General features: G+C 49.7%; 49 protein-coding genes, 1 tRNA gene and 1 other annotated feature (1 of these 51 only partly in view). Of the genes, 40 read left to right on the plus strand and 10 right to left on the minus strand.

Translation table 11 applies throughout. From position 1 onward, the window contains the following. Positions 1-190 precede the first annotated feature (190 nt). Positions 191-1,102: a hypothetical protein gene (locus DW826_RS06895; RefSeq protein WP_117469719.1), complete on the minus strand. Its 912-nt coding sequence runs from the start codon at positions 1,100-1,102 to the stop codon at positions 191-193. 388 nt (positions 1,103-1,490) lie between these two features. Here DW826_RS06895 and DW826_RS06900 point away from each other — a divergent pair, with 388 nt between their 5' ends. The 5 genes from DW826_RS06900 (at position 1,491) to rlmB (ending at position 5,693) form a co-directional block, all read left to right on the plus strand. After that, entirely contained in the window at positions 1,491-2,414 is a 924-nt protein-coding gene (locus DW826_RS06900; protein ID WP_117469718.1) for a diacylglycerol kinase family protein, read from the plus strand. A gap of 20 nt (positions 2,415-2,434) precedes the next feature. Further along, positions 2,435-2,986, plus strand: a complete 552-nt coding sequence (gene ispF / locus DW826_RS06905) for a 2-C-methyl-D-erythritol 2,4-cyclodiphosphate synthase (RefSeq protein ID WP_117469717.1) — start codon at positions 2,435-2,437, stop codon at positions 2,984-2,986. Positions 2,987-3,086: 100 nt separating this feature from the next. Next, positions 3,087-4,496, plus strand: a complete 1,410-nt coding sequence (cysS, locus tag DW826_RS06910; protein ID WP_117552384.1) for a cysteine--tRNA ligase — start codon at positions 3,087-3,089, stop codon at positions 4,494-4,496. Further along, positions 4,481-4,957: a ribonuclease III domain-containing protein gene (locus DW826_RS06915; protein WP_117552385.1), complete on the plus strand. Its 477-nt coding sequence runs from the start codon at positions 4,481-4,483 to the stop codon at positions 4,955-4,957. Before cysS ends, DW826_RS06915 begins: the two co-directional genes overlap by 16 nt. Next, positions 4,947-5,693: a 23S rRNA (guanosine(2251)-2'-O)-methyltransferase RlmB gene (gene rlmB, locus DW826_RS06920; protein ID WP_015554667.1), complete on the plus strand. Its 747-nt coding sequence runs from the start codon at positions 4,947-4,949 to the stop codon at positions 5,691-5,693. The genes DW826_RS06915 and rlmB overlap by 11 nt, the downstream gene beginning before the upstream one ends. Positions 5,694-5,912: 219 nt before the next feature. Here rlmB and DW826_RS06925 read toward each other — a convergent pair. Next, positions 5,913-5,985 (minus strand) — tRNA-Thr (locus DW826_RS06925). A gap of 362 nt (positions 5,986-6,347) precedes the next feature. Here DW826_RS06925 and DW826_RS06930 point away from each other — a divergent pair. The 10 genes from DW826_RS06930 (at position 6,348) to DW826_RS06975 (ending at position 17,959) form a co-directional block, all read left to right on the plus strand. Beyond that, a complete protein-coding gene (locus tag DW826_RS06930; RefSeq protein ID WP_117552386.1) occupies positions 6,348-7,340 on the plus strand; it encodes a DUF4397 domain-containing protein in 993 nt (330 codons plus the stop codon). 201 nt (positions 7,341-7,541) lie between these two features. Further along, on the plus strand, positions 7,542-8,891 hold the full coding sequence (locus DW826_RS06935; RefSeq protein ID WP_117552387.1) for an MATE family efflux transporter: 1,350 nt from the start codon (positions 7,542-7,544) through the stop codon (positions 8,889-8,891). A 58-nt stretch (positions 8,892-8,949) separates the two neighbouring features. Then, on the plus strand, positions 8,950-10,710 hold the full coding sequence (locus DW826_RS06940; protein WP_117552424.1) for an ABC transporter ATP-binding protein: 1,761 nt from the start codon (positions 8,950-8,952) through the stop codon (positions 10,708-10,710). Continuing rightward, positions 10,707-12,581 (plus strand): ABC transporter ATP-binding protein, encoded by a 1,875-nt coding sequence (locus DW826_RS06945; RefSeq protein WP_117552388.1) that lies wholly within the window; start codon positions 10,707-10,709, stop codon positions 12,579-12,581. The genes DW826_RS06940 and DW826_RS06945 overlap by 4 nt, the downstream gene beginning before the upstream one ends. 242 nt (positions 12,582-12,823) lie before the next feature. Continuing rightward, complete coding sequence (gene rsxC, locus DW826_RS06950) at positions 12,824-14,152, plus strand: electron transport complex subunit RsxC (protein WP_117552389.1); 1,329 nt, start codon at positions 12,824-12,826, stop codon at positions 14,150-14,152. A 12-nt stretch (positions 14,153-14,164) separates the two neighbouring features. Beyond that, on the plus strand, positions 14,165-15,109 hold the full coding sequence (locus tag DW826_RS06955) for an RnfABCDGE type electron transport complex subunit D (protein WP_015554661.1): 945 nt from the start codon (positions 14,165-14,167) through the stop codon (positions 15,107-15,109). Beyond that, positions 15,096-15,713 (plus strand): RnfABCDGE type electron transport complex subunit G, encoded by a 618-nt coding sequence (locus tag DW826_RS06960; protein ID WP_015554660.1) that lies wholly within the window; start codon positions 15,096-15,098, stop codon positions 15,711-15,713. Before DW826_RS06955 ends, DW826_RS06960 begins: the two co-directional genes overlap by 14 nt. 13 nt (positions 15,714-15,726) lie before the next feature. After that, positions 15,727-16,560 (plus strand): electron transport complex subunit E, encoded by an 834-nt coding sequence (locus tag DW826_RS06965; protein ID WP_015554659.1) that lies wholly within the window; start codon positions 15,727-15,729, stop codon positions 16,558-16,560. Between the two features lie 15 nt (positions 16,561-16,575). After that, positions 16,576-17,151, plus strand: coding sequence for an electron transport complex subunit RsxA (rsxA, locus tag DW826_RS06970; protein WP_117469707.1), 576 nt, complete (start codon positions 16,576-16,578; stop codon positions 17,149-17,151). A gap of 13 nt (positions 17,152-17,164) precedes the next feature. Beyond that, positions 17,165-17,959, plus strand: a complete 795-nt coding sequence (locus tag DW826_RS06975; protein ID WP_117484145.1) for an RnfABCDGE type electron transport complex subunit B — start codon at positions 17,165-17,167, stop codon at positions 17,957-17,959. A gap of 355 nt (positions 17,960-18,314) precedes the next feature. Here DW826_RS06975 and arcC read toward each other — a convergent pair whose 3' ends face one another. Then, positions 18,315-19,244, minus strand: coding sequence for a carbamate kinase (gene arcC / locus DW826_RS06980; RefSeq protein ID WP_117552390.1), 930 nt, complete (start codon positions 19,242-19,244; stop codon positions 18,315-18,317). Positions 19,245-19,652: 408 nt separating this feature from the next. On the opposite strand from arcC, the gene DW826_RS06985 reads away from it, so the two are divergent. After that, complete coding sequence (locus tag DW826_RS06985) at positions 19,653-20,672, plus strand: glycosyltransferase family 2 protein (RefSeq protein WP_021904902.1); 1,020 nt, start codon at positions 19,653-19,655, stop codon at positions 20,670-20,672. A gap of 182 nt (positions 20,673-20,854) precedes the next feature. On the opposite strand, the gene DW826_RS06990 is transcribed toward DW826_RS06985, so the two are convergent. After that, a complete protein-coding gene (locus tag DW826_RS06990; RefSeq protein WP_015554655.1) occupies positions 20,855-21,613 on the minus strand; it encodes a sulfite exporter TauE/SafE family protein in 759 nt (252 codons plus the stop codon). Positions 21,614-21,840: 227 nt separating this feature from the next. Beyond that, positions 21,841-22,114: a binding site (T-box leader), on the plus strand. Positions 22,115-22,290: 176 nt separating this feature from the next. Here DW826_RS06990 and leuS point away from each other — a divergent pair. The 13 genes from leuS to DW826_RS07055 all read left to right on the plus strand — a co-directional run bounded on the left by leuS (position 22,291) and on the right by DW826_RS07055 (position 39,653). Next, positions 22,291-24,702: a leucine--tRNA ligase gene (gene leuS, locus DW826_RS06995; RefSeq protein WP_117552391.1), complete on the plus strand. Its 2,412-nt coding sequence runs from the start codon at positions 22,291-22,293 to the stop codon at positions 24,700-24,702. A gap of 304 nt (positions 24,703-25,006) precedes the next feature. Then, positions 25,007-26,602: an ABC transporter substrate-binding protein gene (locus tag DW826_RS07000; RefSeq protein WP_181968014.1), complete on the plus strand. Its 1,596-nt coding sequence runs from the start codon at positions 25,007-25,009 to the stop codon at positions 26,600-26,602. Positions 26,603-27,030: 428 nt separating this feature from the next. Further along, the gene (locus DW826_RS07005; protein WP_117552393.1) at positions 27,031-28,626 is read left to right on the plus strand and encodes an ABC transporter substrate-binding protein; all 1,596 of its coding nucleotides are present in this window, start codon (positions 27,031-27,033) and stop codon (positions 28,624-28,626) included. A gap of 287 nt (positions 28,627-28,913) precedes the next feature. Continuing rightward, entirely contained in the window at positions 28,914-29,801 is an 888-nt protein-coding gene (locus DW826_RS07010) for a MurR/RpiR family transcriptional regulator (protein WP_181968015.1), read from the plus strand. A gap of 267 nt (positions 29,802-30,068) precedes the next feature. Then, positions 30,069-31,661: an ABC transporter substrate-binding protein gene (locus tag DW826_RS07015; protein WP_117469698.1), complete on the plus strand. Its 1,593-nt coding sequence runs from the start codon at positions 30,069-30,071 to the stop codon at positions 31,659-31,661. 202 nt (positions 31,662-31,863) lie between these two features. Next, complete coding sequence (nikB, locus tag DW826_RS07020; protein ID WP_015554650.1) at positions 31,864-32,796, plus strand: nickel ABC transporter permease; 933 nt, start codon at positions 31,864-31,866, stop codon at positions 32,794-32,796. A gap of 12 nt (positions 32,797-32,808) precedes the next feature. Beyond that, positions 32,809-33,705, plus strand: coding sequence for an ABC transporter permease (locus DW826_RS07025; protein ID WP_015554649.1), 897 nt, complete (start codon positions 32,809-32,811; stop codon positions 33,703-33,705). 13 nt (positions 33,706-33,718) lie between these two features. Further along, on the plus strand, positions 33,719-34,723 hold the full coding sequence (locus DW826_RS07030; RefSeq protein ID WP_117552394.1) for an ABC transporter ATP-binding protein: 1,005 nt from the start codon (positions 33,719-33,721) through the stop codon (positions 34,721-34,723). Next, positions 34,723-35,679, plus strand: coding sequence for a dipeptide ABC transporter ATP-binding protein (locus tag DW826_RS07035; RefSeq protein WP_015554648.1), 957 nt, complete (start codon positions 34,723-34,725; stop codon positions 35,677-35,679). Before DW826_RS07030 ends, DW826_RS07035 begins: the two co-directional genes overlap by 1 nt. A gap of 194 nt (positions 35,680-35,873) precedes the next feature. Continuing rightward, positions 35,874-37,856, plus strand: a complete 1,983-nt coding sequence (locus tag DW826_RS07040) for a S9 family peptidase (protein ID WP_117552395.1) — start codon at positions 35,874-35,876, stop codon at positions 37,854-37,856. A gap of 212 nt (positions 37,857-38,068) precedes the next feature. Then, positions 38,069-38,905 carry a hypothetical protein gene (locus tag DW826_RS07045; RefSeq protein ID WP_015554646.1) on the plus strand — a complete coding sequence of 279 codons (837 nt, stop codon included), beginning with the start codon at positions 38,069-38,071 and terminating at the stop codon, positions 38,903-38,905. Between the two features lie 92 nt (positions 38,906-38,997). Then, positions 38,998-39,270, plus strand: a complete 273-nt coding sequence (locus DW826_RS07050) for a hypothetical protein (protein WP_147327134.1) — start codon at positions 38,998-39,000, stop codon at positions 39,268-39,270. 200 nt (positions 39,271-39,470) lie between these two features. Next, complete coding sequence (locus DW826_RS07055; RefSeq protein ID WP_278286569.1) at positions 39,471-39,653, plus strand: hypothetical protein; 183 nt, start codon at positions 39,471-39,473, stop codon at positions 39,651-39,653. 129 nt (positions 39,654-39,782) lie between these two features. On the opposite strand, the gene DW826_RS07060 is transcribed toward DW826_RS07055, so the two are convergent. Both DW826_RS07060 and DW826_RS07065 read right to left on the minus strand, forming a co-directional pair. Next, a complete protein-coding gene (locus tag DW826_RS07060) occupies positions 39,783-40,076 on the minus strand; it encodes a hypothetical protein (protein WP_117469691.1) in 294 nt (97 codons plus the stop codon). Beyond that, the gene (locus DW826_RS07065) at positions 40,063-40,509 is read right to left on the minus strand and encodes a hypothetical protein (protein ID WP_117552398.1); all 447 of its coding nucleotides are present in this window, start codon (positions 40,507-40,509) and stop codon (positions 40,063-40,065) included. Before DW826_RS07065 ends, DW826_RS07060 begins: the two co-directional genes overlap by 14 nt. Before the next feature lie 123 nt (positions 40,510-40,632). Between DW826_RS07065 and DW826_RS18855 the strand changes: the two genes are divergently transcribed. Then, positions 40,633-40,761: a hypothetical protein gene (locus DW826_RS18855; RefSeq protein ID WP_278286469.1), complete on the plus strand. Its 129-nt coding sequence runs from the start codon at positions 40,633-40,635 to the stop codon at positions 40,759-40,761. A gap of 32 nt (positions 40,762-40,793) precedes the next feature. Here DW826_RS18855 and DW826_RS07070 read toward each other — a convergent pair whose 3' ends face one another. Continuing rightward, the gene (locus DW826_RS07070; RefSeq protein WP_117469690.1) at positions 40,794-41,030 is read right to left on the minus strand and encodes a chorion class high-cysteine HCB protein 13; all 237 of its coding nucleotides are present in this window, start codon (positions 41,028-41,030) and stop codon (positions 40,794-40,796) included. A 221-nt stretch (positions 41,031-41,251) separates the two neighbouring features. On the opposite strand from DW826_RS07070, the gene DW826_RS07075 reads away from it, so the two are divergent. Together DW826_RS07075 and DW826_RS07080 are read left to right on the plus strand one after the other, a co-directional pair. Then, positions 41,252-41,485 (plus strand): cell wall-binding protein, encoded by a 234-nt coding sequence (locus DW826_RS07075; protein WP_015554643.1) that lies wholly within the window; start codon positions 41,252-41,254, stop codon positions 41,483-41,485. Positions 41,486-41,511: 26 nt separating this feature from the next. Further along, positions 41,512-42,681, plus strand: coding sequence for an alanyl-tRNA editing protein (locus DW826_RS07080; protein WP_117552399.1), 1,170 nt, complete (start codon positions 41,512-41,514; stop codon positions 42,679-42,681). Between the two features lie 60 nt (positions 42,682-42,741). Here the strand turns inward: DW826_RS07080 and DW826_RS07085 are convergent, their stop codons facing one another. Then, positions 42,742-42,984, minus strand: a complete 243-nt coding sequence (locus DW826_RS07085) for a hypothetical protein (protein ID WP_015554641.1) — start codon at positions 42,982-42,984, stop codon at positions 42,742-42,744. Between the two features lie 329 nt (positions 42,985-43,313). Here DW826_RS07085 and DW826_RS07090 point away from each other — a divergent pair, with 329 nt between their 5' ends. Further along, complete coding sequence (locus tag DW826_RS07090) at positions 43,314-43,781, plus strand: bifunctional precorrin-2 dehydrogenase/sirohydrochlorin ferrochelatase (RefSeq protein WP_015554640.1); 468 nt, start codon at positions 43,314-43,316, stop codon at positions 43,779-43,781. Here DW826_RS07090 and DW826_RS07095 read toward each other — a convergent pair. Continuing rightward, positions 43,778-44,641 (minus strand): PHP domain-containing protein, encoded by an 864-nt coding sequence (locus DW826_RS07095; RefSeq protein ID WP_117469687.1) that lies wholly within the window; start codon positions 44,639-44,641, stop codon positions 43,778-43,780. The two genes, DW826_RS07090 and DW826_RS07095, sit on opposite strands and share 4 nt — an antisense overlap. A gap of 200 nt (positions 44,642-44,841) precedes the next feature. On the opposite strand from DW826_RS07095, the gene DW826_RS07100 reads away from it, so the two are divergent. The 6 genes from DW826_RS07100 (at position 44,842) to DW826_RS07125 (ending at position 55,679) form a co-directional block, all read left to right on the plus strand. Next, the gene (locus DW826_RS07100) at positions 44,842-46,602 is read left to right on the plus strand and encodes a VanW family protein (protein ID WP_117552400.1); all 1,761 of its coding nucleotides are present in this window, start codon (positions 44,842-44,844) and stop codon (positions 46,600-46,602) included. 484 nt (positions 46,603-47,086) lie between these two features. After that, positions 47,087-50,623: a pyruvate:ferredoxin (flavodoxin) oxidoreductase gene (gene nifJ, locus DW826_RS07105; RefSeq protein WP_117552401.1), complete on the plus strand. Its 3,537-nt coding sequence runs from the start codon at positions 47,087-47,089 to the stop codon at positions 50,621-50,623. A 336-nt stretch (positions 50,624-50,959) separates the two neighbouring features. Further along, positions 50,960-51,349, plus strand: a complete 390-nt coding sequence (locus DW826_RS07110; RefSeq protein WP_117552402.1) for a GntR family transcriptional regulator — start codon at positions 50,960-50,962, stop codon at positions 51,347-51,349. Then, positions 51,346-52,245, plus strand: coding sequence for an ABC transporter ATP-binding protein (locus DW826_RS07115; RefSeq protein WP_117552403.1), 900 nt, complete (start codon positions 51,346-51,348; stop codon positions 52,243-52,245). Before DW826_RS07110 ends, DW826_RS07115 begins: the two co-directional genes overlap by 4 nt. Beyond that, on the plus strand, positions 52,220-54,676 hold the full coding sequence (locus DW826_RS07120) for a DUF6449 domain-containing protein (RefSeq protein ID WP_117552404.1): 2,457 nt from the start codon (positions 52,220-52,222) through the stop codon (positions 54,674-54,676). Before DW826_RS07115 ends, DW826_RS07120 begins: the two co-directional genes overlap by 26 nt. A gap of 124 nt (positions 54,677-54,800) precedes the next feature. Next, positions 54,801-55,679: a DUF368 domain-containing protein gene (locus tag DW826_RS07125; RefSeq protein ID WP_117552405.1), complete on the plus strand. Its 879-nt coding sequence runs from the start codon at positions 54,801-54,803 to the stop codon at positions 55,677-55,679. 117 nt (positions 55,680-55,796) lie between these two features. On the opposite strand, the gene DW826_RS07130 is transcribed toward DW826_RS07125, so the two are convergent. After that, on the minus strand, positions 55,797-56,318 hold the full coding sequence (locus DW826_RS07130) for a zinc ribbon domain-containing protein (RefSeq protein ID WP_117483689.1): 522 nt from the start codon (positions 56,316-56,318) through the stop codon (positions 55,797-55,799). Positions 56,319-56,635: 317 nt separating this feature from the next. Between DW826_RS07130 and DW826_RS07135 the strand changes: the two genes are divergently transcribed. After that, positions 56,636-57,671, plus strand: partial view of an O-acetylhomoserine aminocarboxypropyltransferase/cysteine synthase family protein gene (locus tag DW826_RS07135; protein ID WP_117483688.1) — the 5' portion only. Its footprint extends 245 nt past the window's final position; only the first 1,036 of its 1,281 coding nucleotides appear in the window; its start codon is at positions 56,636-56,638; the stop codon falls past the right edge of the window.

Here is a 57,671-nt window from a genome sequence, read left to right on the forward strand (position 1 = left end):
CATACCCGTGGTGTCGAGAGTTCAAATCTCCCTTCCGCTACGATTGAAAATCCCGGGAATCTGAGAAGGTTCCCGGGATTTTTTCGATTATAATAGTTTTTCTGAAATATTCTGCTGTACCAAATAGAAAAGAACATCTGCAATGATCCTGCAAACATATGAAAGGCTCTGTTGGTGTCTGGATTTTCACTTAAAAGATTCCCGGTAATACTGTCGCAAGATAATATCCGACCCAGAATGATGCTGAATTCGCGATAAACGAATAGAGAACGAAGTCACCGTTTTCCTTTTTGGGGGACACTCTCTTCAAAAACCTGCAATACAGACCTGCCTCCAGCGCAAAGACTATGACCTCGAAAAAGACATAGCTTGTGATAAAGGCCAACGGACCGGCATTGTAATGAATGATATTGAGAAGCAGATTTAAGAGAAGCTGCGTCGTGATATTTACAAGCGCAAGGATCTGCAGCTGCTTTTTCTGCCGGAAGCCGAATAACAGCCCGACGACCATTTCAATTGCGATCGTAAGAAGGATACGGACCGCGAGCGATAAAAGCTCCATTCGATAATTATAGGAACGATACGCGTTGATCCGCTCGTTTGTGCTCAGGTCCTCATTGTATTCCACGGATCCGATCCGGACGCCCTCCATGTCAACGGTGTAATAAGTATCAAATGCATAACGCTCATAGCTTCCGCTTGATACAAAGGTCCCGGTTTCCGGATAATACAGGAGGATCTTAAAATCCTCCGGTGGATAATAGGTCCAGGCGATCTCACCGGTTTCGCTTACCGTCCAGCCCCTCTGAAGGAAATAATATCCGTCAGGATCCTTGTAATCTACAAAAGCTTTCCAGATGTTCCGGTCAAGATCATAGAGCTGCTCATTTCTGGCGGTGCCGTCCCAGACTTGTGCAGGTCCTGTACATTTCTCCTTTGAAAGCAGTGTGCCATAGCACAGATCATCGCTCATATTTTTGAACTGGATGCGCACCGAGGGCTTTGGACCCATATCAGCTTTCGCGGTGATCGGAAGTGCTGTGACTGCAAAGATCATGCAGAACAGCAGCATGAAAAGCCCGACATACATTCTTTTTTTCATACCAGGAACCTCCTTTCAGAGCTTGGATTCATAAAAATCAATTATCTTTGCCATTTGTATCTGCTTTTATTATAATTGATCCCAATATTGTCTGACAAGAAAGAGATGTTTACTATTTTCTTACGTTTTGGCGCGGATGTGTCCGGTACACGGGTAGGGATTTTGCTGATTTGGAATGCGAAGCATCGGCAAAATCAGCTGTTGTCTGCGCATGGCATGAACAGGAATGTATCGCAGTGCACATGCATGAAGTTTAGAAAAAATTTAGCCTTTTTTTAGCGGTTATGTGATATACTATAATCTATATCGTATGCCATATGGCACTGACATGGTCAGAATGCATATGGCTGCACGGAAAATTCTGAACATATAAGATTCGGAGGACGTTATGTATCAGTTTATCGTAAATCCCGGTGCCGGTGCTGGAAGAGGATACCGGATCTGGAAACGACTGGAACATCAGCTGGAAATGAACAGTCAGGAATACCGTGTCTTTTTTACGGAACATCAAGGGGACGCGGCGGAGATCGCGAGAGTACTGACGGCGGAAAAGGATGAAGCGAAGGTGATCGTGATCGTCGGCGGCGAAGGTACCTACAATGAGGTCTTAAACGGTGTCTCCTTTAAGGGACTCCTGACCTTCGGCTATGTCCCGGTGGGATTCCGGAATGCACTCTCGAAGGGATTCCAGTCTTTCTGGAAGGTGGACCGTCAGGCGAGGCGGATCCTTCACCCGAAATATTACCGGATGCTGGACTATGGCGTTATCACGTTCGGAAACGAGGAGATCGTGAGCCGCAGATTTGCCGGACGTTGTGGGATCGGACTCGACGCGGCGTTGTGCCACAATCTTTTGTGCTGCCCCGTGAGAAACCAGATGACGAGACTTCATCTGACAAAAATCCTTCGTTTTGGGATCGGATTAAAGCAGCTTTTTCTTGCAAAGCCGACAAAAGGATATATTTTGCTTGACGGGACGCAGAAAGTGGAGTTTAATCATATATATTTCATCACGTTTATGGTACGCCGGGAAGAGAAGAAAAAGAAGAACGGCGGGATTTTAAATGATGACGGAAAAATGACCGTTTACGTTGGAAACAGTGCGAGAAAGACGAAGATGATCCCGATCTTAAGAGACCTTGTGATGGGGGTCCGGAGAAAAGAGCGGGGGATCCGTGTCTTTGAGTGCAGCGAGGCGGAGATCCACCTTGCGCGCCCGTTGGCGGTCCACGTGGACGGTGAGAGCTGTATGTGTCAGGAGAATCTGGCGGTGCGCTGTATCCCGAAACGGATGCGCGTGATCGGCTCATAAGAAATATAGGAGGAGATTCTATGAGAATCGGACAGGGATATGATGTGCATCGTCTCGTAGAAGGAAGAAAGCTGATTATTGGAGGCGTGGACATTCCCTATGAAAAAGGACTTTTGGGTCATTCTGACGCAGATGTCCTTCTTCATGCTGTGATGGACGCACTTTTGGGGGCCGCCGCCCTCGGCGATATCGGCCAGCACTTCCCGGATTCGGACGAGAGATATAAAGGGATTTCCAGCATCGCGCTTTTAAAGGAAGTCGGGAAGATCCTGCAGGAAAACGGATATATGATCGAAAATATCGATTCCACCGTGATCGCCCAGAGGCCGAAGCTTTTGCCGTACCGCCCGCAGATGGCGGAAAATATCGCGGCGGCGTTAGGAATCGAAAAAGAACAGGTAAGCGTGAAAGCGACGACGGAAGAAGGGCTTGGATTTACCGGTACCGGGGAGGGGATCTCCGCTCAGGCGATCGCCCTTTTAAGTTCGGTGGCGGATTACGCGCCGGAGGACCGCGTTGGAATTATTTCCGGTGGATGCGGGGGCTGTCCGGGCTGTAGACAGCAGCAATAAATGAATGCGGAAGTAAGCGCCTGTTGATAGTAAAAGTGCATTACGCAAAGCTGCATGGCAGAAAAATTCGGACAGAAAGATATATGAAGGAGCTTAAGTTATGAAGATCTACAATACACTCACAAAGAGAAAAGAAGAGTTCGTTCCGGTAGAGCCGGGAAAAGTAAAAATGTACGTGTGCGGACCGACCGTCTACAACTTTATCCACATCGGAAACGCGAGACCGATGATCGTATTTGATACGGTAAGACGGTACTTTGAATATAAAGGATACGATGTAAATTATGTATCCAACTTTACGGATGTCGATGATAAGATCATCAAAAAAGCCATCGAGGAGAGCGTTGATGCAGAGACGATCTCCAAGCGCTACATCGCCGAGTGCAAAAAGGATATGGAAGGCATGAATATCGAGCCGGCAACAAAGAACCCGCTGGCGACAGAAGAGATCTGCGGCATGCTGAATATGATCAGCACTCTGATCGAAAAAGGTTACGCCTATGTGGCTGCTGACGGAACGGTTTATTACAGTGTCCGGAAATTTAAAGATTACGGAAAGCTTTCCCATAAGAATCTTGACGATCTCCAGTCCGGATTCCGTGAGATCAAGGTAACCGGTGAGGAGGGCAAGCAGGATCCGAACGACTTCGTTCTCTGGAAACCGAAAAAAGAGGGAGAGCCGTACTGGGAGTCTCCGTGGTGCGAGGGCCGTCCGGGCTGGCACATCGAGTGTTCCGTTATGGCAAAGAGATACCTCGGCGACGAGATCGATATCCATGCAGGCGGTGAGGACTTAATTTTCCCGCATCATGAGAACGAGATCGCCCAGAGTGAGGCTGCAAACGGAAAGCCCTTCGCGAAATACTGGATGCACAACGCGTTCTTAAATATTGATAATAAGAAGATGTCAAAATCGCTCGGAAACTTCTTTACCGTCCGTGAGATCAGCGAAAAATACGATCTTCAGGTGCTCCGTTTCTTTATGCTGAGCGCACATTACAGAAGTCCGTTAAACTTCAGCGCGGACTTAATGGAAGCCTCCAAGAACGGTCTTGAGAGAATCCTCACCGGTATGGAAAAGCTCCGTGAGGCGGAGGCGAAGGCAGCCGGCGGCACAATGACAGCGGAAGAACTGGAAAATCAGAAGAAGGCAATGGAGCTTGTCGCAAAGTATGAGGCGGCGATGGATGATGATTTCAACACCGCGGACGCGATCTCCGCGATCTTCGAGCTCATCAAACTCTCCAACTCCACAGTCTCCGGGGCAAGCACAAAGGAGTATGTTTCCTGGATGAAGAATGAGATCCAGAGACTCTGCGACGTAATGGGGATCATTACAGAAAAGAAGGCGGAAGTCCTTGACTCTGAGGTGGAGGACCTGATCGCCCAGAGACAGGCAGCGAGAAAGGCAAAGAACTTTGCCCTTGCCGATGAGATCAGAGGAAAACTTCTCGACATGGGAATCGTCCTCGAGGACACAAGAGAGGGCGTAAAATGGAAGAGAGCTTAATGCTTTTAAAGGAAAAATTCCACTTAAAGGATACGGATGCAGGCCAGTACTCTCCGCTTGTGCTCGCCTATCTCGGTGACGCGGCTTACGAGATCCTGATCCGTACCATCGTGGTCAGTGAGGGAAATATGCAGGTGAATAAGCTTCACAAGAAGTCTTCAGCTCTTGTGAAGGCTGCAGCCCAGGCGGAATTCCTGATGGCCATCGAGGATGACCTCACCGAGGAGGAGCATGCGGTCTACAAACGGGGAAGAAACGCGAAGTCTTTCTCTATGGCCAAGAATGCGACAATGAAGGATTACCGGATGGCGACAGGCTTTGAGGCTCTGATGGGATATCTTTACCTGTCCGGAAGAACGGAACGCATGGTGGATCTTGTGGCTCTGGCGATGACAAAGACCGGAAAAGCAGTGTCCGGAGATACGGAAAAACAGAAAGAGGAGAACTCCGATGAGATATGAAGAACTGACGATAGAAGGGCGCAACGCTGTTTTGGAGGCGTTCCGCTCCGGAAAGACCATCGACCGGCTGTTTGTCCTTGACGGCTGCCAGGACGGTCCGGTGCGCACGATCGTGAGAGAGGCGAAAAAGCATGATACGATCGTAAATTTTGTCCCGAAGGAACGCCTGGATTCCATGTCTGAGACGGGACATCATCAGGGTGTGATGGCGTATGCCGCTGCTTACGAGTACGCGGAGGTGGAAGATATCTTAAAGATCGCGGAAGAGAAGGGCGAGCCGCCGTTTTTATTCCTGCTTGACGGAATTGAGGATCCGCACAACCTTGGAGCGATCATCCGTACCGCGAACCTTGCGGGCGCTCACGGAGTGATCATTCCGAAACGCCGCGCGGTGGGACTTACCGCGACGGTTGCGAGAACCTCCGCAGGTGCGTTAAACTATACGCCGGTCGCAAAGGTCACCAACATGGCGGCAACGATCGAGGATTTAAAGAAACGCGGCATCTGGTTCGTCTGCGCCGATATGGGCGGAGAGAGCATGTACCGTTTAAACCTCACCGGACCGATCGGTCTTGTGATTGGAAATGAGGGGGAGGGCGTGAGTCGTCTCGTGAAGGAGAAATGCGATATGATCGCGTCGATCCCGATGAAGGGCGATATCGATTCCCTGAACGCGTCCGTTGCGACAGGTGTTCTCGCGTATGAGATCGTGAGACAGAGACTGGCGAAGGCATAGGATTTATAATTTTACTTATGATAAAAAGACCTGCGGAGAGGAGTTCCGTAGGTCTTTTTTATTCGAGGAGGATTTCCTTCATAATAAACATTTGTTCCGGTCAGCCCGGTCGTCCTGAGTGAGTGAGCATCATTGTCGCGTTCACGTCTTTTTCGTAACAGGAATTTCCTGTAACACGAAAAAAGGCTTCCCGGATATTCCGGAAAGCCTCATGGTTTAAGCTGCCTAGCAGATTTGAACTGCCGACCTCCGCCTTACCAAGGCGACGCTCTACCAGCTGAGCCAAGGCAGCGAACACAATTGCTGTGTTTTTCGAACCTTCAATATAGTATCATGGATCAACAGGTTTGTCAACGATAAAAACAAAAAAATTTGAATAAATTTTTTATACAAAAAGATCAATTCCTCGGAAAGCCCATGGAGGGTAAAGCGGACATTCGCAATCCACTTCGCTACTTGCTCATGAACGCAGTCGCTTCGCGATCTGTCAGTGGGAGCTTTCAACTCCCACTGACATAAGCATCCCACTCACCCACCGCTTAGTGCTCCGCGCACTTGAAGCGGGGGAATGCTTATCTGCGTTCAAACACGTGCAGGGAACACTTTCCGTTCTGCTTTCATATTTTGTAGTAAAAAAGATACTGAGGTTTTTATATGCCAGAGAATCCAACATCAATGCCGGAACCGTCGGGAGAGAATACGGCGGAGGTTGTGGCAGGGAAGAATGACGCAAATGTACCGGAGACACCGGCCGAGCCATTAGGAGGAGTTTTTGTTTATCCGGGAGACGATGATCTTGCGGGGATCCCTGTGCCGCCCATCGCTTCACCGGGCGGAAGACCTGTTTATCCGGGAGATGACGATCTCGCCGGAATCCCAACGACACCGGTCGCGCCGTCTGGCGGACGCCCTGTCTATCCTGACAATACCATCGGACGCCCGGGCTTTCCGACGATTTCTTTTCCGGTCACATATCCGACGGTCTCAGGAGGAAATTACTACAGCAGAGTCCGGTTTTTAAATGCCAGCACATCAGGCCAGACTCTGGATGTCTATATCGATGGCCGGAATGTCTTTTCCGGTTCCGAATTTGCCACGATTTCTTCTTATATCCGCGTGACGGACGGATTCCACACCGTCACTGTGCGCAGGACCAACGGTCAGATCTATTATCAGCAGACGATTGCCTTTGTGTCCGGTGAGAGACTCACGATGGTGATCTTAGACACGGTATCCGGAGTGTCCCTGACCCGTGTTTCCGACATGGGCTGCACGAACGTTCCGGCAGGTTACGGCTGTCTCCGTGTAGCGAACATGTCCTACGCGGGATCCAGCTACGATGTGCGGACCTTCAACAACCAGACAGCATTTGCGGGGATCGGATACAAGGAAGTGACGAGCTATAAACAGACATCCAGCGGAACCTATACCTTCTTTGTGACAGGTTCCCAGTATGCAGTTTCAGCCTTAGGCGAGCTTCCGGTCCTTGTCCTTTCCTCCATCGTCGGCGTTTCCTGCCCGACCTGCACCGTGGCGAATCCGCTTCTCACCTTCAACGTCAACGTCCGTGCTGGAAGAGCCTACACCTGCTATATTATCGGAAATCCGTGGTCCGGTCTCTTCCGGGCGTATGTCCTCGAGGACTGAAGCGTGTTGCGGCAGGATTGCATTATTTGTAAAAATCGTCTATAATCTGCGTAATAGATAAAAGGAATGTGCCTTACGCATTCCGGCACCGGGAGCAGCCGTGGATAGAATGAGCAGACGGACAGGGGCGGGAAATGCCAGTCTGCTTTTCTTTCCGGATGCTGCCGGAAAGAAAATACAGGTACGGGAAAAAGGAGTATTATGAAGAAAAATTACGAAATGGACATGTGCAGCGGTCCGATCCTCGGAAAACTGCTCACCTTTACGATTCCGCTGATCTTTTCCGGAATCCTGCAGCTTCTGTTCAACGCTGCGGATGTGATCGTTGTGGGACGTTTCGCAGGTAGCCAGTCTCTGGCGGCGGTGGGTTCCACAACGGCGCTGATCAACCTGATGATCAATATCTTTATCGGACTGTCCGTGGGTGTCAATGTCATCGTGGCGAGATATTATGGAGCGAAGCGGGAAAAAGACGTGCAGGATACGATCCACACGGCCATGGCACTCAGCATCGTCAGCGGTCTTTTTCTGATCATTGTGGGTCAGCTTCTCTCGAGGCCAATGCTGGAACTCATGGGAACTCCGGACGATGTGATCGATAAATCTACGATTTATATGCGGATCATCTTTATCGGCATGCCTGCGAATATGATCTACAACTTTGGAAGCGCGATCCTCCGCGCGGTGGGAGACACGAAGCGCCCGCTGTATTTCCTTACGGCGGCGGGCGTGATCAATGTGGTCTTAAACCTCTTTTTTGTGATCATGTTCCAGATGGATGTGGCGGGAGTTGCTCTGGCGACCGCGATCTCTCAGGCGATCTCGGCGTGTCTGGTGATCCTTTGCCTGATGGAGAGCGAGGGCGGTCTGAAGCTTCATTTAAAAGATCTGAAGATCCACCGCTCAAAATTCCGTCAGATCATTCAGGTAGGCCTTCCGGCGGGGATGCAGGGCGCAGTATTTTCTATTTCCAATGTTCTGATCCAGTCCTCTGTCAATTCCTTCGGTTCTGTCGCGATGGCAGGAAATACGACATCCCAGAATATTGAGGGATTCATCTATAACGCCATGAATGCGGTTTATCAGGCAAACTTAAGCTTCACGAGCCAGAACTTCGGCGGCAAAAAGTATTCGAGGATCAACCGGATCATGGTTACCTGCCTCGGCGTTGTGACGGCAGTGGGACTCGGGATGGGAATCCCGGCTTATCTTTGCGGACATGCCCTGATCCGGATCTATTCCTCAGACCCGGAGGTCATTGTATACGGAATGAGAAGACTTGCGGTTTTTGGAACGACATATTTCCTCTGCGGGATCATGGATACGATGGTGGGCAGCATCCGCGGCCTCGGATATTCCGTCATGCCGATGTGCGTCTCCCTTCTGGGAGCGTGCGGGCTCCGGATCGTCTGGATCTTTACGGTGTTCCAGGTATACCATAACCTGACGGTGTTGTACTTATCTTATCCGTTTACCTGGATCGTCACGGCGACGGCCCATATGATCTGCTTCTATATCGTTAGGAGAAAACTTCCGAGGGAAGATGCGTGATAAACAGCATCAAAAGAATCCAACGAATGCAGATCTGACCAGAAAGGAAACAACAGAATTGAAACGATACAAAAAATACATCACCCCCTATCTCAGTGCCTTCGTGATCGGTCCGCTGATGATGCTCACCGAGGTGGCGGGAGAGGTCATGCTCCCGAAATTTATGTCCATGATCATCAACAACGGCGTTGCGGACCGGAATCTCGCCTATATCGGAAAGATGGGGGCCCTGATGGTACTGACCGTCCTCTTTATGGCGGTGGGCGGGATCCTCGGCGCTTATTTTTCCGCAAAGGCGTCCATCTCCTTCACCAGTGACATGAGAAACGACCTCTTCAGAAAGGTTCAGCAGTTCTCCTTTGAGAACATCGACGGCTACAGCACCGGTTCTCTCGTCACGAGGCTTACGAACGATGTCCAGCAGGTGCAGAACGTCCTGATGATGGGGCTCCGTATGGCGCTCAGAGCGCCCGGAATGTTCCTCGGCGCCCTGATCATGGCGTTTATGATGAACCGTCAGCTTGCGGTCATCATCCTCATCGTGATCCCGCTTCTTCTCGCGGCGATCCTTCTGATCTTAAAGACCGCATTCCCGCGCTTTGGGGAGATGCAGAGGAAACTGGACCGTTTGAATTCCGGGATCCAGGAATCCCTGACGAATGTCCGGGTAGTGAAATCCTTCGTCCGGGAGGATCATGAGATCGAAAAATTCAGTAAATTAAATGACGACTTAAAGGAGAGCAGCCTCCGTGCGCTCCGGATCGTGATCGCCACGATGCCGGTGATGATGTTTGCCATGAACGTGACGACACTGGCTGTCGTCTGGTATGGAGGAAATATCATCATTGCCGGAAAGATGCCGGTGGGGGATCTCACTGCGTTTACGACGTATATCGTGCAGATCCTGATGTCCCTCATGATGCTTTCCATGGTATTCTTACAGAGCTCCCGCGCCAGCGCGTCCATGAAGCGGATCAATGAGATCTTCGACACAGAGATCGGCTTAAATGATGACAACGCGGAAAATAAGGATAAAAAAGTCACGGAAGGCCGTGTGGAGTTTAAGAATGTAAGCTTTGGCTACAGCGGAGAGAACGGGAGAAAGGATCTCGTTCTGGAAGGGATCTCCTTTACGGCAGAACCGGGACAGACGATCGGGATCATCGGCTCCACGGGAAGCGGAAAGACCTCCCTCGTGCAGCTGATCCCGAGACTCTATGATGTGACCGGAGGCGAAGTCCTTGTCGACGGCGTGAACGTCAAAGAGTACTCTTTAAAACACCTTCGTGAGGGCGTCGGCATGGTCCTCCAGAAAAATATCCTCTTTTCGGGAACGATCGAGGAAAATCTCCGATGGGGAAATGAGGACGCGCCGATGGAGGATGTGATCCGGTTCTCGGAGAGCGCCCAGGCAGATCCCTTCGTTAAGACATTCAAAAACGGATATGACACCGAGATGGGGCAGGGCGGCGTCAATGTCTCAGGAGGTCAGAAGCAGCGTCTCTGTATTGCGAGAGCACTTTTAAAGCGCCCGAAGATTCTGATCCTGGATGACTCCACCAGCGCTGTTGACACGGCAACGGAGGCGAAAATCCGGGAGAGTCTCTATCATGATCTTGGGGATACCACAAAGATCATCATCGCCCAGAGGATCTCCTCCGTTCAGGAGGCGGACCAGATCCTGGTACTGGAGGACGGAAAGATCATTGGTCATGGAACCCACGAGGAACTTTTAAAGACCTGTGAGGCATACAGCGAGATCTATATGACCCAGATCGGAAATCAGTCCATCGGGGCAGGAGAGGAGGCGGCAGTATGAGCGTCACGAGAGCAGACCGCGAAGCGAGTCTGAAAAAACGATATGCAGGACGCGTGGCAGCCGCACCGAAAAGGAGAGGAATGGGAAGAGGACCGGGTGCTCCCAGAGGCGGAGGACGCCCAAAGAGCACGGGAGCGGCCTTAAAGCGCCTGATGTCCTATCTGGAAGCGGACAGGCTCCGGATGGGAATCGCATTTTTTTGTGTCATTGTAAACACGGTGGCGACACTGACCGGTTCCTATATGCTGCGCCCGATCATCAACCGCTTTATCGCACCGCCGGACGGAAGTCCCGGAAATGTGGCGGGACTTTTTAAAGGGCTGACCATGATGGCGTGCGTCTATCTTCTGGGGGTTATCGCAAATTATCTCCAGTCAAGACTGATGTTAGAGGTTGCCCAGAGCGCCCTTGTGCGGATCCGGACAGACCTCTTTACAAAGATGCAGAAGCTTCCGGTGAGATTTTACGATACAAATTCCAATGGGGATCTGATGAGCCGCTTCACAAACGACGTGGACACCATCGGAAATATGCTGAGCAGTACTCTCGTGCAGCTCTTTTCCGGAACCTTAAGTATCATCGGAACCTTGCTCCTCATGCTTTACACGAACATCTGGCTGACAGCTGTGACCCTGATCATGATTCCGCTCATGCTGCGGGCTGGTGGAGCGGTCGCGAAGCGGAGTCAGAAATACTTCAGCGCCCAGCAGTCGGCTCTCGGTGCCTTAAATGGATACATCGAGGAGACCATCACCGGACAGAAGGTAGTAAAAGTCTTCTGCCATGAGGAGATCGTGGAGGAAGAATTTGATATATTAAACAGGGATCTCCGCGAAAAACAGATCCGCGCCCAATTCCTTGGGGGCATGATGGGACCTGTGATGAACAACTTAAGCCAGATAAACTATTCCCTGACGGCGTGCATCGGCGGGATCCTCTGTGTGGTGAAAAACTTCGATGTCGGCGGGCTCACGGTATTTTTGAACTTTTCGAGACAGTTCTCAAGGCCGATCAACGAGATCTCCATGCAGGTCTCCAACGTGTTCTCAGCCCTCGCCGGAGCGGAGCGCGTGTTCTCCGTGATGGATGAGGAGCCGGAGGCGGCGGATGATAAGGACGCAGTATCCATGGACGGTATGAGCGGGGAAGTGGTATTAAATCATGTGACCTTCGGTTACAACCCGGACAAGGTCATCTTAAAGGATATCAGCCTTTACGCAAAGCCGGGACAGAAGATCGCCTTCGTGGGTTCCACGGGAGCCGGGAAGACGACGATCACGAACCTCATCAACCGCTTCTACGATATCCAGAGCGGGACCATCACCATCGACGGCGTTGATATCTGCCATATTAAGCGGGACGAGCTGCGCCGCCATATCGCCATGGTGCTTCAGGACACCCATCTGTTTACGGGGACGGTCATGGAAAATATCCGTTACGGAAGATTGGATGCCACCGATGAAGAGGTCATTCAGGCGGCGAAGATGGCATCTGCCCATTCCTTTATCATGCGGCTTCCCAGGGGCTATGACACCGTTCTTGAGAGCGATGGCGCGAACTTGAGTCAGGGCCAGAGACAGCTTCTTAATATCGCGAGAGCAGCGGTATCCAGGGCACCGATCCTGATCCTCGATGAAGCGACGAGCTCCGTCGATACGAGAACGGAAAAGCACATCGAGCAGGGCATGGACCGTCTGATGGCAGAACGGACCACCTTTGTGATCGCCCACCGCCTCTCCACCGTGCGCAACGCCAACGCCATCATGGTTCTGGAGAACGGAGAGATCATCGAGCGCGGTGATCATGAGGATCTTCTGAAAGAAAAAGGGCGTTATTACCGATTGTATACAGGTATGGCTGAATTAAATTAGTAAAAACTAACAGAAAATGGAAAAAAGTGGACGGAATCGCGGTTCCTGTCCGCTTTTTTTGTTGAAAACTTCATTTTCTTAAGCGGTTTCCCACCTTATTTTTGTTTTTTTTTTGATACAAACGCCGAAAATGGCCATTTCCGTTAAAAAGTTAACCGATTTCTAATTGTAGAAAAATTCCAAATATGCTATACTACGAGGTGATGGGTACTATGAAATTTTATAGAAAGAAGGTTTGTTAAATGGGTCTGAGCACATTTATAGGCGGCGTTCATCCTTATGAGGGAAAAGAACTGTCCGCAGATAAGCCGATTCAGGTGATCCAGCCGAAGGGTGAGCTGGTTTATCCTCTCTCCCAGCATATCGGTGCTCCGGCGAAACCACTTGTTGCCAAGGGTGACAAGGTTCTGGTTGGCCAGAAGATCGCTGAAGCAGGCGGCTTCATTTCCGCAAATGTTATCTGTTCCGTATCCGGTACAGTAAAGGGAATCGAACCGCGTCTGGTTGCGAACGGAGCAATCGTACAGTCCATTATCGTTGAGAACGATAACGAGTACACAGCAATCGAAGGTTTTGGCGAAAAACGCGATTACACAAAACTTTCCAAGGAAGAGATCCGGAATATCGTAAAAGAAGCCGGTATCGTAGGTCTCGGCGGCGCAGGTTTCCCGACCAACGTAAAACTTGCACCGAAGGATGACAATGCGATCGATCACATTATCGTAAATGCGGCCGAGTGTGAGCCGTATCTGACAAGTGACTATCGCCTGATGATGGAGCAGCCGGAGAGACTGATCGGCGGCATCAAAGTCATGTTAAGCATGTTCCCGAACGCGAAAGGCGTGATCGGAATCGAGGAGAACAAGCCGGAGGCGATCAAGCTTCTGGAAGGTCTCGTAAAGGATGAGCCGAAGATCTCGGTATGTCCGTTAAAGACAAAGTACCCGCAGGGCGGCGAGCGTTTCCTGATCTACGCCGTAACAGGCGGACGTGAGATCAGCTCCACGATGCTTCCGGCAGACGCTGGCTGTATCGTAGATAACGTAGACACCGTTATTTCCATTTATAATGCAGTCTGTGAGAGCACACCGTTAATTCGTAAGATCATCACGGTTACCGGTGATGCGGTTAAGAACCCGCAGAACTTCCAGGTTCCGCTTGGCATGTGCTACCGCGAGATCCTTGAAGCTGCAGGCGGCTTTAAGGAAGAGCCGGAGAAGATGATCTCTGGTGGTCCTATGATGGGACAGGCATTGTTCTCTCTGGACATTCCGGTTATGAAGAACTCCTCTGCGCTTACCTGCTTCACAAAAGACCAGGTTGCGGCAAATCCGGAGTCTCCGTGTATCCGCTGCGGACGCTGCATCGACGTATGTCCGGAACATATCGTTCCGCAGATCATGATGGGCGCTGCTGAGAGAAATGATCTTGCCTTATTTGAAAAGTTAAATGGTATGGAGTGCTGCGAATGCGGCTCCTGTACTTTCATCTGCCCTGCACACAGACCGCTGACACAGGCATTCAAAGAGATGCGTAAAGCTGTCATGGCAGCCAGAAGAAAGAAAGCGTAGGAGGTGTGACAAATGAGTAAATTATTAAACGTATCATCATCCCCTCACGTACGCTGCGGTGTTTCCACAAAGAACTTAATGTACGATGTGGCGATCGCAATGCTTCCGGCTACGATCTGGGGCGTGATGCAGTTCGGTATCTATTCCCTTATCGTTGTTGTTGCAACGGTTCTTTCCTGTGTACTCAGTGAGTACCTTTTTGAGACATTGATGCACAAGCCGGTTACCATCAGTGACGGCAGTGCCCTTGTCACAGGTATGATCTTAGGCTTAAATATGCCGCCGGCAATTCCGTTATGGATGCCGATCCTTGGCGGTGTATTCGCAATCATCGTCGTAAAACAGCTTTACGGCGGACTTGGTCAGAACTGGATGAACCCGGCTCTGGCAGCGAGATGCTTTATGCTGATCTCCTTTGCACAGGCTATGACAAAGTTCACAGATCCGGTAACAGACGCAGTTGCGAGTGCAACTCCTCTTGCGGCGATCAAAGCCGGTGATACATATGATCTTGCAGCTATGTTCATTGGTAAGATTCCGGGAACCATCGGTGAGGTTTCCGTAATTGCCCTTTTAATCGGTGCAGCTTACCTGCTCGTTAAGAAAGTAATTACGATCCGCATCCCGGCAGCATACATCCTTTCCTTCGCAGTATTCGCATTTATCTTCGGCCAGCACAATATTAACTACGTGCTCGCAGAGGTTTGCGGCGGCGGACTGATCTTCGGTGCATTCTTCATGGCTACCGACTATGTAACAAGCCCGATCACTGCAAAAGGACAGATCGTATTCGGTATCTGCCTTGGTATTTTAACAGGACTGTTCCGTATCTTCGGAAGCGGTGCAGAGGGCGTTTCCTACGCAATTATCTTCTGCAACATGCTTGTTCCGTTGATTGAGAAGGTAACTCTCCCGACAGCATTCGGAAAAGGGGGTAAGAAAAATGGCAGCAAGTAAGTCTGGATTTATGAAAGATGCCCTGATCCTTTTTGCGATCACCCTGGTTTCCGGTTTATGTCTCGGTGTTGTCTATGATGTGACAAAAGCTCCGATCGAGGCGGCTACCATCGCAGCCAACAACGCAACTTATAAACAGGTCCTTCCGGAGGCAGAGAGCTTCGATGATGTGGAAGGTTCCACAGAAAAGATCGCTGAGACAGCTGATGAGATCGCAAACCTCGGCTTCGGCGGCGTTGCGATCGAGTCCGTTCTCGAGGCAAAGGACGCAAGCGGCGAAGTAGTAGGACATGTGATCAACTCCCTGTCCAACGACTCCTACGGCGGAGCTGTCAAGCTCTCCATCGGCTTTGATGCAGACGGCACTATCACAGGTGTTGGTATCCGTGAGACAAGTGATACTCCTGGTCTTGGCTTAAAGGCAAAAGATGATGACTACAGAAATCAGTACGTTGGCAAGAACTGCGAGAGCTTAAGCGTAACAAAATCCGGTTCTGCGTCTGACACTGAGATCAATGCCATCAGCGGTGCCACCATCACATCAAACGCTACAACAAACGCAGTCAATGCAGCTTTATACTATCTGCATAACTGCTTAAACTAGGAGGTGGGCATTCATGAATAAATGCGTAGAACGTTTATATAACGGTATTATCAAGGAAAACCCAACCTTCATCCTGATGTTAGGTATGTGTCCGACTCTTGCGACGACAACATCTGCCATCAACGGTCTCGGCATGGGACTTTCCACAACAGCCGTACTGATGTTTTCCAACCTGCTGATCTCCGCACTGCGTAAGATCATTCCGGACAGAGTCCGTATTCCGGCATTCATCGTAGTCGTAGCCAGCCTGGTTACAGTCGTACAGCTCTTAATGCAGGGCTACGTTCCGTCCCTGTATGCATCCCTGGGTATTTATATCCCGCTTATCGTTGTTAACTGTATCATCCTTGGTCGTGCAGAGGCATATGCCTGCAAGAACGGTCCGGTTGAATCTTTCTTCGATGGTCTTGGTATGGGACTTGGATTCTCTCTTTCTCTTACCGTCATCGGTATGTGCCGTGAGCTCTTCGGTGCAGGTGCGATCTTCGGACACACCATCATTCCGGAAGCTTACCACATTTCCATCATCATCCTTGCACCGGGTGCTCTGTTCACTCTGGCTATGCTTTCCGCGATCCAGAACAAGCTCCGTCTTCCATGCGCGACCAACGGTGACGCACCGAAGTCTGATCTTGTATGCGGCGGTAACTGTGCAAGCTGTGCAGGCTGTGTCAGCATGACAAACCATGCTGCTCTTGCTGAGAAGAAGGCAGAGGAAGCAGCAGCCGCAGCGGCAGCAAAGAAGGCAGCAGCAGAGAAGGCTCTCGCAGCTAAGAAGGCAGCTGAGGCTGCAAAAGCAGCAGAGGCAGCTAAGACTGAAGCAGCAGATGCCGGCAAAGAAAATTAAGGAGGAAATGGAGAAATGAAAGAACTTTTATTGATCGCCATCGGTTCTGCCCTGGTGAATAACGTTGTTTTAAGCCAGTTCCTCGGTCTTTGCCCGTTCCTTGGTGTATCCAAGAAAACAGAGACAGCAGCTGGTATGGGCGCTGCAGTCGTATTCGTTATTACGATCGCATCTGCCTGCACAAGCCTTGTTTACGATTTCGTTCTCGTAAAGCTCCATATCGAGTATTTACAGACGATCGTATTTATCCTTGTAATCGCGGCTCTGGTTCAGTTCGTTGAGATGTTCTTAAAGAAGAACATGGTAAGCCTTTATGAGGCACTCGGCGTATACCTTCCGTTAATTACAACAAACTGTGCGGTTCTCGGTGTTGCGCTGACAAACGTACAGAAGAGCTACAACTTCATTCAGAGTGTCGTAAACGGTATCGGTATTTCCGTTGGATTCCTGATCGCCATCGTCCTGCTTGCAGGTATCCGTGAGAAGATCGAGCACAATGATGTGCCGCACGCTTTTCAGGGATCCCCGATCGTCCTGATCACAGCAAGCTTAATGTCGATCGCTCTCTTCGGATTTTCCGGAATGATTTAAGGAGGAACGAGAGATGAACATGACAGGCATTATCATCGCTGCTGCGGTTGTCGGTATCGTCGGTATCGTCATCGGCGTACTCCTTGGAATCGCCAGCGAGAAGTTTAAAGTAGAAGTAGACGAGAAGGAAATTCTGGTTCGTGCAGAGCTTCCGGGCAACAACTGCGGCGGCTGCGGTTACGCAGGCTGTGACGCTCTTGCAAAAGCAATTGCAGAGGGCAAGGCAAAGGTTGACCAGTGTCCGGTCGGCGGCGCTCCGGTAGGAGAAAAGATCGCTGCGATCATGGGCGTTGAGGCTGGTTCCGCTGAGAAGAAGGTTGCATTTGTAAAATGTAAAGGTACCTGCGATAAGGCAACCGTGAAATACAACTATTATGGTATTGACGACTGTCACAAGATCGCAGATGCAGTTCCGGGCGGCGGCTCCAAGGGCTGTAACTACGGATGTCTCGGTTCCGGAAGCTGTGTAAAGGCATGTCAGTTTGACGCGATCCATGTTGTAAACGGTGTTGCCGTTGTCGATAAGGAGAAGTGCGTTGCCTGTGGTAAGTGTGCGGAGGCTTGTCCGCGTCACCTGATCGAGCTTGTTCCGTACAAGGCAAACCACCTCGTACAGTGCAGCTCCCACGACAAAGGACCGGCTGTCAAGAAGGTCTGCGAGGCAGGCTGTATCGGATGTACACTCTGCACAAAGCAGTGTGAGTTCGATGCGATCCATATGGATAACAACGTTGCTGTGATCGATTACACAAAGTGTACCGGCTGCGGCAAGTGCGCGGCGAAGTGTCCGGCACATGTTATTATCTGATTGGATAACAACTTGTAGAAAAATGAAAGACCCGCGGAAGGCAGAAATGCTTTCTGGCGGGTCTTTTTTGTGTAATAGGAGATTACAAGGAATTTCCTATTACACAAAAGGCACTAACGTGACAATGATACATACTCGCGCGAAGATGTAGATTGTCGCAAGCGACCGCGCGAGAATACGCCAAGGTGCATTCTTTATTATTTTCACTAAAGAGATTTGGATGATTAGAACAGTTGGGAGAAGATTATTTGAAAAAAGATCCCAGAGAAGTGCCTGTATAGAACTCCCTGGGATCATATTCTTGTTTGTTCCAGATTTAAATAAGATTGACCTAAGTCAAATCAGAATGTATTGCCTACTGGATCGTCGTGCCGCCTTTACCTGCTAAAGCACTCTTTGCACCATCAAGGGAAGTGATGATCGCGCGTCGACCTTTTCCTGCGTTGATGAAGTCGATGGAGCTTTCAACCTTCGGCAGCATCGACCCTGTCTTAAAGTGGCCTTCCCCGGCATAGCGGGCTGCCTCAGCCGTTGTCATCTTATCGATGTTGATCGGATGGTCACTGCCGTAGTTTAATACGACATTCGGAACACCTGTGATGAACATCAGGACATCAGCGTCAAGCTCCTTCGCGAGAAGTCCGGCTGCGCGGTCTTTCTCGATCACAGCGCTGGCACCCTTTAGGTGGGAGCCCTGTTCCATAACCGGGATTCCGCCGCCGCCTGCAGCGATCACCGGCTGGTCCGCGTCGGCGAGGGCGCGGATCGCGTCGATCTCAACGATTGCGACCGGCTTCGGAGCCGCAACGATACGGCGATAGCCTTCGCCTTCCTTCACAACGAAGTTGCCCTTTGCCTCTTCCTCTTTTGCCTCCTCGGCGTTCATCACACGTCCAACCACCTTCATTGGAGTGTAGGAGGACTCATCGTACGGGTCAACTGTAACCTGTGTTAAGATCGTAGATACAGCTTTGTAAATGCCGCGTTTGATAAGCTCGGAGCGGAGAGCGTTCTGGAGATCGTAGCCGATATATCCCTGGCTCATTGCGGAGCAGACAGACATCGGAGCCGGAGTGTAACCTTCATGGTTTTTCGCAAATTCATTTAACGCGGTGTGGATCATACCGAGCTGCGGAGTATTTCCGTGGGTGATCACAACCTGCCAGCCGTCCTGGATAAAATCAGCGATGGCTTTCGCCGTCTTTGTAACGGCGGTCTTCTGCTCCGGAAGGTTCGTTCCGAGAGCGTCATGTCCAAGTGCTAAAACAAGTCTTTTCTTTGCCATATCGAATCCCTCATTTCTATTTCATACCGATATCGTTGGGGCAGATCTGCTTAAGTGGGAGCCGCGGATAAGTTTTCTCCGCGGATCGGTAGAAAGCGGCCTGCTTTTATGTATTTTCAGATATTTTACCATATTTTAAGTGATTATGGAAGAAAAAACTCAAAGTTTTATGATGGGACCCAGGTAGAAAAATTTTGAATTGAAAATTTCGCATAGTTCTTCGGAAGCAGAAGTTTAGCGAATGAATCCTGTACTGGAACGAAAGAGAATCGAAAGAAATAATTTTTTGCTTTTTCAGATAATTTATGATAAAATGAGAACAACTGAGTCGAAAAACGTTCCTGTCTGTGCCTGGCACAGACAGCAGCGAAAGATCCCCGACAGGGGGAATTTAAGGAGGAAACAATTTTGAAGCTGTTATCGATAGCAATTCCGTGCTACAATTCAGCGGCGTATATGGAAAATTGTATCAAGTCTCTGCTTCCGGGCGGAAATGAGGTGGAGATCCTGATCGTGGACGACGGTTCCACAAAAGACAATACGGCCGAGATCGCTGACCGCTACGAGAAAGAATATCCGGGGATCTGCAAAGCGATCCATCAGGAGAACGGCGGACACGGCGCTGCGGTAAACGCGGGATTAAAGGCCGCTACCGGGATCTATTTTAAGGTCGTGGACAGTGATGACTGGGTCAATGAGCAGGCATACAGACAGGTGCTTGACACCCTGCGCCGCTTCGTCTATGGAAAAGATACCCTCGATATGCTGATCACAAACTTTGTCTATGAGAAACAGGGCGCAAGACACAAGAAGGTCATGAGCTACAAGCTGGCACTTCCGAAAGATGAGCTCTTTAGCTGGAACGATGTGAAGGTATTCGTAGCAGGACAGTATATCCTGATGCACTCCGTGATCTACCGCACCGAGCTCTTAAGGGACTGTAAGCTGGAACTCCCGGAGCACACGTTCTATGTGGACAATATCTTTGTCTACGAGCCACTCCCGCATGTACATACGATGTACTATCTTAATGTGAACTTCTACCGCTATTTTATCGGCCGCTCGGACCAGTCTGTCAACGAACAGGTCATGATCGGAAGGATCGATCAGCAGATCCGTGTGACGAAGCTGATGCTTGGCTACTACGATGTGACAAAGATCCAGAACCGGAAGCTCCGCCACTATATGGTCCGCTATCTGGAGATCATGATGGTCATCTGCTCGATCCTTGCGATCAAGTCCGGCAGTGAGGAGAATATGGAAAAGAAAAAAGCGTTGTGGGAAGAGTTAAAGAAATCCAATCCGGCGCTCTACCTGCGCCTCCGCTGGGGCTTCCTGGGACAGGGCATGAACCTTCCGGGAAAAGGCGGAAGATCCCTCTCCATCGCGGGATATAAGATCGCGCAGAAGTTCTTCGGATTTAACTAAGTGCCGGGAGATCGAGATCAATGAAAAATGGTACTATTTCAACCCGATCCCGGACGGAAGCTGGGATGGAAAGCGCAGGTAGTTTCCGGCTTGGTAAGAGGGAAATAGCGGGAAAACGGATACGGGTGAATGGATGATAGTAAACGAGCGTGCCTATGTAAAATAAGCACGCTCGTATCAGTTTACTTTCCAAGAACAATTTTCACGATCAGCACCGTCACCACGCAGATCATCACCGGCCGGATGATCTTCGCGCCGTTTTTGATGGCGAAGCCGGCACCGATATAGTTTCCGAGAACGTTGCTTACGGCACATGGGATCGCGATCATGTAGAACACATTTCCGGAAAGGATATAGGAGAGAAGCGCTGTGTAGTTGGAAACGATCAACGTGAGCTTCGCGTTTCCGGAGGCCGTGCGGACATCGTATTTTAAAAGAAACGTGAAGAGCAGCATGGCGATCGTACCGCCGCCCGGCCCGTAGAGACTGTCGTAAAGACCGATGGTCATTCCGATGAAAAGGGCGCGGAGCACATTCGGTAGGATCAGCGGCTTTTTCGTATCGGTATAGTTCCAGGCGTTCTTCATAAAGATCACGAGGACCGCGGTGAGTGGAAGCAGTACCATTAACATCGAGCGGATCTGTTCCTCTTTGAGGTAAAAGATGATTCTGGTTCCGAGCATGGAGCAGAGGAACGAGGTCACTGCGCTGATCAGCGTGATCTTAAGGTCGAGACAGCCGTTTTTAAAGTATTTCCATGCCGCAACGGTGCTTCCGAAGGCGCACTGGAACTTGTTGCAGCCGTAAACATAGTAGATCGGCATTCCGCACATCATATAAGCCGGAAGCGCGATCAGGCCGCCTCCTCCGGCGATAGAGTCGATAAATCCCGCAATGAAGAGGAGCGGGCAGAGCCAGATCAGATTATGGATGTATTCCATGGATATCCCCCTTGTATTTTGGCGGCGGGCAGAAAAATGCCGCAATACCGCTTTTTCTGATAAAATTCAGGCAGAGACCTGTCCTTCCATACTATATAAGAACTCTCAAAAAGTCAATCGGTTTTCCTGCAGGAGCGCTTCTTTGTGCTGCAGAGCGCATCTCTGGCAGAATCGAACCATGCATGACACCTTGACAGAACCGGGATTATATGGTAAATTTATTGAGTTAAAATGCGTCGAAGAGGAACAGTAAGAGAGAAGACGGAGTACAGAGAACTGCCGGGCGGTGCGAGGCAGAGTCCAGAAGCTTTCCGAACTCGCCTCGGAGCAGCATGCTGAAAGAGCGGGCAGGGCAGCGGGAAAATGAAACGCTGTCTGCGGATATCCTCAGATAGGCATTGCCGGTTTCCGCCGTTATCGGAAAATGAGTGCATACGGGTGAAAGCCCTGTATGAAATAGAGTGGTACCGCGTGAGAATCTAAGTCCCCCACGTCTCTATAAAATTATGATAGAGATAGAGGGACTTTTTTGTTGCCCGACAGCCGGAAAAGCGGTCAGGCAATCGAACAGGACCGGGCAGTTCCCGGATTCTGGTAAATGCAGCGGCGGCGGTCGAAATCCGCGGAGCGTATTTTTGTACCGCCTTCAACGATATGAAATGGAGGAGAAAAGCGTCATGGCACAGTACAACCACACCGCCATTGAGAGCAAGTGGCGTGAGAACTGGGAAAAGAATCCGATCAATGTCAATGATGGAAAGAAAGAAAAATATTACTGCCTGGATATGTTCCCGTATCCGTCCGGCAGCGGACTTCATGTAGGTCACTGGAGAGGTTATGTAATCTCCGATGTATGGAGCCGTTATCAGTTATTAAAGGGAAAATATGTGATCCACCCGATGGGCTGGGACGCGTTTGGTCTTCCGGCTGAGAACTACGCGATCAAGATGGGCGTTCATCCGGCAATCTCCACAGCGTCAAATATCAAAAATATCAAACGCCAGATCAACCAGATCGCAGCGCTCTATGACTGGGATATGGAAGTAAACACGACAGATCCGTCCTTCTACAAATGGACCCAGTGGATCTTCGTACAGATGTTCAAAAAAGGTCTTGCATACGAGAAGGAATTCCCGATCAACTGGTGCCCGTCCTGTAAGACAGGCCTTGCGAACGAGGAAGTTGTAAACGGCTGCTGCGAGCGCTGCGGTACACCGGTTACAAAGAAGAACCTCCGCCAGTGGATGTTGAAGATCACAGCGTACGCAGACCGTCTCTTAGATGACCTCAACAAGCTCGACTGGCCGGAGAAGGTTAAAAAGATGCAGACAGACTGGATCGGTAAATCCTACGGTGCAGAGGTGGATTTCCCGGTTAAAGGACGTGATGAGAAGATCACCGTCTACACGACAAGACCGGATACGCTCCACGGCGCGACCTTTATGGTTCTCTCCCCGGAGCACAAGCTCGCAAAAGAGCTGGCAACAGACGAGACAAGAGAAGCAGTAGAGAAGTACATCTTCGATGCTTCCATGAAGTCCAACGTAGACCGTCTCCAGGGCAAGGAAAAGACAGGCGTATTTACGGGCTCCTACGCCATCAACCCATTAAACGGTAAAGAGGTTCCGATCTGGCTGTCCGACTATGTACTTGCTGATTACGGTACCGGTGCCATCATGTGCGTACCGGCCCATGATGACCGTGACTTCGAGTTCGCAAAGAAATTCGGTCTCCCGATCATCCAGGTTATCGCTCAGGATGGCAAAGAGATCGAGAATATGACAGAAGCTTACACAGACGCGAAGGGAATCATGATCAACTCCGGCGAGTGGAACGGCATGGAATCCTCCGTATTAAAGAAAGAAGCTCCGCACATCATCGAGAAGATGGGTATCGGTAAAAAGACTGTCAACTACAAGCTCCGTGACTGGGTATTCTCCCGTCAGCGTTACTGGGGCGAGCCGATCCCGATCGTTCACTGCCCGAAGTGCGGCAATGTTCCGGTTCCGGAAGACCAGCTTCCGTTAAAACTTCCGGAGGTTGAGAGCTATCAGCCGACCGGTACCGGTGAGTCCCCGCTTGCGGCGATCGACTCCTGGGTAAACACCACCTGCCCGTGCTGTGGCGCTCCGGCAAAACGTGAGACAAACACAATGCCTCAGTGGGCCGGTTCCTCCTGGTACTTCTTACGTTATGTCGATAACAAGAACGATCAGGAACTCGTATCCAAAGAGAAAGCAGACAAGTACCTTCCGGTAGATATGTATATCGGCGGTGTTGAGCATGCCGTTCTTCACCTCCTGTACTCCAGATTCTACACGAAGTTCTTATATGATATCGGAGTGGTTGATTTTGATGAGCCGTTCAAGAAGCTGTTCAACCAGGGCATGATCACCGGTAAGAACGGTATCAAGATGAGTAAGTCCAAAGGAAATGTCGTTTCCCCGGATGATCTCGTAAGAGATTACGGCTGTGACGCGTTGAGAATGTACGAGCTCTTCGTTGGTCCGCCGGAACTCGATGCCGAGTGGGACGACAGAGGAATCGAGGGCGTTGCCAGATTCTTAAATCGTTTCTACAACCTTGTGATGGACAGCAAGGACAAGGATATCAAGGAGACAAAGGAGATGGTGAAGCTTCGCCACAAGCTTGTCTACGATATCGAGACACGTTTCAACCAGTTCAGCTTGAATACGGTCGTATCCGGATTCATGGAGTACTGCAATAAGCTGACAGATGTTGCGAAGAAAGAGGGCGGAATCGATAAGGAGACCTTAAAGACCTTCGTGATCTTACTGGCTCCGTTTACTCCGCACCTTGGCGAGGAGCTCTGGAGAGAGCTTGGAGGCACAGACAGCGTATTCCACGCAACCTGGCCGGAGTGCGATGAGGAAGCCATGAAGGACGATGAGATCGAGGTTGCCGTACAGGTAAACGGTAAGGTAAAAGCTGTCATCATGGTTCCGGCTGACATCGCAAAAGAGGATGCGATCGCTGCAGGTAAAGCTGCGGTAGAAGGAAAGATCACCGGAAATATCGTGAAGGAGATCTATGTTCCGAAGAAGATCGTAAATATTGTTGTAAAATAAAAAGTAATGATTCAGCAGGTCTGCGCATCTGCTGCGTCAGATTGAGGCATTGAAAGTCGCTTCCTAAGCAGAAACGGCTTTCAGTGCCTTTTTTGCTTCTGCGAGTCAATAAAGACATATGTTCCTTGCACGTGTACATAATGTCGAAAAATAGGAAGTAAAATATACAAAATCACCAAAACAATCGTGAAATAACGAATTTAATTGACAATAAGTAACAAATGGTGATATTCTTATTTCATAAATTTTGAGAAGGACAGTGTAAATGAGATACCTGTCTGAAAATAAGAGGGAGGATATGCGAATGAAAAAACGAACAGCAGCGAGGTCGATGGCGGCACTTATGGGAGCAGCAATGGTGCTCACAGCCTGTGGAGGCGGAAACACTACAACGCCTACGACAGGTGCCTCTTCCGGAGGAGAGACTCAGACGGCTTCTGAGAGTGCAGAAAGCGGGAAGATCACAAAAACAGATATCGTTGTCGGTCAGGCGTCGGATATTGTTACGCTTGATCCTGCGGGACAACAGGATACGACTTCGGGTGTGCTGATGAAACATGCGTACAGTACGCTTTTAGACGTTGATAATGAAGGAAAGGTGGTTCCGGATCTGGCAGAAAGCTATGAGATGAAGAGCGACACGGAGTATGTGTTTAAACTCCGCGAGGATGCCTGCTTCTGGGACGGCACTCCGGTGACAGCTCAGGATGTTAAATTTTCTCTGGATCGCGCGAAGGGAATGCCGAAGACAAAGTCGAATACCTCAAAGATCGAGGAGGTTACCGTAAATGGGGATCATGAGGTAACGATTAAACTGACAGAGCCGTATGCAGCATTTAAAACAATCGTAACACAGCACAACCTGAGTATCCTTTCAGAGAAAGCCGTGACGGAAGCGGGAGATTCATATGGTGATGTGGATAATCTTCTCGGATCAGGGCCATTTAAAGTAACAGAGTGGGTGCCAAACGATCATTATACTCTTGTAAGAAACGATAATTATTGGGGGGAGATGCCGATCGCAACCTCTATTACCTGTCGTGTGATCCCGGAGGGAAGTGCCCGCACGATCGCTCTTGAAGCAGGAGAGATTGATGTTGTCTGGAGCGTAGATCCGACAGACTGCGCAAATGTAGAGTCAAATCCCGACGTAAAACTTCTTTCACAGCCGTCAACAGGTATTGACTACGTGGGAATGAACACCCAGAAAGAAAAGTTTTCTGATAAAAGAGTCCGTCAGGCTATCAACTACGCCCTTGACAAGCAGGCCTTTGTTGACACGATCATTGAAGGACGCGGTCTTGTAGCAAACAGCTATATCAATGCAGCAATCCCGGGATGGACCGATGAAGTGGAAGCTTATCCGTATGATCCGGAAAAAGCGAAAGAATTGTTAGCGGAAGCCGGATATCCGGATGGATTTGAATGCTCGATTTTTGTAAATGGCGATCTCCGTACCCGTTCTGCACAGATTCTTCAGGCTCAGCTTGCGGATGTAGGAATCAAGGTTGACATTTCCACATATGAGTGGGGTGCCCTTCTTGATACTTTAAATGCAGGCGAACACGAAATGTTTCTTCTTGGCTGGTCCAACACGAGCTTTGATCCGGACGGAAGTACCTATCAGTTATTCTATTCTGGAAATCATGGTGCAACCGGAAACCGCGCATTCTTCTCAAATGACAAGGTTGATGAGCTGATCCTTTCTGCACAGCGGGAGAGCGAAGAGTCAAAACGTATGGAACTTTACAAAGAACTCCAGTTTGTACTTCATGAAGAATCTCCGTGGTGTCCGTTATACTACAAAGAGAATAACGTTGGTGTGCGCGCAGACTTAAAGGGATTTACTCTTCATGCAGGCGCACAGCATTATCTTGGTAACTGCCATTACGAAGAATAGATACAGCGAAATCAGGAGCATTCAAATCGTTTAATAAATTTCTGATAATATAAATATTCAGAGAAATTTGGGGCGGGGTCTTTTTGATCCCGCCCTTTTGAGAAAATAGAGGGGAAAATGATCCATCTGGAGATCTGAGAACCGGAAAGTGTTAGCGTTTACTATACATAGCAGAAATCCAGCTTTGTTAATTTTGAACAAATTGTAAACAGATTATGGCTATAGAATTGCTGAAACCAAATAAAATAAACAAATTAAACAAAAAATGCGCAGAAAGGAAAACTTTATTGACAAAAATATTAGAAAATGATATCCTTTAATCATGAAATTCAGAAAAGAGTGTATATATGGGTATAGTAAATATTTACATTCACGGATTACCAATAACACTCTGACGAAACAGAAATAACTTGAAGGAGGGCATGTGAATGAAAAAAAGAACAGCAGCGAGATCGATGGCAGCCGTTGTCGGAGCAGCAATGGTGCTGACAGCGTGCGGAGGCGGAAACAATGCGGCGGCAACGACCGCGGCGGCAGGCGGCAGTGAGACTCAGGCGACAGCGGAAAGCTCCGGAGGCGGAAATATCACAAAGACAGATATCGTCTTTGCCCAGGCCTCTGACGTCGTGACCCTGGATCCGGCAGGACAGCAGGATACCACATCATCTGTACTTATGAAACATGTGTACAGTACCTTGATGGATATCGATGATGATGGCAACCTTGTTCCGGATCTGGCAGAGAGCTACGAGATGAAGAGTGATACGGAATATACCTTCACCCTGAGACAGGACGCATGCTTCTCCGATGGCACGCCGGTTACAGCGAAGGATGTAAAGTTTACATTTGACCGCGCGAAGGATATGCCGAAGACGAAATCCAATACCTCCAAGATCGAGGAGGTTATCGCGGACGACGATCACCATGTTACCTTCAAGCTGACACAGCCGTATGCAGCTTTTAAGACGATCATTACAAACAGCAACTTAAGCATCGTCTCCGAGGCAGCGGTCACAGCGGCGGGAGAGTCCTACGGTGATGTTGACAATATTCTCGGATCCGGTGAGTTCACAGTTACCGAGTGGGTTCCGAATGATCACTACACCCTTGCAAGAAACGAAAAATATTGGGGTGAGATGCCGATCACGACAACGATCACCTGCCGTGTGATCCCGGAGGGAAGCGCCCGCGCCATTGCCCTTGAGGCAGGAGAGGTCGATCTTGTATGGAACGTTGACGCGACAGACTGTGCGAACATCGAGGCAAATCCGGATGTGACGCTGTTGAGCCAGACGTCTTCTTCCATCGAATATCTCGGTATGAATACGACAAAAGAGAAATTCAAGGATGTGAGAGTCAGACAGGCGATCAATTACGCGCTGGATAAACAGACATTTGTTGATACGATCATTGAGGGTCGTGGAACTGTAGCAAACAGCTACATCAACTCGATGATCCCGGGCTGGACCGACGAGGTGGAAGCTTATCCGTATGATCCGGCGAAGGCGAAGGAGCTTCTTGCGGAAGCCGGCTATCCGAACGGATTCGAATGCAAGATCTATGTAAACGGCGACGTTCGTACCCGTTCCGCCCAGATCATTCAGGCCCAGCTTGCAGAGGTTGGAATCACGGTTGATATCTCTACCTATGAGTGGGGCGCTCTTCTCGATTCCTTAAATGCAGGTGAGCATGAGATGTTCCTCCTCGGATGGTCGAATTCAAGCTTCGACGCGGATGGAAGTACTTACCAGTTATTCTATTCCGGAAACCATGGAGCAACCGGTAACCGTGCATTCTTAACTGATGATAAAGTCGATGAGCTGATCATCAACGCGCAGAAAGAGAGTGACGACACCAAGCGTATGGAGTTATACAAAGAGCTTCAGGTATATCTCCATGAGATCTCCCCGTGGTGTCCGTTATACTACAAAAATGACAATGTCGGTGTCCGCGCAGACTTAAAGGGATTCAAGCTTCACAAGGGCGCAACGCACTACCTTGGCAACTGCCACTATGAAGATTGATAATATTTAAAATGTGAAAGACGGGGGCAGACATGAAGGTGTCTGCCCCCTTTTCAACGACACGCAACCGTGCGAAGACGCAGATCGCCGCAAGCGGCCACACGGGATGCCCGGAGGTGTAAGAACCCATTCTTTGAAAATTATACAAAAAATACTGGAAATGCATGGAATGTTCGGTTATAATGTCACTATCATGTATAGTACGATGTATAGTGAATTATAACTATTCAGAGAATTCGCTGATAAAATAGGGATAGGGCTGAATAGTAAAACAGGAGGAGATGAGCATGGGAATTCTCGAAGAAGTAAACGCAAGCTATGAAAAACTCAGCCCGGTTCAGAAAAGGATCGCGGATTTTATCTTCAAATATCCGGATCAAGTCTGCTTTTACTCCCTGAAAGAGCTTTCAGAGACATTGGGTGTGACGGAGGTGACCATATTAAGGTTCACAAAGAAGATTGGGGCCCAGAGCTTCGTGGAGATGAAGAATCGTCTGCGGGAACATTTACAGACGAGACTGGTCCATGGGGACGGTTTAAACAGGATCGCGGACCATGTGGGCGGGATCCGGTTCGGTGATCACGACAAGGAGGAGATGTTTCAGGAGTTCGTCGCGAACGAGAAGAATGTGATCGCGAAGACCTTTGAACAGGTCTCCTTAAAGGATATCCTCTCCGCAGTGGCCATCATCAGGCAGTCCCGGAAGATCTATGTGGTGGGAAGCGAGCTGGTGACAGGAATCTGTGCCTACACGACGAGAAGACTCCTGACATTGGGGCTGGAGGCGCTCGATCTCTCGAATCTGAGCCGGGCTCTCTACAATAATTACCTGGCCCACGCTACGCCTGAGGACTGCGCGATCATCTTTTCTGTACCCGGATACGCGAAACATATCGTGAATACCGCAAGATATCTCGATAAGAAAAAGATCCCGCAGATCGCCGTCACGGATCAGAGAACTTCACCGATCGCGGCCTACGGAACGACCGTTTTTACCTGCAATAACCACGACCTGTTCTTTTATAACTCCGTGATGGGATATATGTCTGTGGCGAACGCCCTGATATATTTCGCCGCCATGGATAACCCGGAGGAGACGAATAAACGCCGTGGGCGCCTCTCGGAAGTGAGAAGTGCGATCGGCAGCACCGACTTCGTTAAAGACGGTTTATAGGCAGCGGATCTTCGAAAGGGACAACCTATCAGTATAATAGGAGTACAGTAAATACAATACAAAAAAGATCACAATAATTTGTGAAAATTGCTAAATTAACCCCTTGTAAATTGAAAATTATTGACAAATATGTTCAATACTGTTATCATTGCTTCATGAGAACGAACTAAGTACTGCATGACGAGTATAGTGAATACTGACATATGTTACCGTTATGAAGTGCGACCGCTGTGGGGAGCGGTAGAAAAAAACAGGAGGAATTTGTGAATGAAAAGAAGGGGTATTGCAAGAACAACAGCAATGGCAATGGCAGCAGCTATGATCCTTACAGCCTGCGGAGGTGGAAACACTGATCAGTCTACAAACGCACCGGCGGGCGGCAGCGCGCAGACAACTACCGATAACGGCGGAAGCGGCGAGATCACAAAGACAGATATCGTTGTGGCTATGGGCGCAGATGTTGTCACACTGGATCCGGCAGGACAGCAGGATACCACATCCGGAGTACTGATCCATCACGTATACAGCACACTGATGGATATCGACGATGACGGTAACCTTGTTCCTGATCTGGCTGAGAGCTATGAGATGAAGAGTGATACAGAGTATACCTTCAAGCTCCGTGAGGATGCATGCTTCTCAGACGGAACACCGGTAACAGCGAAGGATGTAAAGTTTACGTATGACCGTGCGAAGGATATGCCGAAGACAAAGTCCAATACTTCAAAGATCGCAGAGGTTATCGCTGACGATGATTACCACGTAACCTTCAAACTCACACAGCCATACGCAGCGTTCAAGACAATCGTTACCCAGACAAACTTAAGTATCGTTTCTGAGGCAGCTGTCACAGCAGCAGGCGATGCTTACGGCGATGTGGAGAATGTACTCGGATCCGGTGAGTTCACGGTTACGGAGTGGGTTCCGAACGATCACTACACCCTCACAAAAAACGAAAAATACTGGGGTACAGAACCGATCGCAACTTCCATTACTGTCCGCGTAATCCCGGAGGGAAGTGCAAGAACGATCGCTCTTGAGGCAGGAGAAGTCGATCTTGTATGGAACGTTGACCCGACAGACTGTGCGAATGTGGAAGCAAACTCCGACGTAGCGCTTCTTTCCCAGCCGTCTTCTTCCATTGAGTATCTCGGAATGAATACGACAAAAGAGAAGTTCTCCGACGAGAGAGTCCGTCAGGCAGTCAACTACGCGCTGGATAAACAGACCTTCGTTGATACGATCATTGAGGGACGCGGTACTGTGGCAAACAGCTATATCAACTCCACGATCCCGGGCTGGTCTGAAGAGGAGGAAGCTTATCCGTACGATCCGGAAAAGGCAAAAGAGCTCCTTGCGGAAGCAGGTTATCCGAATGGATTTGAGTGCAGTCTCTATGTAAACGGTGACGTTCGTACACGTTCCGCGCAGATCGTTCAGGCACAGCTCGCTGAAGTTGGAATCACCGTTGATATTTCTACCTATGAGTGGGGCGCATTGCTTGATTCCTTAAATGCAGGTGATCACGAGATGTTCATCCTCGGATGGTCCAACACAAGCTTTGACGCAGACGGAAGCACCTACCAGTTATTCTACTCTGAGAACCATGGTGCAACCGGCAACCGTGCATTCTTAACAGATGAGAAGGTCGACGAACTCATTATCGCCGCTCAGGAGGAAAGCGATGATACCAAGCGTATGGGACTCTACAAGGAGCTTCAGGATCGTCTCCACGAGATCTCCCCGTGGTGCCCGTTATACTACAAATACGATAACGTCGGTGTCCGCGCAGACTTAAAGGGCTTCAAGCTTCACAAAGGCGCACAGCATTACCTTGGCAACTGCCATTACGAAAAATAATATCTGATCCCCAAAAAGGACAGAGTCCATGCAAAGACAGGGTACGGATCACGAAAGGGATCCGTACCTATTTCCAGAATCCGGTGAAAGCCCGGAAAACATTCCAGAAACCCTGAGACAAGGATCCGGAACTTCGGCCCGATAGACGGGTTTCGGAAACACAAAAAAACAGCCGCGGGATGCGGTAGATTGGATGGTGTGCATGAGCAAATATGTGTTAAAGAGACTTGCGATGCTGATCCCGGTATTGATCGGCGTGACATTCATGGTTTATTTCATCTTAAGCCTTTCGCCAGGTGATACAGCAGCGATGATCGCAGGTGAGTCGGCAGACGCAGAGACGATCGAAGCGACAAGAAAAGACCTCGGACTTGACCAGCCGGTTATCGTTCAGTACGGAAAATATATGTTGAACCTTCTTCACGGCGATATGGGTAAATCCTACAAGACAAAACGTGATGTTTTCCCGACGATCATGGCTGCATTCCCGAATACAGCAAAGCTTGCGTTCTGGTCAATCCTGGTGGCAGTAGCCATCGCGCTTCCGATCGGTATCATCAGTGCCACGAGGCAGTACAGTATGATCGATAATGTGGGTATGGTCGCCGCCCTATTGGGTGTCGCGACGCCAAACTTCTGGCTGGGCCTGATGCTCATTATCGTATTCTCCTTAAACCTTGGATGGCTTCCATCCGGCGGTATGGGATCCTGGAAGAACTACATTATGCCGGCGATCACCCTTGGTACCGGCGACGCAGCGCTGATCTGCCGTATGACGCGTTCCTCCATGCTTGAGGTCATCCGTCAGGATTATATCCGTACCGCGAGAGCGAAGGGTGTGCCGGAGAAAATGGTGATCCGGAAACACGCATTAAAGAATGCACTGATCCCGGTCGTTACCGTTATCGGCCTTCAGTTCGGTTCCCTTCTTGGCGGCGCGACTCTTACCGAGACCGTATTTGCATGGCCTGGCGTTGGCCGTCTCCTGGTAGACTCCATCAAGAGTAAAGATGCCCCGTTAGTCCTCGGCGGCGTTATCATGATGACCATTACCTTCAGTATCGTAAACCTTTGCGTGGACATTCTCTACGCTTTCATTGATCCGCGTATCAAAGCGCAGTATAAGAAAAAATAAGGAGGAAAGCGTATGGGAACATCAAAGAATCAGGAAGCGGCATCCGGCGCGGCTGTAAAGAAGCGCGGTCAGTTTAAAGAGATCTGGCGCCGCTTAAAAAAGAATAAAATGGCAATGATCGGTCTTGGAATCGTCGCTCTCCTCGTACTGATCTCTATCTTTGCGGATTTCCTGTTCGATTACAATACCGTTGTTATCAAACAGAACACAGCTATCCGTCTCCAGACCCCGAGCGCGGCTCACTGGCTCGGAACAGATGAGTTCGGACGTGATATTCTGGCACGTCTCGTTCACGGATCAAGAGTATCCTTAAGCGTCGGCGTTGTAGCCGTATCCATCGCACTTCTGATCGGCGGATCCTTAGGAGCGATCGCAGGCTTCTACGGCGGAAAGATCGATAACGTGATCATGCGTATCATGGATATCTTCCTTGCAGTGCCGAGCCTTCTTCTTTCCATCACGATTGTATCCGCACTTGGACCGAGCATCTTCAACTTAATGCTTGCCATCGCGATCTCTTCCGTGCCTGGCTACGCGCGAATCGTCCGGGCTTCCGTCCTTACCGTAAAGGATCAGGAATTTGTAGAGGCGGCGAAATGTATCGGAGCAAACAACTTCGAGATCATTTCCTCCCATATTCTCCCGAACTGTATGGCACCGATCATCGTTCAGGTATCTTTAAAGGTTGCATCCGCGATCCTTTCCACATCCGGTTTAAGCTTCCTGGGCCTCGGCGTAAAGGCTCCGACACCGGAGTGGGGCGCAATGCTTTCCGGCGGACGTGCTTACTTAAGAAACGCTCCGCACCTGACCGTATTCCCGGGTATTGCGATCATCATTACGATCCTTTCCCTGAACCTGTTAGGCGATGGTCTTCGTGATGCGTTAGACCCGAAACTGAAGAAGTAGGGAGGACAAAATATTGGAAGATAACAAAAACTTAATTCTTGATATTAAGGATCTTGTGATCCATTATGAGACCGATGACGGCGTTGTAGAGGCGGTAAACGGCATCGATATCCAGTTAGAGCACGGAAAAACATTAGGACTGGTAGGAGAGACCGGATCCGGAAAGACAACAACCGCTCTTTCAATCCTGCGTCTCGTTCCGGACCCGCCGGGAGTTATTAAAAACGGTTCCATCTTTCTTGACGGAAAAGATATCTTAAATATGCCGCAGAAGGAGCTGGAGGCGATCCGTGGAAATACCGTTTCCATGATCTTCCAGGATCCGATGACATCCTTAAACCCGGTGCTCACCGTCGGTGACCAGATCGCCGAGGTTATCAAGCTCCATGATAAGATCAGTGAGAAAGAGGCTGAACAGAAAGCCGGCGATATGCTGGAAGTGGTAGGTATCCCGAGAGAACGTTTCGGCGAGTATCCGCACCAGTTCTCCGGTGGTATGAAGCAGCGTGTCGTGATCGCTATGGCTCTTGCCTGCAACCCGAAGCTCCTTCTTGCCGATGAGCCGACAACCGCTCTCGATGTGACAATTCAGGCACAGGTTCTCGAGACGATGAAGGATTTAAGAAAGAAATTTGGATCCGCGATGATCATGATCACCCATGATCTGGGAATTATCGCAGAGGTCTGTGATGAGGTCTCCGTTGTATATGCCGGACAGATCGTTGAGCATGGAACTCTGGAAGATATCTTCAACCATACCATGCACCCATACACAGAAGGTCTTTTCGGTTCTCTTCCGAACATTGAGGACCGCAAGGCGAGACTTCAGCCGATTCCGGGCCTGATGCCGGATCCGACAAACCTTCCGAAAGGCTGCCCGTTCTCCCCGAGATGTAAGTACTGCACAGAAGCGTGCAAAAAAGACAGACCGGAAAAGAAGTGGGCGAGCGATACGCATTATGTGCGCTGCGTCCGCTACGAAGAGCCGGGATTTTCCATTGAAAGGAGTGAGCAGTAATGGCAGATACGATCCTTGAAGTAAAACACCTGAAAAAATATTTCAACACTCCAAAGGGACTGCTCCATGCGGTCGATGACGTGAACTTCACTCTGGAACGTGGAAAGACCCTCGGTATCGTAGGTGAGTCCGGATGCGGTAAGTCCACCACAGGACGTTCGATCTTACGTCTCATCGAGCCGACCTCCGGTGAGGTCATCTTCGACGGTGAGGATGTATGTAAAAAGAATAAAAATGAACTCCGTCTCTTAAGACGTGACATGCAGTTGATCTTTCAGGACCCGTACGCGTCCCTTGACCCGAGAAAAACAGTCAGTGAGATCATTGCTGAGCCGTTAAAGCTCCAGAAGCTTATTACGGACCCGAAAGCCCGTATGGACCGTGTGCGTGAGCTGATGCAGGTCGTAGGTCTTGCGGACCGCCTGATCAATACATATCCGCATGAGCTTGACGGCGGCCGCCGCCAGCGTATCGGTATCGCGAGAGCGCTTGCGATGAAACCGAAGCTTATTGTATGCGACGAGCCGGTTTCTGCCCTTGACGTATCCATTCAGGCACAGATCTTAAACCTGATGCAGGATCTTCAGGAACAGATGGGATTGACCTATATCTTCATCACACACGACCTTTCCGTTGTCAACCACTTTGCGGATGATATCGCGGTTATGTATCTTGGACAGCTCATCGAGAAAGCTCCGTCTGAACAGCTTTTCGATAAGCCGACTCATCCGTATACACAGGCTCTGCTCTCTGCAATTCCGGTACCAAGCCTGAAAAAGAAGAGAGAGCGTATCATCTTAAAGGGTGAGATCACTTCCCCGATCAACCCGAAGCCAGGCTGCCGTTTTGCTGCCCGCTGTCCGTATGCGACAGACCGTTGCAGAAGCGAGGAACCGGTACTCCGCGAGATCGAACCGAATCATTTCGTGGCATGCCATCTGACGGAAGGCAAATAAGGAGACATTCGTATGCCCCCGCCGGTATTCTGGCGGGGGTATTTTGTGTAATAGGAAATGCCGACAGAAATGGATGCAGTGGATGCTGTGCAGGGCTGTGAGGGCAGCTTCTTTTGTAAGCATAATAAATTTGACAGGGAAATGATCCTGCGATAAAACTACATATATAAAAAGGAAAGAGAGGACCTGGAACCATGAAACAGATCGATATCAGAGACTTTACAAATTATCATTATCCCACGATCTTTACCCCGGCACCGGATGGAAAGCACGCGGTGATGGCGGTGGTGGATGCCAGCGAGAAGGACAACTGCTATGAGTCCTGCTTATGGCTCTATGATATGGAGACAAAGAAAACGTCCAGACTGACGAGCGGAAAGAAAGAGCGCACGTTTATCTGGATGGATTCCGAGACGGTCCTTTTTATTGCGGACCGCGAGAAGACATATCAGGAAAAAGCGAAGAACGAGGAGGACTGGACCTGCTTCTATACCTTAAATATCCACGGCGGTGAAGCGCAGTTTGCGTTCGCTGTTCCATATAAGGCAGTGAAGATGAAAAAGGCCGGAAAGAAACTTGTCCTCACGGTAAAATATGATTACAATAAACCGGATCTCTCCCATATGGAAGAGGGCGAGGAGAAGAAGGCCTCTCTCAAGGCCTGGAAGGAAGAGAAAGATTACGAAGTATTCGATGAGCTTCCGTTCTGGGCGAACGGTCAGGGAATCGTAAACAAGAAGAGAACGAGACTGGCGGTTTACGATCCGGATAATGGTTCCTGCGAGATCGTGACACCGGATTATGAGAATGTTGAGGCTTCCTGGGTAGAGGGAGACGATACAATCCTCTATGTTTCCAGTCTTTATACCGACAAGAAGGATGTTTACCAGGGATTAAAGCAGTATACGGTCTCCACCGGTGAGCTTGAGACGCTTGTGGAGCAGAAGGATATGAGCATCGACTACGCGTGCATCCTGAAAGGCAAAGTGACCTTCTTCGGTTCCTACATGAAGGAATACGGTTTCAACGAGAATGACAAGCTGTATACAGTAGAGGACGGCAAAGTGGAGCTTCTTTCCGATTACGATGACAGCGTCCACAACTCCATCTGCTGTGACTGCAAGTTCGCGGACGGTGTCTCCGCAGTTCATGACGAGGATAAGATCTACTTTATCGCTACATTAAGAAAACAGAGTGTGATCCGCACCTTTGATGCCAAGGGACATATGGAGACGATCCTGGACCGCCAGGGAAGCGTCCACACACTGGCGAAGTCCGGCGATACCATTTACTTTACAGGAATGCGTGATATGGGGCTCACCGAGTGCTACGCCTTTGACGGAAAAGAGGAGACGAAGCTCACTTCCTTTAACGACGCGGTGATGGCGGAGAGAAGTGTTTGCCCGGTTGAGGAGTTTATCTTTACATATAAAGATCTGGAGCTGGACGGCTATGTGATCAAACCGGTGAACTTCGACCCGAATAAGACATATCCTGGTATCTTAACGATCCATGGCGGCCCGCGGGCAACCTTTGGACCGACCTTCTTCCACGAGAGTGAGGTATTCGCGAATGCCGGATACTTTGTATTCTTTACAAACCCGTTAGGAAGCGACGGACGCGGAAATGAGTTCGCTGACATTACCGGAAAGCACGGCGGAATCGACTTTGAATGCTGCATGGCACTCACAGATGAGGTATTGAAGCGCTATCCGCAGGTTGACGAGAAGCACCTGGGCGTTATGGGCGGAAGCTACGGCGGATTTATGACAAACTGGGTGATCGGAAACACCACGCGATTCGCAGCGGCCTGCTCCCAGAGAAGTATCTCCAACTGGGTATCCAAGTGCATGACCACCGATATTGGCTATTACTTCAATATGGATCAGATCAAGGCAGATCCGTGGAACAGCCAGGAGAAGATGTGGCAGCACTCACCGCTCAAATACGCGAACATGGCGAAAACTCCGACCCTCTTTATCCAGTCAGACGAAGACTACCGCTGCTGGATGGGCGACGCGATCCAGATGTTCTCCGCGTTAAAATACTTCGGCGTTGAAGCCCGCATGTGCCTCTTCCATGGCGAGAACCACGAACTCTCAAGAAGCGGTAAACCGAAACACAGAATCCGCAGAATGACGGAGATGATGGAGTGGTTTGATAAGTATTTGAAGTAAAGAGAAGGCAGGGCGCGGCAGCACCTGCAGACTAAAGATATAAGAAGTTCCCCGGCTGGCAGCAGAAATGCGGCTGACCGGGGGATTTTTGTGGCAAAACTTCGTCAGTATGCATTTTTCGGTGACAAGCGGTGTAAAGTATGGTACTATACATATAAGCGTGGGTCTTTTTGACCTATGTGCGGAATTTGATTTTAAAAGGAGATTTTTGCATGCGAAAACGCTTATATGCGATATTTCTTGCGCTGACAGCGGCGATCGGAATTTCCGGCGGAACGGTGTTTGGTGCGGCAAAAACTACCCAGGTAGATACAATCACATTGGAGACACAGACGGCAGATGACGAGGTTGCGGTGGATCTTGGATGGAAGACTCAGCAGGACAAGGGACGCTGGATCGACAAGATGGGAATCGCAGATGATGTGAACAGCCTGGTTCTGATCATAAATAATATAGAAGATGATACCGACACGGTAAAGACAAATACAGGAAATGGTTCCAGCGATAAAGTTGTAAAAGTGAAAAGAAAACAGCTGCCGGGGAATTCGAGAATGCTCTACCTCTCCAGAACGGAAAACGGGGTTTGGCAGGAGAATTTCTCTGTCAACTGTTATATTTCCGGCGCACAGGGAGAAGATTCCGATATTTACGGCGTTTACCGCCTGGAGAGCACCTTTGGAAACGAAAATGATCCGGGAAGTCTTGTCCCGTATCATAAACTGACATCGGACGATTACTGGATCACAGATCCGGAAGCGGATGGATTCGGTGTTATCACCGCAAAGAAGCCGTCTGGCTTGTTGTCGAACCAGTATGTGAATCTGGAGGAGATGCGAGCGTTCTCAAACTTTGGCATGATCCTGAAACCGGAGGAAGGTTCTGAAGGATACCCGGCTCTTGTGGTCAACTGCCAGCAATCCGGCGCAAAGAATAAGTCTTTCTGCGGGATTCAGCTTGCCCAGTCCTATGTGAGAATGCTGATTCAGTCTATGGATTCCGGAACGAGAATCATGATTGCCGGTGAGGTGGAAGAACTGGAAGGAATGTAAAAGTAAGGTGAAAGATTCCCCGCGGGGAGTCTTTCACTATTTTTTAAATTTATTGTCAAAGAAGGAAAAACTAGCATAGAGGTGGATTTCTGATGAAGATATGGAAAAGGCTTTTAATGGCTGTATGTCTCTGTGCGATCTGGTCATTTACCGCATTGGCGGCAGAGAGCGATCCGGTGAAGATCGAACGTGTAAAGCTGAAATTTGAGTCGTTTCGTCCGAAAGATGGATATGTGAAGATCACGAATCTTGGAACCGGATATTCTGTGGGAGATTGCGAGATTATCAACGACAGTGATACCGACAACTGGAATTCTTCCTACTGTGCCCGCCTCCAGATCGAACTGACGGCTGATGACGGTTAAGAATTCCGCAAAAAAGGAAAATCGTATTTTGACCTTAAAGGTTCCGATTTTTACCGTTATGAGTCCAGCGATTACGACGATAAAGAAGTGATCTGGCTCTGCGTGGATATGGCTCCGCTAAACCGCAGCATCTGTGTTCCATTAGACCCTGTGTGGACTGCGGATGGAACCGCGAAGTGGACTGTGGCATATAAGGCGGAATCTGGTACCGGTTTGACAAAGGTGGATATATGATCACCGGCTGGTATCAGGATGCAGGCACAGGCAGATGGTATTATCTCGACGCCTCCGGAGCGATGGTGACAGGAGAGCGGAAGATAGATGGAACGACGTACCGTTTCGCAGAGGGACCTGCGGATATGGCCGGAGTTATGCTTCAGTAAAACGAAATTTAAAAGATCCCTGGAATCACACACACTGGTGACGAAATTCCAGGGATCTTTTTGACTATATGCACCTGATGGCTTTGCCCGCAGCAGACTTTTCAAAATTTTGCTGGAACAGGATACGCCTTATTTTGGCGGGAACTGTCCGGCAAGGCGACGGATCATTTCTGCCTTCTTTCTGCCATCCGGCGACAGATTTTCTGTCAGGATGGAAAAGAGCAGATCCCGCTCCTCGCTGGAAAAAACCAGATTGGACTGCCGCATCTTCCTGTGCAGATCTAAAAATAGATTCATTCTTTGAGCTTCTGGGGCTGCGGCCAGTTCATCGGCGAAGGAAGCCAGTAAAGCGATCTTTTTCGCATCCATGTGATGGAGCCGCGGATCTGATTTCCAGGATCTTTCCTGATCATGTTGTTCCATGGGCAGATCCTCCTGGGGCAAAACTCTGCATGACTAACTGCAGGGTTTCGTATTGTGCCTGCATATCCGGGGGAAAAATGGAAAACAGCTGTTCCGGAGTGAGCCCGGAACCGGATCGTCCGCGGCGGCTGGCAAGAAAGCGAGAGATCATATCGATGGTATCCTGTTCCGCCTTATTTGCATATGGGCGGACTGCACTCAGCATATCTTCGACGGATGGGTTCGGGGACTCCAGGGAACATACGCTCATCATCCCGTCATCGTTCTCCCGGAAAAATTCCATGGTGTGCATCATCTCCCTGGCACGGATGAACATGGAGAGAGACCGCTGCCGTCTGATATCCAGATAGGGAAGAGCGGCCTTCATCATCTGTAAGTGATGATCACCTGTGGCATAGTCCAGGTCGGTCAGCTTTAAATCTTTTTCACTCATATTGGGACCTCCTGCATGTGACAATATATGAGAGGACCGGCGGATTCATGCGAAAAATGCACGGAAAAGAGGACAGGGGAATAAAATATAGGGAAAGGGGCTCCAGCCCAGGGAGGAGAAAACGTGGGAAGACTTGTCATAGATGGAAATGCTGTCTACGAGATCGATGAGGAGTGCGAGAGGAGAAAAAAGGAAAACAGACCTCAGAAAGGAGAAAATACAGAGAGAACGAACAGAAAGGGCGGCCGTTAGCCGCCCCGCAGTCTTTTGAGATGCCGATTCGGTCAGCAGCCGAAACCGCATCCATTTCCCCATCCGCCGCAGCAGCAGAGAAGGAGAATGATCCAGATACAGCTGTTGTCGCAGCCGTTGCCGCATCCGCATCCACCGCCGTTATGTCCGTATCCGCCGCAGCAGCACAGGAGCAGGATGATCCAGATCATGTTGTTGCCGCATCCGCCGCATCCTGATGCCGGAGCATCGCATCCACATCCACAGTTTGTAGCAGCTAAATCACTCATGTTAATTCCTCCGGAATTATCTTTACACTTCCAGTATATGCATCATGGCATGTCAGACTTTCACTCTGAAGATGAAAAATGTTGCAGTTCATTCCCGGCAGAAGCAGTTGCTGAAGGAAAAATTCTATATGGACCGAACGTGAGTGTACTTTTGCTGCTTCATGTGGTATGATGGGAAAGTGAAAAGTCAGCAAAGATACCCGCAGCAATTTTTATAAGAGATGGGAAGAAAGTATGAAAAACACGATGACGATCCAGCAGCTTTCTGTCTATATAAATGGAAAGGATCGGACAGTGCCGGCTGGAGCTATCTGAACGCGGACGGCTATGCGGCGACAGGATGGTTTGAAATTGGAGACCAGTGGTACTTTTCAGATGAAAATGGCAGCCTGCTGACCAACACGGTGACTCCGGATGGATATCGTGTGGACGGCAGCGGTGCCTGGGTACACTAGCAGAAATATAAGAGGAGAAACGAATTATGAAAAAATTATTCTATGATTCCGCATATATCCGCACATTCGAGGCGAAAGTACTTTCCTGCGAAAAAGGGAAAAAGGGATATGAGGTGGCTCTGGACCAGACCGCATTCTATCCGGAAGGCGGCGGACAGCCATATGATACAGGAATTCTTGGCGGAGCGCATGTAACGGCAGTCCATGATGTAAAGGGAGAGATCGTCCACTATACGGATGCGCCGCTTGCGGTCGGTGAGACTGTGACAGGTGAGATCAACTGGGACAGAAGATACCAGAATATGCAGGGACATTCTGGCGAACATCTTGTGTCCGGGCTGATTCACGCGAAGTATGGGTATGACAATGTGGGATTCCATATGGGGACTGAGGAGATCACCATCGATCTCAATGGCCTGTTAGAGTGGGAAGATCTCATGGAGATTGAGAAGAAGGCAAACAGAATTATCTGGGAAGATCGGGAGATATATGCGGGATTCCCGTCTGCTGAGGAACTTGCCCATATGGATTATCGGAGCAAAAAAGAACTCACCGGTGCTATCCGTATCGTCAGCATCCCTGGCGGTGATACCTGTGCCTGCTGTGGTACCCATGTGAAGACGACGGGGGAGATCGGACTTGTAAAGTTCCTGACCATGATCCACTACAAGGGCGGCGTGAGAATTTCCCTGCTCTGTGGTGAGGCTGCAGTTATGGATTATGAGAAAAAGAGAGAAGAGCTTCAGAAGATCTCTGTTCTTTTATCCGCAAAGGCTGGAAAGACTGCGGATGCTGTGGAAAAGGTAAAAAATGAGCTGACGATGACGCAGGCAAAGTGCTCGGAGATGTCAAGAAAACTCATGAAGATCTATGCGGATCAGTTAAACGGTGGAAATAGCAAGATCTGCTGGATAGAAGACGGACTCGATATGACGGAACTCCGCCATTTTGTGAATTTCGCGCTGGAAGGTAAGAAGGGGGGGATTGTCCTCGCTCTGTCAGAAAGTGTGAATGGGGGATTCTCTTATGTTCTGGGGAGCCAGAGCGAGGATATGCGCGCTCTCTCGAAGGAATTAAATGGGGAACTCTCCGGGAGAGGCGGGGGCAGCAGCCAGATGGCACAGGGAACTTTCTTCGCAAGGAAGGAAGAATTGCTCTCCAGTCTGGCCGCCAGAGGGTTTGTTATGGCCGACTAGCGGCGGGCTAAACCTGCCGCTGCCTTTTGGCGCGGTGGGGACAGCTTTATTGTGATCTGCTTAGCAGCCCTGAACCATGTACTGGATCAGGCGCTTGGAATCTTCATCGTTGTGAGTGGTGAGGCTTAACTCCTTGATACTGCCGTTAGAAAATACGGTAGCCATTGAGAAGTACTGGCTGAGCTTGGATTTTAAGTTTACGCTTCCGCCCTCCGGAAGACTTAACTCAACAGCGCCGTCACACTGGTTGATGACTTTGAAAAATGTATCAAGATTGGAAATGTTTCTCATTTTTAATTTCATAATTCGTTACCTCCTTAAAAGGTGATTGTAACTGGCTGTAACTTCTTAGTGCCATTGCCTGTGAAAGCTGTCTCCGACAGTTCTCCGGGCGGATACATGGCAGCTGTTACGAATCCTGTTTTCATTCCAGTTACGCTTGTTTTGCTTTGTCACTTCGTTTTTCTTTTAACGATTTGAATTCTACCAGATGGGTAAGGAAAAAACAATCGACGGAATAGATAAAATTTTAACAATCTAAACTGGATTTTTATGGAATTTATGGGAAAGATCTGGCGGAGGCAGGGCGGACTGTCGAAAATGTACCAAAAACCGGGAAAGGATCGAAAAAAATGGCATATTTTCCATTGTTTGTGGACCTTGAGGGGCGGCAAGTGCTTGTAGTCGGCGGCGGAAAGATCGCGATGAGGAGGGTGCGGACGCTTTTGGAGTTCGGGTGCGAGATCACTGTTGTATCTCCGGAAGTATGTGAGGAACTGCGGGAAAAGGTTCTCTGGAAGAAAAAACGATATGATGAGACGGACCTTGAAAGTCTGGGAAATGTGGGAGAAGCTTCTCGATTTGTATTTGTTCTTGCAGCAGCAGCCCCGGAGGTAAATGAAAAGATAGTCTGTGACTGCCGCAAAAAAAAGATCCCGGTAAACAATGCGTCAAACCGGGATCAATGTGATTTTTATTTTCCGGGAATCGCGAAAGACGGCGATACGGTTGTCGGAATAACTTCCGGCGGGGGAGATCATAGGCTGGCGGCGAAGATCTCTGCGGCGGTACGGCAAATATTGAGAACAATAGCTGTTTAGCTTCTGCCCACTCCAGCCATGAACATAGAAAGTTTGATATCATCCAGGTAAAGCGCCGAAACCCGAAGCCCACCGCGACCGGAACCGATCTCGATATCGGGTTTTGCGGCACCGTGAAAGTCAGAGCCGCCAGTGAGGGCGAGGGAGTATTTTTTTGCGAGTTTGCGGAGCTTTCCGCTCTCATCCTGATTATTGGAAGAGTGGAAACACTCGAGACCGCGGAGACCATGGTCAGTGAGCATGGAGACGAGTTCCTCCGTGCCGGCCCAGCCGAGCTTATACTGGAGCGGATGGGCGAGAACCGGGAAACCGCCGGAGCCGAGAAGTGTCGCGAGAACTTCCTCCGGGGTGATAAGTTCCCTGGAGCGGTAATATGGGCGGTCCGGGTTTAAATATTTTTTAAAAGCCTGGTCAACGGAAGTTACATATCCGTTCTTTAAGAGCGCTCTCGCAAAATGAGCACGGGTGATGACGGTTCCGGGATTTCCGCAGAGGAGATCTTCCTCAGTGATCTCAAATCCATCCTTATTAAATGCGGCCAACATTTCCATATTGCGGTCATAGCGTTTTCTGGACGCTTCCTTTAGAAAGGAGAGCAGCTTCGGATCCTTATGATCAATGTAGAGCCCCAGGATATGGATCTCTTTTCCTTTATAGATACAAGAGACCTCAATTCCCGGGATGACCTCCATGTCAAGATCTTTTGCGGCTTCAAGGGCCTCGTCGATTCCTGCGACGGTATCATGGTCCGTGAGGGCCATTGCGGTGAGACCGAGATCGTTGGCGCGGTTTACGACCTCCGTGGGAGTTAAGGAGCCGTCGGAGGCGGTGGAGTGTATGTGAAGATCTATTAATTTCATAATAAATATCCTTTCCGAAATAATTTCCAACTGTTACCTAGTTTAACATATTTGAGACAAAATTGTGAATAAAATTTAAGATTTCTGTTATTCCATTTTCTATAAATTATGCTATACTAGTACCTGCATATCTGCACCCTTGAAATACTGAACTGACGGAGCAGAGAACATCAATGGTTTAAGATAAAAGGTGAGAAGAAATGAGTGACACATACAGAAACAGCAGAGCGGGCGGAAGACGTTCCCGCCAGTCAAGCAGCGCGGACCGCATCATGGCAGTCCAGAATGCGAGAAGCCGGGGAACCGGATCCAGAAGAGGAGGTTCCGGAAGACGGCGCGGAAGACGCCAGGGACCAGATATGGCAAAGATCGTACTGATCGTGATCGGAGTACTGATCTTACTGATCTGTGCGGCAGTGGGCTTCCAGAGCTGCGCGCGGTCCGAAGACGATAAAACCAGCGTGGAAAGTGAATCGGAGACAGAGACGACAGAGCCTGAGACAGAGATGGCAGCGGAGATCACTGTGAACGGAGTCCAGGTCCATGGTCTGACAAAAACAGAGGCGATCAAGAAGGTCCTGGAAGATATGGGCTGGGAGATGAAGGTCTCCTTCGGCGATGAGACCGCGGATCTCCCGAACCTGATGGAAGCGAATGTGGACGCTGTAATCGAAAAAGCATTTGCGAAGAAGGAATCCGGGGATTATACCGTGGAGACTGACGGTCTCGATGACGCGGTTCAGGTGGAAGTAAAAGCGCTTGCCGCAAAATGGGATGTGGAGCCGAAGAATGGATCGATCTCTACTTATGATAAGGCATCCGATAAATTTACATTCGCCGGTGCCCAGGTCGGAAAGAAGATCGACCAGGAGAAGCTGGTATCCGATATCATCTCCGCAATGAAAGCGGGAGAGTACACGAAGACGATCACGGCGACGGCAAATGAAGTCCAGCCGGAGATCACCGAGGCCCAGGCGAGAGAGAACTTCAAGCGCATCGGAACCTACACGACAAAGACGACTACCGACAAAGACCGAAATGAGAATATCCGCCTTGCCTGCGCGGCAATCAACGGAGCGATCATTAAGCCCGGCGAGGAATTCTCCTTTAATAAGATGACGGGAAACCGTACCACGGAAAAAGGCTACAAGCCGGCGGGAGCCTATTCGAACGGTGTTTTGGTGCAGGAGCCGGGCGGTGGTGTCTGCCAGGTATCTTCGACGCTTTATAACGCGGTCGTATTCGCGGGACTTAAGACAACTGAGCGGCATGCCCACACCTATGAGCCGTCCTATGTAACTCCCGGTGAGGATGCAATGGTCAGCTACGACGGCTATGCCGGTCCGGATCTGCGGTTTGTAAACAACTCAAAGACTGCAGTGGGAATCAAGGCGGCATACTCCAACCAGACACTGACGGTATCCATCTACGGAAATCCGATTCTGGAGGACGGCGTGACTGTTTCCATGCATTCTGAGAAGATTAAGGAGCTGGATCCGCCGACACCGACCTACGTCGAGGATCCAACACTGGAGCCGGGTGTAGAGGTCGTTGCGAAAGCGGCAACTCCGGGCAGCAGATGGCAGACAAAGCTGATCACGAAGAAGAACGGACAGGTTGTGAGCGATGTGCTTCTCCACAACAGCACCTACACCGGAAAGGCGGCGACCATCAAGCGCAACACTTCCGGTACTGTGGCAGCGACAGAATCTGCATCTGCCGATGCATCGGCTGCGTCCTCTGAGGCAGCGGGAGAGACAACGGCAGCAGCACCTGCAGAGACAACAGCGGCGGCGACGACGGCACTGGAGACAACAGCTGCGCCGACAACGGCAGTGCCATCCCCGGGCGAGAATTATGGTCCAGGATATGTGAACGAGGCCACGACGGCGGCTGCGGCTGCGGCGGAGACGAACCAGGCACCATCTGACATGGGGCTGATTTCTCCGAATGGGCAGTAAGAGACAGAAGAGGATTTCACTTGCCGGTAAGAGACCGAGTCTGTCACATAGAACGGATTATCCGTGGCTGAAAAAACTGGTCAGCTGAGTGCATGGAAAATTAAATCCTTACTTTATATAAAAAAGTGGTGAACAGGAATAAAATACATTTCCTGGATCGCCACTTTTTATTTAAAGGAAATACATATCAAAATGAAAGGTCTTTATTGATGTATTGGTTTGCCAAAGCTAACTCGGAGCTGAAATATTAGTTTCTTAGAACTAACCAAATAACTATTCTCACAATGCGGATAATATTCCACAATGTGGAAAGATGGTACGGAAATTTTAATATTGTTTATGATTTGGTACATGATTCTGCCGTTTTTGATTTGCATTTTAGGGAAAAATTGCTATAATAATTTATAGATGTTCTGATAAACGCGGAACACATAAGTTTAATAAATATTTACATATTTATACACTTTACAGGAGGAAATCAACTATGGCAAGAAAAATGAAAACCATGGATGGTAACCATGCAGCCGCTCATGCTTCCTATGCATTTACGGATGTAGCAGCCATCTACCCGATTACCCCTTCTTCTCCGATGGCGGAAGCTACCGATGAATGGGCAACTGATGGAAGAACAAACATGTTCGGACAGCCGGTACAGATCACCGAGATGCAGTCCGAGGCAGGTGCTGCCGGCGCCGTACATGGCTCCCTTGCAGCAGGTGCATTAACAACAACTTATACAGCTTCTCAGGGTCTTCTTCTTATGATCCCGGATCTCTATAAGATCGCTGGTGAGCAGCTCCCGGGCGTATTCAACGTATCCGCTCGTTGTGTAGCAACTCACGCTTTAAATATCTTCGGTGACCACTCCGACGTTTACGCCTGTCGTCAGACCGGATGCGCAATGCTTTGCGAATCCAGCGTACAGGAGGTTATGGACTTAACACCGGTTGCACACCTTGCAGCATTAAAGGGTAAAGTTCCGTTCATCAACTTCTTTGATGGTTTCCGTACTTCCCACGAGATCCAGAAGATCGAGACATGGGATTACGAGGATTTAAAAGAAATGGCTGATATGGACGCCATTGATGCATTCCGTAAGAACGCTCTGAACCCGAACCATCCGGTACAGAGAGGTTCCGCTCAGAACCCGGATATCTTCTTCCAGGCAAGAGAGGCATGTAACCCGTACTACGATGCTCTTCCGGCAATCGTACAGGAGTACATGGACAAAGTAAACGCTAAGATCGGCACAGATTACAAACTGTTCAACTACTACGGAGCTGCTGATGCTGAGCACGTTATCATCGCTATGGGTTCCGTAAACGATACAATCGAAGAGACGATCGACTACCTTGCAAAACAGGGCAAGAAGGTCGGCGTTGTTAAGGTTCGTCTGTACAGACCGTTCTGCACAGAGGCTCTTATCAACACAATCCCGGATACCGTTAAGCAGATCTCCGTACTCGACAGAACAAAAGAGCCGGGTTCCATCGGCGAGCCGTTATACCTTGATGTTGTTGCAGCATTAAAGGGCTCCAAGTTCGATAAGGTTCCGGTATTCACAGGCCGTTATGGTCTTGGTTCCAAGGATACAACACCGGCACAGATCGTTGCTGTATACGAGAACACAGAGAAGAAGAGATTCACAATCGGTATCAACGATGATGTGACATACCTTTCCTTACAGTTAGGTGCTCCGCTCGTTACAACTCCGGAAGGAACAACAAACTGTAAGTTCTGGGGTCTTGGTGCTGATGGTACTGTAGGTGCCAACAAGAACTCCATCAAGATCATCGGTGACAACACAGACATGTACGCTCAGGCTTACTTCGATTATGACTCCAAGAAATCCGGCGGTGTTACAATGTCCCACTTACGTTTCGGACATACTCCGATCAAGTCCACATACCTGATCCACAAAGCAAACTTCGTTGCATGCCACAACCCGGCATACATCCGCAAGTACAACATGGTTCAGGAGCTTGTTGACGGCGGTACATTCCTCCTCAACTGCCCGTGGGATGCTGAGGGTCTTGAGAAACACTTACCGGGACAGGTTAAGAAGTTCATCGCTGATCACAACATCAAATTCTACACCATCGACGGTGTTAAACTTGGTATCGAGACAGGCATGGGCCCGACCCGTATCAACACGATCCTTCAGTCCGCATTCTTCGAGCTGACAAAGATCATCCCGGCTGACAAAGCAAACGAGCTTATGAAAGCAGCTGCAAAGGCTACTTACGGTCGTAAGGGTGAAGACGTTGTTATGAAGAACTGGGCAGCGATCGATGCAGGCGCTAAGGGACTTGTAGAAGTGAAAGTTCCGGAGAGCTGGAAGAACTGCGCAGACGAAGGTCTTGACATGGTTCACGCTACAGAGGGCCGCGAGGATGTTATCAACTTCGTAAACAACATCCAGGCTGCTGTAAACGCTCAGGAAGGTAACAACCTCCCGGTATCCGCATTCAAAGAGTATGTTGACGGTACAACTCCGTCCGGTTCTGCTGCATACGAGAAACGTGGTATCGCAGTAAACGTACCGGTTTGGAATCCGGACAACTGTATCCAGTGTAACTTCTGTTCTTATGTCTGCCCGCACGCAGTAATCCGTCCGGTAGCTATGACAGAGGCTGAGGCTGCTAACGCACCGGCTGGTACAAAGACAATCCCGATGACAGGTATGCCGGAGTACAAGTTCGCTATGACGATCTCCGCACTTGACTGTACCGGTTGTGGTTCCTGTGCTAACGTCTGCCCGGGCAAGAAGGGTGAGAAGGCTCTTACCATGGTTCCGCTTGAAGGCAACGCAGCAGAGCAGGAAGTATTCAACTACGGTCAGAAACTTGACATCAAGCAGGATGTAATCGATAAATTCAAAGAGACAACTGTAAAGGGCAGCCAGTTCAAACAGCCGCTCCTTGAGTTCTCCGGCGCATGTGCTGGTTGTGGTGAGCCGCCGTACGCAAAACTGATCACACAGTTATTCGGTGACAGAATGTACATCGCAAACGCAACAGGATGTACTTCTATCTGGGGTAACTCTTCACCGTCCACACCTTACACAGCAAACAAGGCAGGCAAAGGACCGGCTTGGTCTAACTCCCTGTTCGAGGATAACGCTGAGTTTGGTTATGGTATGTTACTCGCTCAGCAGGCAATCCGCGATGGCTTAAAGGCTAAAGTTGAGGAAGTTGCTGCAAACGAGAACGCTACAGCAGAAGTAAAAGCTGCATGCCAGGAGTGGTTAGACACATTCGGTGTCGGTGCTACAAACGGTGCTGCAACTGACAAACTCGTAGCTGCTCTTGAGAACGTTGACTGCCCGACATGTAAGGACATCGTCAAGAACAAAGATTTCCTGGCTAAGAAGTCCCAGTGGATCTTCGGTGGTGACGGTTGGGCTTACGATATCGGATTCAACGGCGTTGACCACGTACTTGCAAGCGGCAAGGATATCAACATCATGGTATTCAACACTGAGGTTTACTCCAACACAGGCGGACAGTCCTCCAAGGCTACTCCGACAGGTGCTGTTGCTCAGTTCGCTGCAGGCGGTAAAGAAGTTAAGCAGAAAGACCTTGCTGCAATCGCTATGAGCTACGGCTATGTATACGTTGCACAGATCTCCATGGGCGCTGATATGAACCAGACCATCAAGGCAATCGCTGAGGCTGAGGCATATCCGGGACCGTCCCTGATCATCGCTTACGCTCCGTGTATCAACCACGGTATCAAGAAAGGTATGGCAAAGGCTCAGACAGAGGAGAAACTTGCTGTTCAGTCCGGTTACTGGAACCTCTTCAGATTCAACCCGGCAGCTGAGGGCAAGAAGTTCAGCCTTGACTGCAAGCCGGCTACCGTTGACTACCAGGAGTTCATCAAGGGTGAGGTTCGTTACACATCCCTCGCACTTAAGAACCCGGCAAGAGCTGAGAAGCTGTTTGCTAAGGCAGAGCAGAATGCTAAGGATAAGTACGCTTACCTTGAGAAGTTAGTTACACTCTACGATGAGAAATAATTAACAGAATCATGAAAGACCCCGGAACAGCTTCAGCTGTGGCCGGGGTCTTTTTGCGCTGCGGTGTGCCCGGAAGAAACTGCCGGTGGGCAGCTGGTGAAAATTTGTGCATGTACGAGACTGTACTGTATCGTAAGAATTCCGTAAGAGAAAAGACCGGTGATGTTCATTGACATTACGGGTCTTTTTTACTATATTAAGTGTATTAAGAGTATTCATACAGTTGAGACATGAACGGACATGTGCGAAAAAGTGTGCTGTAAGCTTGCTTGCATAAGCGCTTTTTGTACAGGGCTGCACATCAAAGTCGCAAGCTGCATAGAAAGGAGGATGCCTATGATTCTATTAGATTACAAAGACCGCCGCCCGATCTACGAACAGGTGGTTTCAAAGCTCGAGGAGCTGATGCTGCTCGGTGTCATGAAAGAGAATGAACCGCTGCCATCGGTGCGGGCTCTTGCGATGGACCTGTCCATCAACCCGAATACGATCCAGCGCGCCTATGTGGAACTGGAGCGGCAGGGGTATATTTACACAGTGAAGGGGAAGGGAAGTTTTGTGGCAGATAATACAGTGATGAAGGAAAACAGGAAGAAGGAAGTTCTCCTTCAGGTGAGTGACATGATCGATGAGGCGATCCGGGTGGGAATTCCCGGCGATGAGATCAAAAATATGGTAGAGATCCAGTATAAAGCGGCAAAGAGGAACGGAGGTGGAGAAGCATGATTGAGACAAGTGGATTGACAAAACGGTTTGATGATATTCTGGCGGTCGATCACATCAGCGCGAAGATCAGGGACGGCAGTGTGTTCGGACTGATCGGAACGAACGGTGCCGGAAAAAGTACATTTCTGCGCATGGTCAGCGGAATCTTAAAACCGGATGAGGGAGCAGTGCTGATCGATGGTGAAAACGTGTACGAGAACCCGGCGGTGAAATCGAGATTCTTTTATATCTCAGATGACCAGTATTTTTTCGCCAACGGAACCCCGTTGGAGCTTATGAAATTTTATAAGTCTATCTACCCGGCTTTTGATGAGCCAAGATTTTTCCATCTCTTACAGTCCTTTGATCTGGACAAAAAGAGAAAGATCTCCACATTCTCAAAGGGAATGAAAAAACAGCTTTCCATCATTTACGGAATCTGCGCGGGAACGGACTATATCTTCTGCGACGAGACCTTTGACGGTCTGGATCCGGTGATGCGTCAGGCGGTAAAGAGCCTGTTCGCGAGCGATATGGCGGAGCGGAATCTGACTCCGATCATCGCCTCCCACAACCTGAGAGAGCTGGAGGATATCTGTGATCATGTCGGCCTTTTACACAAAGGCGGGATCCTGCTCTCTAAGGATCTGGACGATATGAAGTTAAACATTCACAAGATCCAGTGTGTCTTAAAACCCGGCATAAAAGTGGAAGATCTTACGGAGCTTGATATCTTAAAGACAGAATACAGGGGAAGTCTTGCGACGATCACCGTCCGCGGTTCGAGGGAGAATGTAGAACGGCAGATGGCGGCGTGCGAACCGCTGTTCTTCGAGCTGATCCCGCTGTCTTTGGAGGAGATCTTTATCAGTGAAACGGAGGTGGCAGGATATGACATCAAGAAACTTATTTTTTAAACTTATGAAGGAGGACCTGAAGCGGCGACTCTGGGCCATTGGTTTTTCGGTTCTGGCGCTGTTTTTTGCGATGCCGATGGCGGCAGCCATGGGGATCGGAGAGATCGGAAACCAGTACAAGCAATGGCTGATCTCCGGAACCGGATACGAGAATATGGTGCCGGAGGCACTGCGTCAGACGAAGATCCTGCGGCTTGCCGGTGAGATCCTGGGTTTTGAAAATTATGCCCTCTTCATGGTGGTCGGAGCCGCGGCGATGATTCTCGGACTCACAGGATTTTTGTATCTCCACTCAAAGAAACAGATCGATTTTTACAACAGCCTCCCTGTGAAGAGGGAGATGCTGTTTACCGTGAAATTCTTTGACGGATTTCTGATCATCCTGGCCGCTTACCTGATCAATATGTTTGCGGCGTTTGGAGTTTTCTGCGGAAACGGGATCGCGGCGGGCGATCTTTTCAAGGTGATGTTTGCTTCCTTCGCGGTCAATATGATCGGATTTCTCCTGATCTATGTGGTGATGGTGATCGCGGTGCTTCTCACAGGGAATCTCTTTATCTCGATCCTCGGCGCAGGCGTCCTGTACGGATATTTGCCGGCGGTCTCCCTGCTGATCGAGGGCTTAAAATCCCTGTTCTTTGTGACACGGGGAAGAGAAGGCGATGTGTATTGGCTTGCAAAATACGGTTCCCCCATCGGCTATTTCACAAAACTGGCAGGCGCGGGGCTTGATGCGTTCCACTCAGACCAGTTTTATGACGATATCGACTATGGATTTTCCAGGATCCAGATGGAGCTGCAGAGTACCGCTGACAGCGGCGCAGAGCTCTTAAAGCTTTGCGGGCTCGGGATCTTTGCGGCGGTGATCCTCACCGGGATCGCACTGGTCCTCTATAGGATCCGACCGTCGGAGGCGGCGGGAAAGGCCATGTCATTTAAGAAGACTCAGGCGCCGATCAAGATTCTGCTTCTCATTCCGATGACCGTGACCACGACGGTATTCTTATGGAGCATCTACTACAGCGGCGTATGGGCAGCGGTCGGCTTTGTACTTGGACTTGTACTTACGAGCTGCCTCATCGAGATCATTTATCATTTTGATTTCACGAAGCTTTTTGCAAATCCGGTCCAGACGGTGATCGGAGGTGCCATAGCTATTCTGGTGGTGGGGGCCTTCTGGATGGACGTTTTTGGATATGATTCCTATATTCCGGACGAAAAGGACTTCGTATCCGCATCCATCGACCTGAACCTTGACAATGAGCCGGACTGCGGGCTTCCGTACCGGAGCGGTGATTCTTATAATTGGCGCTATATGAATTCAAGTGATTACGCGGACGCAAATATGAAGCTTACCGATTACGCTGTAGTCCGTGCCTTTGCGGAAAAGGCGGTAGAGAACGCGAAGCAGCAGAGAAACCAGCAGATAAAAGGCGACGGCTCCTACAGCTACCGCGATGACGGCGGCTATATGATCTATGTTAAGGCAGGCTACCGGCAGAAAAACGGAAAGACGGTTTATCGTTCTTACCGGATCACCCGTTCCGTTCTTGGCAGTACCCTGGATGAGATCTATGCGACGAAGGAGTACAAGGACGGCACATATCCGGTGATGTCCTATCAGCCGGAGAATATCACGGGGATCTACTGGCTGTCAGACCGTGGTATCCTTGAAGTGAGTGCGGATGACACACTTCGCGCGGAGATCCTCGCGGCGTATCAGGAGGAATTGGCAGGGCTCACCATCAATGAGAGAGCCGTCGAGGTTCCGGTGGCAGCACTGAGATTTCTCACAAAGGCGGAGAATGAGTATCTCGGCGCGATCAGCAGCCAGAGAGGCTATACTTCCCAGGGATTCCAGATGGAAGATATGCAGATAGTGAACTTTGTTCCGGTCTATCCGTCCTTTACAAAGACGATTGCCCTCTTAAAGCAGGCGGGCACGGATGTGACAGCGAAGCTCTCTGCGGATGATGTCACACAGGTAAAGATCCTGTATCCGACGGAGTATGAGAGTACTGCAGCCGGGGAGAATGCGGTCACAGGAGAGGACGTCCCGATCAGCGAAAAAAGCGGGGGAGTGACGGCAGAAACGGAATTGAAGGCTGTTTCTTATGGCGGTCAGAAGATGCTCACCATCGTAAATGACGGGTCGGAGGAGAACCGAAGGAAGATCGAGGAGATTCTTTTCGCCAGTGCGCCGGAGATCATGCTTGACAGAAACCGCCTCTGCACCTATGAGATGGGAATCGAGATCGATGTGTCCATAAAACCCGACAGCGCCTTTTCCTTCGGAAATGGAACTGTGGATGAACGGGTCTACCGGATCATGGGAGATACGGTTCCGGAGTGTATTGAGAAAGCGTTAAATTACAGTAAAATCAGTACAAAATATGTTAGAAAAGGCATCGGAGTGATGAAAAACGATTGATAGATCAACGAATATCATGTATAATCGAACAAGTCTGAATAGGAGAGGAAAAACCTGGCAGGGAACTGCCGGGTTTTGCCGTTTCCTGAATCTGAAATATGGATAGAAAAATCGGAGGTTTATCATGGAATTTTTTGGAAATATCATAAAGGGGATCATGATCGGCATCGCGAACATCATTCCGGGCGTTTCCGGAGGAACAATGGCGGTGTCTCTCGGTATCTATGACCGGCTCATCGGTTCGATCTCCGGCCTGTTTCGGGAATTCAAAAAGAGTATCCTGTTTCTGATCCCGATCATTATCGGCGCCGGAATCGGCATTGTGGGTTTTACCTACGCCATCGAATACCTGCTCGATAAGCATACCTTCGTTACCTGTATGGCATTTGTGGGCCTGATCCTCGGTGGACTTCCGGCGATCTTTTCGTCCATGAGGGCAAAGGTATCTTCGGGCGGGGTCGGTGTGTTTGGAATCCTTGCCTTTGTGATCGCCTTTGCGATCTCCGGCGGCATGCCGCTTTTAAAGGAGAGCAAGGACGCCCTCACGGTGATTGCGGTGACTCCGGGAAATATGGTGATCTTATTTATCCTCGGTATTGTGGCTTCTGCCACAATGGTAATTCCGGGTGTTTCCGGCTCCATGATGCTGATGATCTTCGGCTATTATTACGCGATCATCAATACGATCAAGACATTCCTTGACAATCTCCGCGCCTTTGACCTTGCGGGCATGAAGGAGGGGATCCTGCTCCTGGCGCCGTTCGGGATCGGCGTGGTTTTGGGAATCGTTCTGATCGCAAAGCTGATCACGTTCCTCTTTGAAAAGTACGGCGTGCAGACATTCTGCGCGATCTTAGGCCTCGTGATCTCGTCCCCGATCGCAATCTTTATCAACACGGGACTTGTATCGAAGCTCGGCTCCCTGTCACTGTGGGAGATCTTATTTGGAATCGTCCTCATGGCTGCCGGGGCTTTCATTACGGTATTTGTGGGCGAGCGGTAAATAAAAAAGACCGTCTGCGGGAAATGATAGGAAAGATATCCTATGCCCACAGACGGTCTTTTTACTCGATTTATTAGTTCCGGTCCCACAGGACCGGTCCCGCCATTGCGAAATAGCTTATTCCTGATCCTCTGTAACGTTCACAGTTGTCTCAGCAGCTTCGGTCTCAAACTTCTCATCCGGTACTGCCTCGCAGGTGCAGGTCTCAGCAGTCGTTTCTTCTCCGGCGGTTTCAGACGCTTCGGCTGTATCGACAACATCGATATCGTCGCCCTCCGGTTTTGCCTCCGCGATCTTTGCGCCGCACTTGCTGCAGAAAGCAGAGGTCTTTTCAATCTTTGCACCGCATTCCGGACAGTGGATAAATCCTTCTAAGGTGGAGAGCTTGTCCTGAAGCTCGTCGATGGTCTTTAAGCTTTCGCGGATCAGGGTGAATTCTGCAGTGTATGCCTCCTCATCTGCTTCATTTGCGGCTTCGAATACCTTTTTGCCGATCTGCGCATACTGGCGGTTCAGCGCCTCCTTCTCCCTTGAGAGCTGCGTCTTTAACTGGACCGTGTCAGAAAGCTCCTTTGTCTTCTGGGCAACCTGTTTCCCGGTTTCGGTGAGGCTGCGTTTCATATCTGTAAAAAATGCCATTGCAATAAACTCCTTTCGAAAGTGGATTGGTACGGCCGCCTTAAAAGGCGGCGATATATTGTCTCTATTTTAATCTTTTTAGAAGAAAAAGTCAATTTCCAATGCCAGATTCATGAAGCGGCGGAAAAATCCAATGCCACCGCTGTATTGTACAGAATTTTCAGATCGGAAAATTCCTGCCCGCATACAGTAACCGCAGAACAATTATAGGACTTTAGTAGGTTGATGCGAAAGATAAAGTGTGCTATGATAGAAGCATTCAGCAGGTCTGCGCTTCCTGCGCAGTCCATATGTCAGACATAATGGAGGAAACGATCATGGGAGAAAAGAGAAAACCGGCAACGATCTGTATCCAGAGCGGATGGAAACCAAAGAACGGAGAGCCGAGAGTTCTTCCGATTTATCAGAGCACAACTTTTAAATATGAGACGAGCGAGCAGATGGGAAGACTGTTCGATCTGGAGGAAGATGGCTATTTCTATACAAGACTTGCGAACCCGACGAATGATGCGGTAGCGGAAAAGATCTGTGAGCTGGAAGGCGGAGTGGCTGCGATGCTCACATCTTCCGGACAGGCGGCGAACTACTATGCGGCTTTTAATATCTGCAATGCGGGTGACCATATTATCAGCGCAGCGACGATCTACGGCGGAACCTCCAACCTGTTTACAGTGACAATGAAAAAACAGGGGATTGATGTGACTCTGGTGGATCCGGACGCACCGGAGGAGGAGATCGAGAAGGCGTTCCGTCCGAATACAAAAATGGTATTCGGTGAGACGATCGCGAACCCGGCTCTTGTCGTTCTCGATATTGAGAAATTTGCGCGGCTTGCCCACAGACATGGGGTGCCGCTTATCGTGGATAACACGTTTGCGACACCGATCAACTGCCGGCCGTTCGAGTGGGGCGCGGATATCGTGACCCATTCTACCACAAAATATATGGACGGACATGCGATGACTGTCGGAGGCTGCATCGTTGACAGCGGAAACTTCGACTGGAATGCCCATGCGGATAAATTTCCGGGACTTACCACACCGGATGAATCCTATCATGGAATCGTGTATACCGAGCGCTTCGGTAAGAAAGCCTATATCACAAAGGCGACCGCGCAGCTTATGCGCGATCTCGGATCGATCCCGTCCCCGATGAACTCCTTCCTTTTAAATGTTGGTCTTGAGACCCTGCACCTGAGAATGCCGAAGCATTGCGAGAACGCCCAGAGGGTTGCGGAGTGGCTGCTTGCGAGAGAGGACGTGGCATGGGTCAATTATCCGGGCTTAAAGGAGAATAAGTACCATGCTCTGGCTGAAAAATATATGCCGGACGGAAGCTGCGGCGTGATCTCTT

Origin of the sequence: Clostridium sp. AM34-11AC (genome assembly GCF_003435375.1) — a bacterium.
Taxonomy (GTDB): Bacteria; Bacillota; Clostridia; order Lachnospirales; family Lachnospiraceae; genus Pilosibacter; species Pilosibacter fragilis.

What these genes read in the sequence shown, in the direction of transcription:
- DW826_RS07010 (WP_181968015.1), top strand. Translation starts at nt 28,914, where the DNA reads ATGGGAATTCTCGAAGAAGTAAACGCAAGCTATGAAAAACTCAGCCCG.
- DW826_RS07090 (WP_015554640.1), top strand. Translation starts at nt 43,314, where the DNA reads ATGGCATATTTTCCATTGTTTGTGGACCTTGAGGGGCGGCAAGTGCTT.
- cysS (WP_117552384.1), top strand. Translation starts at nt 3,087, where the DNA reads ATGAAGATCTACAATACACTCACAAAGAGAAAAGAAGAGTTCGTTCCG.
- nikB (WP_015554650.1), top strand. Translation starts at nt 31,864, where the DNA reads ATGAGCAAATATGTGTTAAAGAGACTTGCGATGCTGATCCCGGTATTG.
- ispF (WP_117469717.1), top strand. Translation starts at nt 2,435, where the DNA reads ATGAGAATCGGACAGGGATATGATGTGCATCGTCTCGTAGAAGGAAGA.
- DW826_RS07060 (WP_117469691.1), bottom strand. Translation starts at nt 40,076, where the DNA reads ATGGAACAACATGATCAGGAAAGATCCTGGAAATCAGATCCGCGGCTC.
- DW826_RS07120 (WP_117552404.1), top strand. Translation starts at nt 52,220, where the DNA reads ATGACATCAAGAAACTTATTTTTTAAACTTATGAAGGAGGACCTGAAG.
- DW826_RS06915 (WP_117552385.1), top strand. Translation starts at nt 4,481, where the DNA reads ATGGAAGAGAGCTTAATGCTTTTAAAGGAAAAATTCCACTTAAAGGAT.
- DW826_RS07095 (WP_117469687.1), bottom strand. Translation starts at nt 44,641, where the DNA reads ATGAAATTAATAGATCTTCACATACACTCCACCGCCTCCGACGGCTCC.
- DW826_RS06895 (WP_117469719.1), bottom strand. Translation starts at nt 1,102, where the DNA reads ATGAAAAAAAGAATGTATGTCGGGCTTTTCATGCTGCTGTTCTGCATG.
- DW826_RS07125 (WP_117552405.1), top strand. Translation starts at nt 54,801, where the DNA reads ATGGAATTTTTTGGAAATATCATAAAGGGGATCATGATCGGCATCGCG.
- DW826_RS06990 (WP_015554655.1), bottom strand. Translation starts at nt 21,613, where the DNA reads ATGGAATACATCCATAATCTGATCTGGCTCTGCCCGCTCCTCTTCATT.
- DW826_RS07005 (WP_117552393.1), top strand. Translation starts at nt 27,031, where the DNA reads ATGAAAAAAAGAACAGCAGCGAGATCGATGGCAGCCGTTGTCGGAGCA.
- DW826_RS07080 (WP_117552399.1), top strand. Translation starts at nt 41,512, where the DNA reads ATGAAAAAATTATTCTATGATTCCGCATATATCCGCACATTCGAGGCG.
- rsxC (WP_117552389.1), top strand. Translation starts at nt 12,824, where the DNA reads ATGGGTCTGAGCACATTTATAGGCGGCGTTCATCCTTATGAGGGAAAA.
- DW826_RS07100 (WP_117552400.1), top strand. Translation starts at nt 44,842, where the DNA reads ATGAGTGACACATACAGAAACAGCAGAGCGGGCGGAAGACGTTCCCGC.
- DW826_RS07130 (WP_117483689.1), bottom strand. Translation starts at nt 56,318, where the DNA reads ATGGCATTTTTTACAGATATGAAACGCAGCCTCACCGAAACCGGGAAA.
- DW826_RS06935 (WP_117552387.1), top strand. Translation starts at nt 7,542, where the DNA reads ATGAAGAAAAATTACGAAATGGACATGTGCAGCGGTCCGATCCTCGGA.
- DW826_RS07000 (WP_181968014.1), top strand. Translation starts at nt 25,007, where the DNA reads ATGAAAAAACGAACAGCAGCGAGGTCGATGGCGGCACTTATGGGAGCA.
- DW826_RS07115 (WP_117552403.1), top strand. Translation starts at nt 51,346, where the DNA reads ATGATTGAGACAAGTGGATTGACAAAACGGTTTGATGATATTCTGGCG.
- DW826_RS07035 (WP_015554648.1), top strand. Translation starts at nt 34,723, where the DNA reads ATGGCAGATACGATCCTTGAAGTAAAACACCTGAAAAAATATTTCAAC.
- DW826_RS07065 (WP_117552398.1), bottom strand. Translation starts at nt 40,509, where the DNA reads ATGAGTGAAAAAGATTTAAAGCTGACCGACCTGGACTATGCCACAGGT.
- DW826_RS06975 (WP_117484145.1), top strand. Translation starts at nt 17,165, where the DNA reads ATGAACATGACAGGCATTATCATCGCTGCTGCGGTTGTCGGTATCGTC.
- leuS (WP_117552391.1), top strand. Translation starts at nt 22,291, where the DNA reads ATGGCACAGTACAACCACACCGCCATTGAGAGCAAGTGGCGTGAGAAC.
- DW826_RS07050 (WP_147327134.1), top strand. Translation starts at nt 38,998, where the DNA reads ATGAAGATATGGAAAAGGCTTTTAATGGCTGTATGTCTCTGTGCGATC.
- DW826_RS06945 (WP_117552388.1), top strand. Translation starts at nt 10,707, where the DNA reads ATGAGCGTCACGAGAGCAGACCGCGAAGCGAGTCTGAAAAAACGATAT.
- DW826_RS07085 (WP_015554641.1), bottom strand. Translation starts at nt 42,984, where the DNA reads ATGAAATTAAAAATGAGAAACATTTCCAATCTTGATACATTTTTCAAA.
- arcC (WP_117552390.1), bottom strand. Translation starts at nt 19,244, where the DNA reads ATGGCAAAGAAAAGACTTGTTTTAGCACTTGGACATGACGCTCTCGGA.
- DW826_RS06965 (WP_015554659.1), top strand. Translation starts at nt 15,727, where the DNA reads ATGAATAAATGCGTAGAACGTTTATATAACGGTATTATCAAGGAAAAC.
- DW826_RS07015 (WP_117469698.1), top strand. Translation starts at nt 30,069, where the DNA reads ATGAAAAGAAGGGGTATTGCAAGAACAACAGCAATGGCAATGGCAGCA.
- DW826_RS07070 (WP_117469690.1), bottom strand. Translation starts at nt 41,030, where the DNA reads ATGAGTGATTTAGCTGCTACAAACTGTGGATGTGGATGCGATGCTCCG.
- DW826_RS06960 (WP_015554660.1), top strand. Translation starts at nt 15,096, where the DNA reads ATGGCAGCAAGTAAGTCTGGATTTATGAAAGATGCCCTGATCCTTTTT.
- DW826_RS07045 (WP_015554646.1), top strand. Translation starts at nt 38,069, where the DNA reads ATGCGAAAACGCTTATATGCGATATTTCTTGCGCTGACAGCGGCGATC.
- rsxA (WP_117469707.1), top strand. Translation starts at nt 16,576, where the DNA reads ATGAAAGAACTTTTATTGATCGCCATCGGTTCTGCCCTGGTGAATAAC.
- nifJ (WP_117552401.1), top strand. Translation starts at nt 47,087, where the DNA reads ATGGCAAGAAAAATGAAAACCATGGATGGTAACCATGCAGCCGCTCAT.
- DW826_RS07040 (WP_117552395.1), top strand. Translation starts at nt 35,874, where the DNA reads ATGAAACAGATCGATATCAGAGACTTTACAAATTATCATTATCCCACG.
- DW826_RS06900 (WP_117469718.1), top strand. Translation starts at nt 1,491, where the DNA reads ATGTATCAGTTTATCGTAAATCCCGGTGCCGGTGCTGGAAGAGGATAC.
- DW826_RS07110 (WP_117552402.1), top strand. Translation starts at nt 50,960, where the DNA reads ATGATTCTATTAGATTACAAAGACCGCCGCCCGATCTACGAACAGGTG.
- rlmB (WP_015554667.1), top strand. Translation starts at nt 4,947, where the DNA reads ATGAGATATGAAGAACTGACGATAGAAGGGCGCAACGCTGTTTTGGAG.
- DW826_RS07025 (WP_015554649.1), top strand. Translation starts at nt 32,809, where the DNA reads ATGGGAACATCAAAGAATCAGGAAGCGGCATCCGGCGCGGCTGTAAAG.
- DW826_RS06955 (WP_015554661.1), top strand. Translation starts at nt 14,165, where the DNA reads ATGAGTAAATTATTAAACGTATCATCATCCCCTCACGTACGCTGCGGT.
- DW826_RS07075 (WP_015554643.1), top strand. Translation starts at nt 41,252, where the DNA reads ATGGGAAGAAAGTATGAAAAACACGATGACGATCCAGCAGCTTTCTGT.
- DW826_RS06930 (WP_117552386.1), top strand. Translation starts at nt 6,348, where the DNA reads ATGCCAGAGAATCCAACATCAATGCCGGAACCGTCGGGAGAGAATACG.